Genomic DNA, 56664 nt, shown 5'->3' on the forward strand with positions numbered 1-56664 from the left:
CTTTGGGCTTGTCGAAGGCGCGGGCCACAATTTCCTTTTGCTCCTTTACGTGCACTTTATTGTAGCCGGTAGCAGGCGAGGCCGAAGGCTTGCGGGCCACCACATCTTCCAGCTCGCGGCGCATAAAGCGCAGCAGATAGTTCCAGTAGCCCATGTTTTCGGGCTCTTCCTGCACCCAGGTGAGCTTGGCTTTCGGGTATTTGGCCAGTTCGGCGGCGAGCTGCTTTTTGGGGAAAGGGTGCAGCTGCTCCAGGCGCACGATGGCCACGTCCTTGCGGTCGGATTTCTGCTGCTCGTCGAGCAAATCGTAATAGATTTTGCCCGAGCAGAGCAGCACTTTCTTCACCTTTTTAGCTTCGGCAAAATTATCGCCCAGCACTTCCCGGAAGCGGCCGCTCGTGAAATCCTCGATGGGCGACACGCACTGCGGGTTGCGCAGCATCGACTTGGGCGCCATCACCACCAGCGGCTTGCGGAAGCTCCACGCCAGCTGCCGGCGCAGGGCATGGAAGAAATTGGCGGGGGTAGTAATGTTGGCCACCACGATGTTATCCTCGGCCGCGAGCTGCAAAAAGCGCTCGGGGCGGGCGTTGGAGTGCTCGGGGCCCTGGCCCTCGTAGCCGTGGGGCAGCAGCATCACGAGGCCGTTCATGCGCTGCCACTTGCTTTCGCTGCTCACCACAAACTGGTCAATCATGGTTTGCGCGCCGTTGGCGAAGTCGCCAAATTGCGCTTCCCACACCACCAACGCGGTCGGATTGGCCATGCCGTAGCCAAATTCAAAGCCCAGCACCGCGTATTCGCTCAGCAGCGAGTTGTAGATGTTCAGCTGCTCGTGCTCACCGGTCAGGTGGTCCAGCGAGTTGTAGGGGGCCGACGTTTCGGCGTCGTGCAGCACCGCGTGGCGGTGCGAAAACGTGCCGCGCTGCACATCCTGCCCGCTCACGCGCACCATGTGCTTTTCGGTCAGCAGCGAGCCGTAAGCCAGCAGTTCGCCGGCCGCCCAGTTGAGCACGCGCGTTTCGTAGAACATCTTGCGGCGCTCCTTCAACAGATTGTCAATCTGCTTAATAGGCCGGAAATTCTCGGGAATCGTGGTCAGCGCCTCCGCCACGCGCTGCACCGTTTCTTCGTTGATGCCGGTTTCGGGCGACTGGTCAAAGTCCTCACTCTTGGAGCGGCGCAGCGTGCGCCACTCGTTTTCGAGCGCCTGATATTTATACGGCAGCGGCTGCTGCTTCACCTGGTCGAGGCGGGCTTGCAGCGTGTCGCGAAACTCCCGGTCCATCTGGTTCGCCAGCTCAGCGTCCACGTCGCCGCGTTTCACGAGGGTAGCGTTATATACTTCGCGCGGGTTGGGGTGCTTCGAGATGACGTTGTAGAGCGTGGGCTGCGTAAACTTGGGCTCGTCCGACTCGTTGTGGCCGTGGCGGCGGTAGCACACCATATCGATGAAAATATCGGCATGAAACTGCTGGCGATACTCGGTGGCCAGGCGCACGGCAAACACCACCGCCTCAGGGTCGTCGCCGTTGACGTGAATCACCGGTGCGTCGATAATCTTCGCTAAATCGGTGCTATAAATAGAAGAGCGCGCGTCCTCAAAGTCAGTGGTAAAGCCGACCTGGTTGTTAATCACGAAGTGAATCGTGCCGCCCGTCTTGTAGCCTTCGAGCTGCGACATCTGCGTCACCTCGTAGCCGATGCCCTGGCCCGCCAGCGCCGCGTCGCCGTGAATAAGAATGGGCAGAATCTGGTGGTAATCGCCGCCGTACTGGTGCTCAATCTTGGCCCGCACGAAGCCTTCCACCACTGGGTTCACCGCCTCCAGGTGCGAAGGGTTAGGCGCTAGTTTCAGATTAACTTTCTGACCATTAATAGCTTCCACTTCCGACGAGTAGCCCATGTGGTACTTCACGTCGCCGTCGCCCATCGTGAGGTCGGGGGTAGCGGTGCCCTCAAACTCGCTGAAAATCTGCTCATAGGTCTTGCCCATGATGTTGGCCAGCACGTTGAGGCGGCCGCGGTGCGCCATGCCAATCATCACTTCCTTCACGCCCAGTTCGGCACCCCGGTTAATGATGGCATCGAGCGCCGGAATGGTCGTTTCGCCGCCTTCCAGCGAGAAGCGCTTCTGCCCTAAGAACTTGGTATGCAGAAAGTTCTCAAAAACCACTGCCTCGTTCAGCTTCTTCAGAATGCGCTTCTTGTATTCGCCATCGGGGTTGAAAGCCAGCGCGTCGTGCTCCGTCTTTTGCTGGAACCACTCCAGCACCTGCGGGTCGCGAATGTAGGTGTACTCGAAGCCCACGGTGCCCGCGTAGATGCTGGTGAGCGCCGCCACGATTTCGCGCAGCGTAGCGCCCTGGCCCAGGCCCAGGTCTTCGCCCTGCCGGAATTTGGTGTCGAGGTCACCGTCGCTCAGGCCAAAATCGGCGAGGTTGAGGCGGGCCTGGCGGTCCTTGCGCTCGCGCACCGGGTTGGTTTTGGCGCGCAGGTGGCCCCGGCTGCGGAAGGCGTGAATGAGGTTGCGCACGGCCGTCTCCTTATCGTCGGCGGGCGTGCCCTGGGCCAGGCCGGGGGCGTTGTTGGTTGAGGCGTTGGTATTTAATACGCCGTAGTCGTCGGGTTGCGGCCGCGGGCCGGGCGCGGGGGTAGGGCTGGTTTTAGGCGTGCTGCCGTTGGTAGTGCCCTCGCCGTTGGTGCCGGGCACCACGGGCGCGCCTTCCGGAAACTGCTGCGAGAAGTCGAACCCCTCAAAGAACTTACGCCAGCCAAAATCGACGGATTCGGGGTTGTTTCGGTACGCCTGGTACAGCGTTTCGATGGCCGCCGCGTCAGCGTTGGCGATATAAGAGTACGTATCCATTGCGGGAATCTGAAGGGGTCAACTAAGCGTAACGCAAAAGTAAAAGGCTTGGATGCAAGCGCATAACCTACATGCGGTTGTACAAATAAACTTGATTACCACGTTTCTAATGCCATACCAGAATGGGTAATCCATGCGGCAGGGCTAATTTACTGGAAATCCGCAAGATGCTACGAGTTATTTTTTTGGTTTTCCGCTAGGACATGCCGCTACTATTCTACCAACTTGACGCGCGCTCCTACCCTACCTAGTATGTGACCACTACGGCGCGGGCACTGCATTTTTCCACTACTAACATGTACTATCAGGCAGGAGCCTGTGAACAGATTGGATAATAAGCTTTCGCGACAACCAATCTATCTCGTTCATTGTTAGACACTTTCCTGCTTTAACAAAAGTAGCGAGTTATGCCCAAGACGCCGGGCCGAAATGGCGGCAAAATCACCCTTTACTAATGATAAATGCTAAAATAGTCGCGCACGTCCTGCTGGCTACCGTGGCCCTGGGGGCCGCGCACCACAAAGCGACTTCCGGCATCCGCTCTACGGCTTTGCTCACCTTTCTTTCAACAGAAGGTAGCCAACGGTTCGCGATGCGTACCGTGAAACGCAAGCGGGTAGTGCCGTCCCTCACTTATACCGTAACGGCTACAGCTTACCAGGCCGTGGCGGGCCAAACCGACGATGAGCCGTTTGTGACGGCCGATAACTCCCGCATTAAGCCACATTATAGCAGCAAAACGCGCTGGATGGCACTCTCGAACGACCTGCTGGCCCACTGGGGCGGCAAGTTTGGCTACGGCGACAAGGTGCGGGTGCGGGGCATTTCGCCGCAACTCGACGGCGTATATACGGTGCACGATACCATGAATAAGCGCCACCACCACTGCATTGATATTTTGACGCATCCGAGCGAGAAATTTGACATTTTCACGCCCGACGTGAAAATTCAGCTGGTGCTGGCGGCCGTGCATACGGCCCCTACCCCCCCCATTGCCACGCTACCGCCGCCACCAGCCCGCAGCCGTTTGCGCACCCAGGCCGCCATCGCAAAGGCCCGGCCGGCGCGCGGTACGCTACCAGCCGGGCCTCGCCCACACTTTATTCGCCGTCCCAAACGGGAGATTTATTTCGCGAGCGCCATCTTGTAGATGCGGAACGGCTCGCGCGGCTGCCCTACCCCCTTGTTCCAGTGCGGCGTCTTGTGGATGGCCGACGTAGTGAAGTAAATATTGTTGCCGTCGGGGTCCCAGCTAAAGGTATCGGGCCATTCCAGGCGGGCTTCTTTGACCACGGTTTCGAGTTTGCCGGCGGGCGTGCGGCGCAGAATTTCGCCGTTTTCGAAGCCCGTGAGGTAGAGGTTATTCTTGCTGTCGATTTCCATGCCGTCGCAGGCGGGCGCATCGGCCAGCTTTTCCACGGCGGCTTCCACCTGCGCCGCGCTCAGGGCGGCGTTGCGGAGCACGGCCGTTTTGATGCGGTAGAGCGAATGGCCCGACAGCGCGCGATAATACAGATACTGGTTGTCGGTGCTCAGGGCGATGCCGTCAGCCTTGAAGGCCCCAGGCTTGCCGGCGGGGTCATATAGCGCGTGGCCCTGGGCCTTGGTAATGAAGCCTTTATCGGGTAGCGTAGAAGGCTGTTTAGCCAGCAGCTGGCGCGACTTGGTGGTCTTGAGGTCGGTCACGACCAGCGCGCCGGTGCCCGAATCGGTAAGGTAGGCGTAGTTGTTCTGGAGGTCGATGCGCACGTCGTTGAGGTACGAATGGCGCGGGGCCACGCTCTCAGGGTAGAGAATGGTCTGGACTACCTGGCTCGTTTTGGGGTCGATTTTGACCAGCTTCACACCACCGGGCACCGTGAACTTGAGGCCGGGCGCGGCGGGGTCAATCACCCACAGTATACCCTGCTTATCGACGTAGCCAGCCTGCGGGCAAATCCAATGCTTTTGGGGCTCCGCTTTCACCGAGTCGTTCCAGGTGCACCAGCCGGCGTCGGGATAGGCCGAGAGCGTATTATTGGCCCCGACCAAGGCCACGGGGAAGGTCGGGTTGTAGTCCCAGCGCGGCGAAAAGGCGAACACTTTGCCGCCGGGCGCCACGGCCACGCCGGTCACCTGCGGGGCGTTGAACTCGCCCACGATGGTGAGCGGCGAATTGGCCGGCGCGGGGGCGGGCACGTGGGCGGCGGTCGAGTCGGCGGGCATGGTGCCGCGGGCCTGGTTGGTGGCCGCGTCGTTGCCGCAGCTGGCCAGCAGCAGGCCCGCCGCCGCCAGCGCCGCACCCGATTGGAGGAGAGAAACAGACATGTAAAAGGAAAGAATTAGCACCTAAAAAACCCCGACACCAGTATGGGCCAGGGTTTCGCATACGGGCAGACTGGGCGGGGCGTTGGGCAAATCCGGCGCGCGGCGCGGCATAATGGGGAGTCCCTACCCCCCGCCCCAGCCCGAAGCCAAACAGCATGAACCACTACTACAGCCACACGGCGGCTTCGGCGGCGGTTTGGGCCTGGCCGTCGGCGGCGTAGAGCAGGCTCAGCGGCTGGAAGGGGTTGGCCAGAATGCGGGCCTCGCTGATGCTCCAGCGCGCCCACAGGCCGGTGAGGGTGTGGGCGTAGGCCAGGTTGTCCCAGGGGTTGAAGATGATGGCCGTCACGTCATCGACCAGCGCATCGAGCACCAGCTCGGCTTCGGGCGCGTCGAGGGGGGTAGGACGGCGTGGGTACACGTCGGGCACCGCCGCCAGCAGGTAGGCCGCGTAGTAGGCGCGGGCCTTGAACTCGGCCACCTGCGCCGGGTGCAACGGCCGCTGGGCATCGAGGGCCACCTGGCGCATAGCCTGGCCGATGAAGCCGATATCGACCAGCGTGCCCACCACCACGGCATTGCCCATTTTAATGCTGAAAACCAGCGTATTGAGGTCGTCGTCGTATTCAAATGCCGGCGCTTCAAACTGCGTATCCACTTCGAGCACGAACACCGAGCCGGGCACAAAATCGGCGTAGTCGGTGGGCACGCGCAGGCCTTGCAACAGCTGAAAAAACGCCCGAAACCGCTGGAGCAGCTGTACGTTTTCGACCAGCGGATACTGCGGCTTGATGAGCGGCTGCTGCTGCTGCACCAGCTCGGCGGCGAAGATGCCGTAGAACATTTTGGCCAGCCACTGCCACAGCCGGGCGGGGGGTAGGGCGCGTAGCGCGGCGGGGCCGGCCAGGGCGGCGGCTTCCACTTCGGCTTCCAGGGCGGCCAGGCGGGCGCGCAACTCGGGGGCCAGCGGCAGGCGCAGGGCGGCGTAGGTGGTGTGGCTCTGGTCGAGCAGGTAGATGGGGCGCTCGGCGAGGCCGTAAGCGGCTTGCAGCCAGTGGGCAAACACCGGAATGGTATCGTGGGGGCCGACGGGCTGGCCGGTGAGAAAGCAGTGGCCGGGGCCAAACTGCATTCCCTCCAAAGGGTCGTAAAGCGTAATCATGACGGGGTAACTAACGCCCGCAAAGGTCGGCCAGGCCAGGCCAAAAACGTAGCCGGGCCCTACGCGCCCGCCATAGGGGGGTAGGGCCCGGCTGGGCATTGGCTGGCAAATGGGGCGCGGGGCCGGGCGCGGCCGCTAACGCGAGAGCAGATTGCTCGCCTTAATCAGCAGGCGGCTCAGGTTGTGCAGGGCGTCGGAGTAGCCGTTGGTGGCTTCCTCGCCCACCTTGGCGGCTTCGGCGCCCAGGCTGGCGAGCACCTCGGCCACCTCGTGGCCCTGGGTGTCGGGCGACTTCAGCATTTCGTGCAACAGGCTGATTTCCTGCTTTATCTTGGCCAGGCCGGGGCGGGTGCTGGCGGCCAGCACGGTTTCCCAGCGCTCCAGTTCGTGCAGGCCGGTAGCCCCGTTGGCATTAGGCAGGCCCTGCTCCAGCAGGGTAATGGTATCGGTGAGCACGGCCGAGCTTTGCTCGTCACTGACGTGGAGCGGCACTTCGGGGGTAGGGTTGGCGTGGGGAGTAGCGGCGGTGGAGTCCATGAATGGGGAGAGTTAAGATTAACTGGCTATACTTGGCGCGGCTCAAAAAAGTTAGTGGCGCGGGCAGCGGTAACCCAGGGGCCACGGGCTACCTTTAGGGTAAGTGCCTGAGTAAGCGGCATCTTTTCCTCTCAAAACTTCATTTCAATGAAACGCCCCCTGTTTTTATTGCTGGCCGCCGGCCTGGCCTGCGGCGCGGCCGCCTGCACTCCCAATTCCGGCACGGCCGACTCGCCCGCTGGTAGCGACGCCGCCGCTGCCGACACCGCCGGGGCCCACGCCAGCATGCGCATGGACCGGTCCGGTGTGCGCATGGACAGCGCCAGCACCAAGCCGATTAATTAACTGCTGTTACGCACTATCTTATTCGAGATGGCAAGGGGGAGTAGCGCGAACTTGGTAGTTCGCGTCCCCGCGCCGTTCTACTGGCTTTAACGGCGCGGGGACGCGAACTACCAAGTTCGCGCTACTCCCCCTTGCGTAACAGCAGTAATTAATGCGTCCATCACCAGCTTTTTGTGAGACCTGAAAATAGTACGTCATTTTCGTAGGTAGCTAGTTGAAAATCAGCTAGCTACTCGTAAAAATGACGTATGCCAGGCCGGCTACGAGGGGTAGCCCTCTACCCCCCGTAACCGGCCTGAAAGTGCGGGAAGCGCTTGGCCGCCAGCTCGCCCACGCGGCGGGCCAGCAGCTCACGCAGGGCTTCGATGTTCTCCTTGTTTTGGGCCGAGATGAACACCACCGGGTCGTGCAGGCGGGCCATGTAGGTTTCTTGGAGTTGCTCCAGCGGCGGGCGCGGGGCGGGCGCGGCCTGGTCGGTGGGCCATTCGGCTTCGGCGTCATCGTCTGCTTCGAAGACGGGGGCGGGGCTTTCTTCTGATTTATATTGGTCTATCTTGTTGAATACCAGTAGCATCGGCTTGTCGGCCGCCCCGATTTCGCGCAGCGTCTCGTTTACCACCTCGATTTGCTCCTCGAAGGCCGGGTGCGAGATGTCCACGACGTGCACCAGCAAGTCGGCCTCCCGAATTTCGTCCAGCGTGCTCTTAAAGCTCTCAATCAGCTTGGTGGGCAATTTGCGGATAAACCCGACCGTATCGGAGAGCAGGAACGGCACGTGGTTGTCGAGCACCACCTTGCGCGTGGTGGCGTCCACGGTGGCAAACAGCTTGTTTTCGGCGAAGACTTCGGCCTTGCCCAGCAGGTTCATAATCGTGCTTTTGCCCACGTTGGTGTAGCCCACCAGCGCCACCCGGATGCTGTTAGTGCGCGTCTTGCGCTGGGTGTGGGCCTGCTTGTCCAGGTCTTCGAGCTTTTCTTTGAGGAACGCGATGCGGTCGCGCACGATGCGGCGGTCGGTTTCAATCTCCGTTTCGCCGGGACCCTTCATGCCCACGCCGCCACGCTGCTTGTCCAGGTGAGTCCAGAGGCCGGTGAGGCGGGGTAGCAAGTACTGATATTGGGCCAGCTCGACCTGCGTGCGCGAGGTGGCCGACTTGGCCCGCAGCGCAAAAATATCCAGAATGAGCAGCGACCTATCCACGATTTTGACTCCCAGCTCGGCCTCCAGGTTGCGCAGCTGCGAGGGCAGCAGCTCATCGTCGAAGACGACCATGCTGGTCTTTTCGTGCTTCACCCAGGCCTTGATTTCGGCCAGCTTACCCTCGCCCACGTAGCTGCGCAAGTCGGGCTTGTCGAGCTTCTGCACGAAGCGCTTGGTGGCCTGCGCGCCGGCCGTTTCGATGAGGAACGCCAGCTCGTCTAGGTACTCGGTGGTCTGGGCGTCGGTTTGGCGGCGTGGGGGCACGCTCACGAGCACGGCGGTTTCGACTTCCTTGGCCGTTTCGTGGGTCTTGGTTTTGAGCAGCCGGTCGAGCTTGGTGTCGCGGCGGGCGGGCGTGTGGTCGGTAGCGCCGACGTGCCGGGTGCTGCTATGGGAATTTTCGGATTGTTTGGCCATTAAATAGAACGCGGGAAAGCCGCACCAGATAAGAACATCAAGTACGGGCTAATCGTTGGGAATTGGCTGGTCTGGCTCGCGCCACCGCCGCCTACCCCCCTTTACGCAAAGCGCCCGCCCTGGGGGGTGAGCAGGCACCGTTTGCAAAGGGGGGTAGGGCTACGGCTGCGGCTTGGCGGCCGACTTAGATGCCCGCGCGAAGTCACCAGCCTTCACGATGGTCAGCTTGCTGTAATCGAGGTACTTGCGGGCGGCGGCGCTCACCTGCTCGGGCGTGAGGGCGGCAATGCGCTGCTCCAGCTGCGCATCGTAGGCGAAAGTGCGGCCCTCAGCCTTGGTCAGGTACTGCGCCCAGGTGCTGGCCACGTTACGGTCGTCGGCGCGCTGCACCTGAAAGGCTTGCAGGGCCGCCGATTTGGCGGCTTTCAACTCGTCGGCCGTCACGCCGTCTTTGGCCAGGCGCTCCATTTCTTCGCGGTAGGCCGCTTCGAGGCGGGCCGAGTTGTCGGGGTTGTAGATGGCGTAGGTCGTGAAGCTCCCCACCTCGTCGTTGTCGTCGGCACTCACGAATGAGCCCACGCCGTAGCTCACGCCCTCCTTCTGCCGGATGCGGGTGGCCAGGCGCGAGTTCAGGAAGCCATCGCCCAGAATGTAGTTGGCCATGTACACGGCCGGGTAGTCGGGCGAGTCGTCGCGCAGCGGATATTTCAGCATGGTCACAAACATAGCGTTGGCCTTGTCGTTAGTTTGCAGGGCCTGCGTACTGGCCGCCACCGGAAAAATTTGCAGCGGAATCCGCACGTAGGGCGTGGCGGCCTGCCAGGAGCCGAGCTGCTTGGCCAGGCGCTGGCGCAGGGCCGGCTCGTCGAAGGTGCCCACCACGGCCAGGGTAGCGCTCTGGCCCCCGTAAAACTGCTTGTAGAAGGCCCGCACGTCCTCCACGGTCAGGGCCTTGAGGGCCGCAATCTGCTCGTCATACGGCAGGGTAGCCATGATGTGGCCCTGGGGCCAGGGCTCGGCCGTGCGGGTAGCCAGGTTGAAGGCCAGCGCCTGGGGGTCTTGCTTGCGGGTTTCGAGGCTCGCCAGGGTTTCCTGCTTGAGCTTGTCGAACTCGCCGGCCGGAAAAGTGGGATTGCGCAGGCAGTCGAGGGCAATATCCAGCACGCTGGGCAAGTGCGTTTTATCGGTCTGAATAGCCACGGTGGCCGTCTGCCCCCCGCCGTAGAAATAAACCTGGGCTTTGGCTTTATCAAAAGCATCCCGAATCTGGGCGTAGCTGCGGGTTTTGGTGCCGCGCTGCAACATGCTGGCCGTGAGTGAACTCAGGCTCGATTTGTTCATCAGGGTAGCCTCTGAGCCGTAGCGCAGCTTCAGCTCGGCGTTCACGGCGTTGGCGCGGTTCTGCTTTTCGAGCAGGGCGTACCGGAGGCCGTTTTTCAGCTGGCCGTGCTTGGTGCGGGCGTCAATGTTGGCGGGCGAGGCGTCGAAAGCCTCGCCCAGCGCGATGGGCGCGTCGCCCTTGTAGCCCCGCACCAGCGCCGCCACGTCGGGCGGGGCCGGAATGGTGCTGCGGTCGGGCTTATTATCCGGGATAAACTCGCCCACGGTGCGGTTGCTGGGCTTGAGGTAGGCGGCGGCCACGCGCTGCACGTCGGCGGCGGTGAGCTTGCGCAGGTTGTCGCGGTAGAGGTACACCAGCCGCCAGTCGCCGGTAGCAATGTACTCGCTCAGGGTCAGGCCCAGCTCGTCGCTTTTCTGAAAAAGCAACTCCACGTCTTTCAGCAGTTTGGTTTGGGCGCGGGTCACTTCCTCGGCGGTGGGCGGCTGGGTGGTGGCCACGGCATCGAGCGCGCCCGTCATGGCCGTGCGGGCCGAATCGAGGGAGCGGCCCTGGCGCACATCGGCGTAGAAATAAGCAAAGCCGGGGTCGTGCAGCGTGGGCGCGAAGCCCCAGGTGCTGGCGGCTTTCTTGCTATCAATCAGCGCCTTATACAAGCGGCCCGAGGGGCGGTTGGTGAGCACTTCCACCAGCGCGTCCACGGCCGCGTAGTCGGGGCTGGAACCGGCGGGCACGTGGTAGGCCATCGCCAGGCCCTGGGTGTCGCCGGGGCGGCGCAGCGTCACCGCTCGCTCGCCGTCCTGCACGGGCTCGGTGGTGTAGGCCGTGGGCAGCACCCGCGTGGGCGTCGGGATGGCCCCAAAATCCTGGCTGATGAGGGCCAGCGTCGAGGCGGGGTCAAACTTGCCGGCCACCAGCAGCACGGCGTTGTCGGGCTGGTAGTATTTCTGGTAAAACGCCTTGAGGTTGTCAATCGGCACGCGCTCAATGTCTTCCTTCGAGCCAATGGTGCTCTTGCCGTAGTTGTGCCAGAGGTAGGCGCTACTCAGCACGCGCTCCATAAGCACCCGGCTGGGCGAGTTTTCGCCGCTCTCAAACTCATTGCGCACCACCGTAAACTCGGTGTCGAGGTCTTTTTTGGCGATGAAGGAGTTCACCATGCGGTCGGCTTCCAGGTCGAGCGCCCACTTCAGATTCGTATCGGTGGCCGAAAACGTCTCGAAGTAATTGGTGCGGTCATACCAGGTGCTGCCGTTGGGGCTGGCCCCGTGCTCGGTCAGCTCCTGCGGGATATTGGTGTGCTTGGTAGAACCCTTGAACACCATGTGCTCCAGCAGGTGAGCCATGCCGCTTTCGCCGTAGCCCTCCAGCCGCGAGCCCACCAGATAGGTGATGTTGACGGTGGCCGTGGGCTTGCTCTGGTCCGGGAAGAGCAGCACCCGCAGGCCGTTGGCCAGCCGGTATTCGGTGATGCCCTCCACGGCAGTCACCCGCGTGAGGCCGGCGGGCAAGGGGGGGGTAGGGCTTTGGGCCAGCAGCGGCCGGGCCGCCCAGCTCAGGGCGAGCACGCCCAGCAGGAAAGTGTGTTTCATACGGCTAAAAGGGTAAGGGGTAGTAATATAGCGCGAAGTAATAGCATTCTGTGCTTACTCCATCCCCTACCCCCTCCAGATGCGCGCCCCGCGGCCAGCGTTGCACCGCGCCCGACCTACCTCAGCGTCAGCGAATACGTCACTACCTGCTCAATTTGGGCGGGCGTAAGCGTCTGGTTGAACGCGGGCATTTTACCTATTCCATTGGTAACCAAGTAGGTGCGCCCAAAAGCGTTGAGGTTACTCTTGGTCAGGTCGTGCGCGCCGTTGAGGCCCAGCCGGCCGTTTGGGCCGTGGCAGCGCACGCAGTTTTTTTGAAAAATAAGCTGGCCGGAGGTGGGCGGGGCGGCACGCACCGCGCTGGGCAGCAGCACGGCCGCCAGAAGAAATAGCTTTATCACGAGCACCTAACGCAAAACCTGCCCCAAAAGTAACCGCCGCGCCCGACCTTTGCCCGAAGTCTGTCAGCGCGAGCCTGCGAAGCAATCGCCCTGACAGCTAGTAGTCATTAGTCTCTGGTCATTAGTCATTATATTTGTGCGGGTTGCTATCGTTATTAATACGTCCTGGAACATCTGGAATTTCCGGCGCGGGCTGGTGAAAGCCCTGCAAGCCGCCGGCCACGAGGTGCTGGCCATCGCGCCGCCCGACGACTACTCGGCGCGCCTCGAAAGTGGGCTGGGCTGCCGCTACGTGCCCATCCTGATGGAAAACAAGGGCACCAACCCGCTCAAAGACGCGCAGCTAACGCGCCGGTTTTTAGGTGTTTATAAGCGCGAGCGGCCCGATGTGGTGCTGCATTTCACCATCAAGCCCAACATCTACGGCACGCTGGCGGCGCGGCTGGCGGGCGTGCCCAGCATCAACAACGTAAGCGGCCTGGGCACGGTCTTCATCGTGGAAAATCTGGTGAGCAAAGTGGCGCGCGGGCTGTATCGGCTGGCGTTTCAGTTTCCGCACAAGGTCTTTTTTCAGAACAATGACGACCGCGAATTATTCATTCGCTACGGGCTCATCAAGCCGGCGCGCACGGGCCTGGTGCCCGGCTCGGGCGTCGATTTGGCGCGCTTCCGGCCGCAGGAGGGGGTAGGGCCCGCGCCGGCCGCGCCGTTCACGTTCCTCATGGTGGCGCGCGTGCTGTATGAGAAAGGCATCGTGGAATATTTTGAGGCCGCGCGGCAGGTGCGGGCCGCGCTGGGGGCCGACCGGGTGCGCCTGCAATTGCTGGGTGGCCTCGACGAAGCGGGGGGGGTAGGGATGCCCCGCGCCACCTTCGAGCAGTGGCTGAAGGAAGGCAACGTGGAGTACCTGGGCACTTCCGACCACGTGGCTGAGCACCTGCACCGCGCTGATTGCGTGGTGCTGCCCAGCTACCGCGAAGGCACGCCCAAAACCCTGCTCGAAGCGGCGGCCTGCGGCAAACCCCTGGTAACCACCGACGTGCCCGGCTGCCGCGAAACCGTGCAAAACGGCCGCAACGGCTATCTCTGCGCAGTGCGCTCGGCCGCCGACCTGGCCGATAAGCTCCTCACGGTGGCCCAGCTGCCCGCCGCCCGCCTCGCCGCAATGGGCCAGGCCAGCCGCCAGCTGGCCGAAGAGAAATTTGACGAGCAGCTGGTGCTGCGCCAGTACTTGGCCGCCGTGGCCGAGGCGGGTTCCTAGTTTCTGGTTTGGGTTTTTGGTCGAAAACCTCTGTCATTGCGAGCTTGCGAAGCAATCGCACCTGAGCGACGCCCGCGCCGCTCGTTCGTTCATTGTCATGGCGAGATTGCTTCGCAAGCTCGCCATGACAAATGCCTGTATAAAAATCAGAAAACCAGTAGTTAAAGAAAATATGGAAGTCATTACCTACCCCCTGCCAGGCTTGCTGGAGTTCCGGCCCCGCATTTTTGGCGACCCGCGCGGCGCGTTTTTCGAGTCGTTCAGCGCCCGCACGATGGAAAACCTGGGCCTACCCCGCCACCATTGGGTGCAGGACAACCAGAGCAGCTCGAAGGCCGGCACGCTGCGCGGCCTGCACTTTCAGCGCCCGCCCCACGCCCAGGCCAAGCTGGTGCGCGTGGCCCAGGGCCGCGCCCTCGACGTGGTGGTGGACCTGCGCCACCGCTCGCCCACCTTTGGCCAGCACGCCACAGTGGAGCTGTCGGCCGCGCTCGGCAACGTGTTCTACGTGCCCGAGGGCTTTGCCCACGGCTTCGTGGCGCTCGAAGACGACACGCTGTTTCTCTACAAATGCTCGGACTACTACGCCCCGCCCGCCGAGGGTGGCCTGCGCTGGAACGACCCCGCCCTGGGCATAGCCTGGGGCTTCGAGGGGGAGGCGCTGGTGTCGCCCAAAGACGCTATTCTGCCCACGCTGGCCGAGCTGGAAAACCCGTTTTAATTATAGGGCTTACGCAATGACAAACGTCTTTTGCGTAAGTCCTAAGGCAATTATCCCGATAGCGGCGTTTTTCTCGTTGCTCTGGCCCAGGTTTTCGGCCGCAGTAACGCCGTCGGCCACTGCGCCCGCACGGTGGCCGCTGGCAGTGAGGAGCAGGCCACTGGCCCGCGCGGCATGAGTGGGAGAGGGGGGGTAGGAAAGTGGCGCAGGCAGTGGTTGCGAAGAAGCAGAAACAGGATTTTGACACCGGTGAGAACCGCGTGGCGGGATGGGATTTAGTGAACTACCAAAAAATGCCCCGCTGCCTGAACCGAAGTGCGGCAAAGTAACCGGGGCAATCAAGCAGTTGTTCTATCACCCCAAACCTTTAATTAATCCGCTCGTAATCATACAACTTGCTAATCCAAATCCATACTTTTTCCCCTTTTCCATGAGCCGTTTCCTGTTACCCCTGCTGGGGGCCGCCCTCTTAGCTCTGCCGGCCTGTAATTCGAAAAGCGATACCAAAGGCCAGGGTTTTTCCGAAGTCACGAAGCCCGGCACCGGCACCGAAACCCCCGCCGCCACCATGCCCGACGGCGCTGAAAAGCCCACCGACATGCCCGCCGCCGTCGGCTCGTCTCCCACTAAGGGCCAGCCTGACCCCTTCGGCCCCACGGCCCCGCATGCCAACGATGCGCAGTTTATGCAGTCGGCCGCGCACTCGGACCAAAACGAGATGCAGCTCAGTAAAATGGCGCTAGCCAAAGGCGTGACGGGCGATACCAAAGCCTTTGCCGAGAAGATGATAGCTGACCACACCAAGAGCACGGCCGCCCTCCAGCCCATCGCCGCCAAAGCCGGCGTGACGCTGCCCACCGACATGGACGACCAGCACAAGGAAACCGCCAAAACCCTGCAAGGGCTGTCGGGCCAGGACTTTAAGGACCGGTATCTGCAACAGATGGAAGTGGACCACCAGATGACGGCCAACACCCTGGCCGCGCACCAGCAGATGACCAAAAACCCGGCCCTCAGCGCTTGGATAACCCAGACGCTGCCCGTGGTGACGCAACATTTGGGCATGGCCAAGGCCGATGCCAGCGAGCAGAAGTAGCCCGGCGGCGCGCCCGCCGCGCCTGTTGTTTCGGGAAGTAAAAAAGCCGTTTCGGAAAATCCGAAGCGGCTTTTTTTGGGCGCGGCGGCTACATTTAGCTCACCCACCACCCACGCCATGAGCCGGCCCGATACCGCCCTCGACCATCACGACCGCACTGAGTTTCAGCTGGAGCGGCTCATTCTGTTCACCGACGCCGTGTTTGCGATTGCCATCACGCTGCTGGCCATTGAAATTCGCTTTCCAGAGTTCAAGCACTCGCCCAGCAATGCCGACATCTGGCGGGGCATGGGCGAGCTGCTGGTAGTGCTGTTGCTGCCCAGTCACGGGCTGCTTTCCCTGCTCATTCCGTTTACTCCCCTCCTTACGCTACTCTTCATGTGGCTGCATCGGCGGCGGCACATGCGCCTACCGCGCACCCATCTGGCGTTGCGGCAGCCTGCCGAGCTAGCCCCGGAGCCAGGACCAGTACGCGCCTCGGTGTAGTGGCCCTACCCCCCCCTCACCAACGAAAGCCCCCATACCAGACCGGCATGGGGGCTTTCGTTGGTGAGGGGGGGGTAGGGCCGCACCCTACTTTGCTACGGCCGCGCCGGCTTCGCTGAGGCGAATGCTCATGTGCGAGGCGTGGTAGCGCACTTGGCCATCCTGAATCAGGAGCAGCTGCGGCGACTGGTGCTCGATGCTGAACTCGCTGGCAAGCTGGCCCGAGATGGGGCGATAGCGCAGCAAATCGAGGTAATAGATGGTGGCATCGGCGGGCAGCGAGGTGTCGGGCCACTGGCGCTCCAGCTTGGCCTTGGCCGCCGCGCTGATGGCGCAGGTAGTGCTGTGCTTGAAAATGAGCACCGGGTGTTCGTGCGACTCTTGCACGATGGATTGCAGCTGAGCAGCGTCGGTGAGCGGAAGCCAGGGAGTAGCCATAAAAATTAGTAGCTGAAAATCAGGTTTATAGGCAGTTGGCGGAGTGCTAGCTCCGCACGTCAGGCTCTTTAACTACGCAGCTAGGGCTTGGGTTCGTTTCTGGCCCGGCGGCGCAGACCCAAAAACCCAGCTTCGCGGCCGCGCGGCCGGCCGCGCCGGTCAACGCGCGGCTCGCCGGCCCCGCGGGGGCCGGGCGCGGTGCTGCCGCGGCGCAGCTGCCGGCGCGTCACGTCGAGGTGGCTGTCCTGGTAGGGCAGGTCGGTGCGGCGGGCTTCGCGCAGGGCGCGGCGATTGTCGGTGCGCTGGCGGGCCGGGCTGGTGGGCGCAATCTGCGCCTGGGCGGCCGTGGCCAGCAGCAGCAGGCTACCGAGTAAAAGGCGAAGCATGGGTGGCGGGCGAGGGGGTAGGAAAGCTAGGGGCGGTTGCCGTCGGGCGCGGGCTGCGTGGGGTCGGGCTTCGGAATGGGGACTTTTTTGTCTTTGGCCTGCTTCTGCTTTGCCTTGGGGGCCGGGGCGAGGGTAGGGTCGGCGGGCGGCGGGGGGTCGGGCGTGGGCTCGGCGGGCTGGTCTTTGGTGCGCGTTGGGGCCGGGTCCTTGGCGTCTTTCCCGTGGTTGTGGTGGCCTTTTTTGCGCAGCTTACGGTTTTCGCGGCTCGCCTCGCGCGGGGTCAGGGGGCGGTTGTCGTAGTGGTGCAGCTTGCGGCGGTTGTCCTGCAGGCGGTTCAGGGTGCTTTTTTTCACGAGGCCCTGCTTGTCATATTTGAGCTTGGTGCCCTCGGGCAAGTCGCTGTACGACATCGTTTTCTTCTTCTCATCGGCCGCGCCGGCATCGGCCCCCGCGCCAGCATCGGCAGCCGAAATTGCCTCCATTGCCTTGAGGGAGGTGCCCTTGTGGCGCGCTTTTTCAGCAGCTTTCGCCTTCGCCTTGGCGGTGGCGTTCATAGGGGGGGTAGGCAGCCGACGCGGATGAAACACGCGGTCGTACACCGCGCAGCCGCCGAGCAGCCCCAGCAGCACGGGCAGCAGCAGCACCCGCAACCACGGCGTTGGTAAAGCCTTCACAACAAGTACTAGATAGAATGGTAAGTAATTAAGCTAAAGCCACTTCGGGCCGCGCTAATAGTCGCGCAGCGCCCGCAGCTGCTCGCGCAGCCGCTGCTGCGGCAAAAACCCTGCCTCAAGCGGCGGCGCGAAGGGCACGGCCGTATCGAGCGAGGCCACGCGGCGCACCGGCGCGTCGAGGCTGCTAAAGCAGTTTTCGGCAATCCAGGCCGCGATTTCGCCGCCCAGGCCGCCCGTCAGCGTGTCTTCGTGCAGGATGAGCACGCGGCCGGTTTTGCGCACCGAGCGGCCCACGGCCTCCGCATCCCAGGGCAGCAGCGTGCGCAAGTCGAGGATGTCGGCCTGAATTTCCAGCTCTTTGCACGCGGCCAGTGCCCAGTGCACGCCCATGCCGTAGGTAATGATGCTCAAGTCATTACCCTCCTGCGCCAAGGCCGCCTGGCCGATGGGCGTGGTGTAGTACGCCTCCGGCACCGGCCCGCTCAGCGAGCGGTAGAGCAGCTTGTGCTCAAAATACATGACCGGGTTGGGGTCTTCAAACGCGGCGCAGAGCAGGCCCTTGGCGTCGTGCGGGTTGCTAGGATACACCACTTTCAGGCCCGGCACGTGCGTGAACCACGCCTCGTTGCTCTGGCTGTGGAAGGGCCCGGCCGCCGAGCCCGCGCCGGTGGGCATGCGCACTACCACGTCGGCATTTTGGCCCCAGCGGTAGTAGCTCTTGGCTAAGTTATTGACAATCTGATTGAAGCCGCAGGTCACGAAGTCGGCAAACTGCATCTCCACCATCGCCTTTTTGCCCCGGATGCTCAGCCCCAGCCCCGCCCCCACGATGGCCGACTCGCACAGCGGCGTGTTGCGCACCCGACCCTTCCCAAACTCGGCCACGAAACCATCGGTAATCTTAAACACGCCGCCGTATTCAGCAATGTCCTGGCCCATGAGCACCAGTTCGGGAAAGCGCTCCATGCTCTGCCGCAGCCCCTGCTGGATGGCATCGATGAAGCGGATTTCTTTAGTTAAGAGTTGAGAGTTGAGAGTTAAGAGTTGTTCATTATCCGTCAAATTCTCACTTTCTGACCCTCCCCCCTTCATTTTATCAGCATCATCCGGCAAACTCTTAACTCTTAACTCTTCACTCTTCACTCCCGACGGCGCGTACATATCGGCCAGCTCGCGGGTGTTGTCGGGGGTAGGGGCCGGGGCGGCCTCGCTCTCCTGCCAGCCGGTTTCTATCTCCTGCTTGATGCTTTCGCGGACCTGCACGCGGCTGGTTTCGCTGAGAATGCCCTCAGCCAGCAGCCACTTTTCATAGGTTCCCACGGGGTCTTTCTGCGCCCACTCTTGCAGCAGCTCGGCGGGCACGTACTTGGTGCCGCTGGCCTCTTCGTGGCCGCGCATCCGGAAGGTCAGGGCCTCCACCAGCACTGGGCGCGGGTTTTGGCGCAGGTCTTCGGCCAGGGTTTTGATTTTATCATAGACTTCGAGCACGTTGTTGCCGTCAATCTGCACGGCCTCCATGCCATAGGCGGGGCCTTTATCCACGAAGGACTTGAAATGAAACTGCTCGTTGCTGGGCGTGCTGAGGCCATAGCCGTTGTTTTCTACTAAGAAAATAACCGGCAGCTGCCACACCGCCGCCACGTTCAGCGCCTCGTGGAAGTCGCCCTCGCTGGCCCCGCCGTCGCCGGAATAGGTGAGCGTTACGCGGGGCTTCTCGTCCAGCAAATCGGCCAGCGCGATGCCGTCGGCCACGGCCAGCTGCGGGCCGAGGTGCGAAATCATGCCCACGATGTGGTGCTCGTTGGTGCCGAAGTGAAACGAGCGGTCGCGCCCCTGGGTGTAGCCCGTGGCCTTGCCCTGCCACTGCGCAAACAGCCGCCCCAGCGGCACCCCGCGCCCCGTGAACACGCCCAGGTTGCGGTGCAGGGGTAGGATATACTCGTCGGCGTTCAGCGCTAGCGTGCTGCCCACCGAGATGGCTTCCTGCCCGATGCCCGAAAACCACTTGCTGACCTTGCCCTGGCGCAGCAGAATCAACATTTTTTCCTCAATCAGGCGTGGCTTCAGCAGCTCGCGGTAGAGGTGCAGCAGCAGGTCGTTGGGGTAGTCTTTGCGGTCAAAGGTCATGGCGGGGGGTAGGGCGGGGAGGCAGAGTGCCGGGCAAAGGTAATTTAAGGCGCTGCCTTACCTTGCGGCCTTCGTAGGGTGCGGGGCTTGCCCCCGCCCGTCGTTGAACGAAACCCGTCCGAATTGTTCAACGACGGGCGGGGGCAAGCCCCGCACCCTACAAGCATATCACCGCCCTCCGCACATGGCTACTCAGCAGTTTGCCTTAACCGAAGCCCACGCCTTCGTCACCGACCTGCACACGCTGGGCATCCATCCGCAGCAGGTTATTCTGTTCGGCTCGTTTGCCCGCAACGAGCAGCACGAATGGTCGGACATTGACCTGGCTATTGTGGCCGAGGAGTTTGGTAATTTTCGGCCCGATAATTCGGCCCGCATGTCGCCGGCCCTGTGGAAGCACGCCGATATTGAGCCCCACCCGTTCCGGCCCGAAGACTTCACCGACTGGAACCCCTTCGTGGCCGAAATCCTGCGCACGGGCATTCGGGTGGTGTAGCAAAAAAGCCGGCCCGCCCTCCCTGGTGGGAAAGCGGGCCGGCTTAAACTAGTGGCTGACGGGCCTACTTTTTGCCGTGCTCTTCGGCGTGAGCCTTGCGGGCAGTAGTTGCGTGCTCCGTGGCGTGGTCCTTATGGGCGGCGGCGGTGTGCGCGTGATGGGCGGCCTTCTCGTGGCTGCCGGCTTCGTGGTGCTTGGCAGCCTCGGTGTGGTGCTTAGCGGCTTCGGTGTGGTGTTCGGCGGCCTTCTTGTGGCTGTCTGCTGCTTTCTTCGACATAGTCGTAGGGGTTTGGGTGAGAAATGTTGGGCTTGTACGGGGCACGTAAACAGTCAGTTACATGAATGATTGGTGTAGTCTTCGGGAGGCCGCGGCCGGCCCCTGGCCGGGCCGGGGCCGCCACCCGGCCAGTACCTTCGCCACCATGCCCGCGCCTACCCCCCTCGACCACGCCCGCGACTTTCTGCGCCACCTCGAAACCGCTAACTCCGAAGCCGCCCGTAAGGAGCAGTTTATCACCTACCTCAACCAGGTATTCGGCACCGATGACGAGAACCTGAAGCTCATTCAGGAATTCAACCGCGGGGCCGAGCACCAGCTGCGCATCCCGCGGCCCGAGCGGGGCGGCTCGGCGGCAGGGCGCGCCGATACGCAGTACCGCGACGTGATTATTGAGTTTGAGCGCGACATCAAGGCCCCGGCCAAGCTGCGCCACGCCGAGAAGCAGCTCCAGGACTACTTCGCGGCCAATTACAACGCCGGGCGGCGCGACGACTTTCGCCTGCTGGCCACCGACGGCGTGCGCTGGCGCGTGTACGGGGTGGCCGCCGAGAGTTACCTGGGCAAAGCTGCCCTCACGGCCGAGGAAGTGGCGCTGTGCCCCACCGAGAGCTTCGACCTGAGCCCCGACTCGGCGGGCGGGCTGTTTGGATTTATTGACCGGCACTTGTTTCGGACCCAGCCGCAGCAGCCCACGCTCGATAATATTCTGTTTGATTTCGGCGACTCGTCGGCGCTCTTCGGCACCACGTTTCAGGCCCTCAAGCTGGCCTACCACGAGGCGGCGGCGCGGCCCGAACTGAAGGTGGCCTACCGCGAGTGGCGCACGTTTATGTCGCTGGCCTACGGCTCGTTTGATGATTCGCCCGACGTGTTCGTGGTGCATACCTACCTCTCGGTGTTTAGCAAGCTCATGGCCTATGAGCTGCTGAGCGCGGGGCAAAACCCCGACCTGGGCGGGCCGCTGCTCACGGGCATCCGCCAGCCCGCTGCCGGGTACGCTCGCAGTTAGGCCAGCGCAATTTTAAGCCGCCCATCACCACCTTCAAACGTTTCGATTAGGCTATTGTAGTGTGCAACCAGCTGCTGCATAACAGTGCGCCGACTGGCTAAATCAAAGCGGCTATGTTCGTGAATGTTGGCGGCCATAAACTGCTCGAAGTCGATGATATCAAGCCGGTCGGCAATGCCAATATTCTCGGCCAGTAATTGGGCAGCTATTACGCCACTGCTTAAGGTAACGATGAGGGGCCGTCGGTTGGCGGCTAGGTTGGCCTGGCACTTTAGAAGCAGGCTTTCGGTGGGGCTGCTCGTGACGTGCAGGCTAACGTCGCCTATATCAAAGTCGCCCGTTCGGCTTGCGTCCTGGTCATTTTGATTAGCACTATGATGCTGCAAGTCGGCAATATTGATGACGGTTAACTTGGCCCCTACCAGATGCTGCATCAGGGTACCGACCAGCGTTGCGCCCGGCTGTTCACGTTGGCGCGTAACTGCCTGTTGAATGAGCTGCCGAATCATTGTCCGAACGCTCTGCGAAGCGTCCATTGATAAGCGCAGTGGCTTGGCCGTGAAGAAATCTCGGACTTTAGCTATCCAAAATGCCTCAATCAGCGGCCAATCAATAACCGCCTCCGTTTGATGCAGCTCATTCAGAAAGCTCAGGTAGTCGCGCATAGTAGCAATACTGCCCCGGCTGGTTCGCCCACCTTCCTGGGCCAGTACCTGCGTGATACCATGTCGCCGCAGGATGGCCTGCACCGCGCTTTTGCCTAGCCCCAGCACCTGCCCACCTTGTTCGGTCAGGAAATCATCGGCGGCCAAAGGCCACGGACGGTTTTTTACCTGTTCGGTCATTACCAGAAATACGCATAGGGGGCCCTTACCCGCGTAGTTGCCGCTGGCGGCGAATGCTTGTAGCTGCTCTTGCATGGTAGGCACTGAAAAAACTAAGCCAGCTGAGGCACTAATTGGGCGGCCACTATTGCCTCGAATACATGATGCGCCAAGTGCCGCACCACGGGAACCGCTACCCCATCGCCCGCCAGATGGTAGGCATCCCCATAGGTGGAGGGGAGCACATAGGCGTCGGGCAGGCCCATGAGGCGCACCGCTTCGCGCGGCGACAAGAGCCGGGAGCGAATGGAATTGCCATGCACAAATAGCAACGACTGCTTGGACGACCCGCCCGACCCGGTTCGCAGGCAGCCCGCTATATCATCAAAACGTACTTCGGCCCGCTGCACCTTCTGGCCCTGCGCGTTTAGGCGCATCCGCCGGTAAATACCGCCAACAGCCGGCCGGCCGGTTTGCGCTACCTGGGCCACTTTCTGCCTATGGTCCGCGCTCATTAAATCCAGCAGTCGGGCCGTTTCAGCCGGCGTATGCCAGAGCACGCCGGTTGGCTCGGCTTCTACTATATCCAGGAAGTTTTGCGAACGGAGTGGTGGCAACGGCAGGTTCCACCAAATCCAAGCCTGTTGAAGGATAGGGTTTAAGCCTGCGTAAGCCTGTTGGAGGGCAGCGGGGTGCCAAGCCGGCAGCGGATGTAACCAGTGCAGCCCGGCTGGGAGTACCAAATCAGCCTGCACCCCGATGATAAAAACCCGCTTGCGCGATTGAGGCACAAACAAGGCCGCGTCAATCACTACCGCGCCTACCCTGTAGTCCTCTCGCATGAAGGCGGCCACAATAGCGGCAAAATCGGCTCCCCGATTGGAGGTGATAATGCCGCACACATTCTCCAGAACAATTATTTTAGGGGCGCGCTGCTCCTGGCGCAGGCCCTGCATCAGCCGCCAGAAGTGCCAGAATGCCCCCGAGCGCGTAAATACTTCCGCCTCGGCGGCTCCTAATCCTTGGTTTTTGCCGGCCAGCGATACGTCCTGGCAGGGAGAGGAAGCCCAGGCTAAGTCGGCCTCCTCGGGAAGCTGCCGCGCCGTGAGCGCCGCCACGTCGGCCACTACCAAATCATCATTGCCCCAGTTTGTCCGATAAGCGGCTGCCTTTTTAGGGCTGAAATCATTGGCCAATAGGCATTGCCACTGCTTCCCTAATCCAGCGCGGGCCATACCGCCGCCAGCAAAAAACTCATAAAAGGTGGGCATAGTAGTAGAGTTTAAATTGCGCTGCCAGGCAAGCGATGCAAACAAAGTTAACGCGGCCGCCCCTACCCCAGCTAGCCGCAGCGCCTAGCCCGGAGGTACGTGGGGGTAGAGGCGGCTGGCGCGGCGCGCCTCCCTATCCCCCCATTACCCGCCCAAGGCACCTTGCTTGAGCGCTTGGTGCGGCGCTTGCCAGCCGGGCATGGCCTGGCCCAGCAGCTGCCAGAAACGCGCGTTGTGCAGGCGCTCGTGCAAGTGCGTCAGTTCGTGCACCACCACGTATTCGAGGCAGGCCACGGGCCACTGGCTCAGCTCCAGGTTGAGCCAGATGCGCCGGGCCCGGATGCTGCACGTGCCCCAGCGCGTTTTCATCTGCTTGATGCCCCAGTCGGCCACCCGCACGCCCACCACCGGCTCCCAGTGAGCAAGGAGCACCGCCAGGTGCGCCTGCAGCTGGGCGCGCCGCCAGCGGGCCAGCACTTGCGCCCGCTGCGTCGGGGTAGCGCCAGCGGACACGTGCAGATGTAGCTCAGCGGCCAAAAGCCGCACCTGGGCGCGGCCGCCGGCCTGCTCATGCACCAGCAGGCGCAGGGCCTGGCCCTGGTAGTAGTGCGTCTCGCCCGACTCGTAGCGCAGCTCGGGCCGGGGCGCGCGCTGCTGAAAAGCCGCCTGGTGCCGCCGAATCCAGACCTGCTTACGCAGCACCACTTCCCGAATGGTGGCCTCCGGCGTGCCCAGCGGCACCGTGACGCGCAGCTGGCCCAGCGGCGCCCGCACCGATAGCCGCAGCTGGCGCACCGGCTTGCGCACTATCTCCACGGCCAGGTCGTTGATAAGCAGGTGGGGCATAGTGAAAAAGCGTTCGGGAGTAAGGGGGGGTAGGGCCGAAAAGAGCCCCCGCAAAGCTAGCGCTGCGCCCGCAGGTAGGGCTCCAGCACGGCCAGCGCGCGCTGGGCGCGCCCGGTGTCGCCGGTTTGGGCGGCGGCCCGGTACACGTTCTGAAGCTGAATCAGGTCGAGGTGCTGGTAGAAGTCGAACAGGGCGGCATCGGGCCGGGTGGCCAGGTAGGAGAGCGACTGCGTGGCGCTCTGGAAGGTGGTGTCCAGCAGCTCGTTGGCGCGGGCGCGCTGGCCGCCGGCCACCAGCGCCGGGGCCAGCAGCGGCGAAAACGTGTCGTAGGGCACGGTATCCATTGGCATCACCTGCAAGCAAAAATCGGCGACTTCGCTGGCCTTGGCCGGGTTGCCGGCGGCGAGGTACGAATTGGCCAGGCGCACGAATTTATCGCGGTAGTAAGATGGGTAGCGCAGGCTGTTTTCGTCGTAATAAATCTTCTTGTTCTGGAGGCCGCGGTAGGCGAAGGTGTGCAACAGCTTCTGGTAGTTGAGCTCGGGCTCCACGTAGCCCTCGTCGCCGTTGCGCACGTAGCCGGGGTCGCGTAGCGGCAGCAGCCGGTAGGCCAGCCCTTCGAGCTGGAAATACGGCTCCAGGCCCATGTAGTCGGCCGGCGACACCGTGGAGCTGAAGTAGATGGGCCGCCGCCAGTTGTTGGTGGCGATAATATCCAGAATAGCCAGGTTTTTCTTCTCAATAGCACCCTTGCCCATGCTCCAGTGCAGCTCGCTCACGAGCTGGCCCTGGCGGCTTTTCGGAATAATGCCCAGGCGCTTCACCGCCGCTGTATCGACCTTCAGGAAAAACCGGGGGGTAGGGAACGTGGCGGTCGAATACGTGCCATCCGTGTATTTCAGCAGCGGGCTGTCCTGCCCCACCAGACCGATGAACTGCCTCACGTCCAGGCTGTCCACGGCCGGGTTGGGCATGAATGGCATCATGTCGTTGGTGCCCGCCGCGTACGACGTGTCGCCCATCGAAATGGGCACCGGCGGCGACTGATACGCCACGCGCTTCATCTGCTGAATATACCAATCAGTATTCAAATAAGGCAGCACGGCCACGCGCACGTCGGTGCGGATGCCCTCCACCTCCTGCGCGTACCAGAGCGGAAACGTGTCGTTGTCGCCGTTGGTGAATAAAATGGCGTTTTGGGCGCAGGAATTCAGCAGGTTCTTAGCCGCGTCCACCGAAGCGTAGCGGCCCGAGCGGTCGTGGTCGTTCCAGCCCTGGGCAATGAGAATGGCCGGCGAAGCCAGCCCCAGCAGCACCGCCGTCGTCGTGCGCAACTGGCTGTTTTGCAGCACGGTATGCAGTGCTTGCGCTAGGCCCAGCACGCCGAGCCCAATCCAGATGGCAAACGCGAACGTGGCCCCCGTGAAGGTGTAGTCGCGCTCGCGCGGCTCCACGGGCGGCTGGTTGAGATACACCACGATGGCCAGGCCCGTAAACCCGAACAGCAGCCCCACGATGAGCGCGTCGTGCCCCCGCCGATACGCCTGAAAAAACAGCCCAATCAGCCCCATAATCAGCGGAATGGCGAAGAAATTATTGTGCGCGAAGCTCTGCCCAAAACGAGGGGGTAGGGTGCTCCGGGCGGCGCTAAAAGGCGTCACCACGCCCGCCTGCTGCATGTCGGACTCGCGCCCCACGTAGTTCCACCCGAAGTAGCGCCAGAACATGTGCCCCATCTGGTAGCGAAACAAGAAGCTCAGGTTCTGGCCCATCGTGGGTTTCTGGCCCGGCTGCAGGTCGGGCAGCCACTTCTGGTATTCCTGCAAATGCCCCAGCAAGGTGCTGTAAACGCGCGGCAGCAGCATCTTATCGGCTTCGGCGTAGCTGGCCTCCTGGGCGCGGGGCAGGGCCTCCACGTAGCGGCCATTCTGGCGCAGGTAGCGCGGCGCGCCCTCCTCGTAGTGGTCGGGCCGGGCATCGAGCTGCGGGCCAAAAAGCAGGGGCCGCGAGCCGTATTGCTCGCGCTTGAGGTAGCTCACGAACGAGAGCACGTCCGAGGGATTATTCTCATTGATTGTGGGGTGAAACGAGGCCCGAATCGGCACGATTAAATAGCTCGTGTAGCCAATCAGAATGAACACGAAGCACAGCATGGCCGTGTTCAGCAGCTGGCTGCGGCGGCGGTACGAGAGCCGGAAGCCCGCGTAAATCAAGCCCGGAAACACCGCCAGAAAAATCGCTACCCCCGAGTTAAACGGCAAGCCCAACGCATTGATAAAGAACACCTCAAACCAGCCCGCCAGCGTGGGCAGGCCCGGAATGATGCCCACCAGCACCGAGCCCACGATAACCAGGCTGACCAGCAGCGTGCTCACGCCGCCCAGCGGCGTGGGCCGCGCCGCGCGCCGGTAGTAGTACACCAGCGCCAGCGCCGGCAGCGCCAGCAGGTTCAGCAAGTGCATCCCGATGCTGAGGCCAATGACGTAGGCAATGAGGATGAGCCACTTATCCGAATCGGCCTGGTCGGCGCGGGCCTCCCATTTTAGCATGAGCCACACCACGGCCGCCGTGCACAGGCTCGACATGGCATAGACCTCGCCCTCTACCGCATTAAACCAAAACGAGTCAGAAAAGGCAAACGACAGCGCGCCCACCACGCCCGCGCCCAGCAGCAGCGCGGCCTGCCCGGCGGTGGGCTCGGCGGTTTGGGAGGGGGTAGGGGCGCTGCCGCCCAGCAGCAGCCGGCCCCCCAGCCGGGTAATTATCCAGAACAGAAACAGCACCGTGAAGGCGCTGCTCAGCCCCGAAAGTGCGTTGATGAGCACCGGCACCGCCGGCGCGTGGCCAAAGCTGAGCAGCGACACCAGCCGCCCCAGCAGCAAAAAAGTGGGCGCGCCCGGCGGATGCGGCACCAGCAGCTTGTAGGAACAGGCAATAAATTCGCCGCAATCCCATAACGAAGCGGTGGGTTCCAGCGTGAGCAGGTAGGTAGCCAGGGCCCCGGCAAACACGGCCCACCCTACCCAGGTGTTGAGCTTGGTAAACGACGGCATGATGCGAGTAAGTAGGTGAGAGGTGGTAAGTTGGGAGATACTACACGCGGCCGGCCGGCACATCCCAACGACAGCCCCGCCCCGCCCAGGGTTGCGTGGCCCCGCACTAATAAGCTGGCCGCCCGCGGCGTTGGCTTCGGCCGCCAGCCGGGGGGTAGGGCACCGCCCGCCCCGCGCGCCGGGCCGCCCCGCCGCTTCCGGGCCGCGCCCGTGCCCATCAATCGGCCGGCCGATGTACTTTTGCGCCCGGCGCGCCAGTCGCGCCGCCCGGCCCTGGGGAATTAGCTCAGCTGGTTAGAGCGCTACCTTGACATGGTAGAGGTCATCGGTTCGAGTCCGATATTGCCCACTAAAACCCTCTCTGCGCGCCGTGGAGAGGGTTTTTGTTTGGGGTCTTTGATTTGGGCCGGCTAGTAAGACTACCGCTATTAATTGTCACGCCTTTGTAGTGCAATAAGATAGCGGAAAAGGTAAACAAGGTTTGCGTTATTTACCTTTAGCCGGCTAAAGGTAAATAACGCAAACCTTGTTTACCTTTCGTGAACCTTATGGGAGTAAAATGAAACTAGAAGATTTCAAAGCTGGCCATTACGAAAGAGGCAACGCTTACCGCTACTTTGTGCCCTCCACTATTAATGAAGAGTGGACGTGGCAGACAGCGCAGTTAAACGCGCTTTTAGAAAAGGCTGCCGTGAAGCTGGGCGAATTAAATTCATTCGCCCGGCTTGTGCCAAATATTGATTTATTTATTCAATTGCACGTCACAAAGGAAGCAGTGGTATCAAGTCGGATTGAGGGTACTCAAACTAATCTTGACGAAGCAATTCTGCCTAAAGAGGAGATTCAACCGGAACGCCGAAATGACTGGCAGGAGGTGAATAATTACATCCGGGCGATGAACGAGGCGATTGTGGAACTGAAAACGTTACCTATCTCATCGAGGTTGTTACGCCAGACCCACTTGATGCTACTTAGCAGTGGGCGAGGCGAACATAAGCAGCCTGGGGAGTTCAGAAGAAGTCAAAACTGGATTGGAGGCAACAGCTTGGCTGATGCGAGCTTCATTCCTCCTCATGATAAGCTGGTGCAGAGCCTGATGGGTGACTTGGAGAACTTTCTGCATAACGACGATATCAATGTACCTGCGCTTATCCGCATTGGGATGGCACACTATCAATTTGAAACCATTCATCCCTTCCTGGATGGCAATGGCCGAATTGGCCGGCTACTCATTACGCTATACTTGGTTAGTGAGGGAATCCTAGACCAACCCCTACTGTATCTGTCAGCTTACTTCGAAAAAGACAAAAACCTCTATTATGATAACTTGACGTTAGTGCGTCAAAAAAGCGATTTAGTGCAGTGGCTCAAATATTTCCTGGTTGGTATTGAGCAGACGGCCACACAAGCTGTGCAGACCTTATCCAACATTTTGGCCTTGAAGGCCGACATGGAAAATACTATTCATAGCGCTTTTGGCAGGCGCTCTCCATCTGCACTGCGGCTGCTTCAGCATCTTTTTGTTCATCCTGCCATTACGGTTGAACAAGCTGCGGCTGCTTGCGACCTTAGCTATAAAGGTGCTAATATGCTTGTAGCACAGATGCAAGAGCATGGTTATTTGAAAGAGATGACTGGTCAAAGTCGCAATAGGCTTTTCTTATTCGAGCCCTATCTGAAAGCATTTAACAATATGTAAAGCAACGCCTCGCTTTCCAGCGGGGCGTTGCTTTACTGCTCATATAAAGTCAACTCACTGTTACAGCTGCTAGGGGTAGAGGCGCGACCCTTCGCGGCTATCCGTTAGCAGCTTCCTCCGCGGAGTGAGAAGCAGACGCGAAGAGGAGTGTCTCTACCCCCGATATACTGACTGTGAAACCGCCATAGGCGCTGCGAAGGGACAGGCCAAATTAGCCCAGCTTCAGAAAGTCCCCCGAATCGGCGAGTAGCTTGCTGCTTTATTGAGCGCAAGCTACCCTTCGCTACTCGTGTTTATGCGCACGCTACTAGTTATTTATTTACTGAGCGCGGGCCTGTGGCGAACGGGGCTGGCCCAGCCGGCCGCGCCTACCCCCCCGGTGCGCGACCTGACCTTTTACCTGGCCCAGGCCCGCGACAACAGTCCGCTGAGCCACGACATCTGCAACCAGGGCCAGGCTGCGCAGCTCGAAACCGAGCGCCTGCGGGCGTTTTATACCAAGGCTACGGGCACGCTGGTGGCCAATTACGAGTTCGTGCCCATCCTTAACCAGGACAACGGCCGCACCCAGCTTAACTACTCGGCCGATGCCAACAGCAACAAATACGTGGGCTACGACCTGGCCGTGACCAACGGCTCGCTCTACCAGGGCTACGCCCAGGTGACGCAGCCGCTCTTCAACCAAAAGCGCTTCGCCACCTACGCCCAGCAGGCCCAGGGCCTGGCCCGCAGCCAGCAAAACCTCTCGCGCCTGGCCCTGCACGATGTGGAGCGCTTCGTGGGCGACCAATATATTCTCTGCCGCCAGGACCAGGACCAGCTCAGCTACGTGCGCGAATTGCTCGATATTCTGGGCCGCCAGCGCCTGCTGGTGCAGAAGCTCGTGGATGCCAGCCTGCTCAAGCGCTCGGATTATTTGCTGCTGAACATTGAAGTCGAAACCCAGCAGATTTTCCTCAACACCTACCGCACCGCCTACCACCGCGATTTGCTGAACCTGAACGTCTTGTGCGGCATCGGCGACACCAGCGAGGTGGCGCTGGCTCCCACCGACCTGCCCCTGCGCCGCCAGGGGCCGCCGGTGGGCCTCTCGGGCTTCACCCAGCGCTACCGCCTCGACAGCCTGGTGCTGGATGCCAACCAGCGCGTGTTCGAGACGCGCTACCAGCCGCTGGTGAACGCCTACGCCAACGGCGGCCTGAATGCCATCGCCCTGAGCGACATCCCGCGCCGCTTTGGCGTGAGCGCGGGCTTGAATTTGAGCCTGTATTTGTTCGACGGCCACCAACGCCAAATCAGCCGCGACCGCACCAGCGTGCTGCTCGAAACCACCCGCGCCTACCAGCGCAATTTCGCCACCGTGAACCCCGTGCGCCAGCAGCAATTACTATACGAGCTGCGCCAGCTCACGGAGCGCCAGCGCCTGGCCCGTGAGCAGCTCGCCAGCTACCGCCAGGTGCTCGACTCTTACAAGCGTGAAACCATTGCCGGCCAGCTCTCAGTGATATTTTACGTGCAGGTACTCAAGAACTTCTCTGCCGCCGCCCGCGATTTGGTGCTGCTGGAGAATAACCGGCTGCTGCTGATTAATGCTTATAATTATTGGACGTGGTAAGGCCCTCCGCGTTCACCTCACCCCCTAGCCCCCTCTCCCGTGGAGAGGGGGGACTAGCTTTAGATTTAGCTCTAGTAAGCTGTTTTTTATTAAGCTGATTTCTGGAAACTAAGACTAAAAACTAGTCCCCCCTCTCCACGGGAGAGGGGGCTAGGGGGTGAGGTGCCGCGGAGGGCGAACGCCAGAACAGCTTAATGAAATACTTCCTACCCCTGCTCCTGCTCGCCGCCTGCCACCCGGCCCCGCCCGCCGACGAGGCGGCCGGCCCTACCCCCCGCGCCCAGGTGCAAGCCGTGACGGTAGCCACCCAGAGCCTGACGCAGTACCGCACCTTCCCGGCCACGTCCACCTACCCCCGCAAAAGTACCGTGACGGCCCCGGTAGCCGGCTACGTAACGGGCGTCAACGTGCGCCTGGGCGACCGCGTGACGGCCGGGCAGGTGCTTTTTACCCTCGAAACCAAGGAGCGCCGGGCGCTGGGCAACGCCATCACGCGCATCGACCCCACGCTCAAGGGCTTCGGGCTGGTGACGGTCACGGCCCCTTCGCCGGGCATTATCAGCGTGCTCACCATTCAGCAGCCCGGCGACTACCTGCTGGAAGGCGCGCCGCTCTGCACGGTAGCCGAAAGCAGCCAACTGGTGTTCCAGCTGAATTTGCCCTATGAGTACCACGCGCTGGGGCAGGGCCGGCCGGCCTGCACCATTATTTTGCCCGACAGCACCCGGCTGGCCGGCACCGTGCAGGCCCCGCTGGCCAGCGTCAGCCCCGGCCAGTCGGAAATCTACCTGGTGAAGCCCGATAAGCCGCCCGGCGTGATTCCTGAAAACCTGATTGTGCAGATACGCCTTACGCAGACCAAGCAGCCCAACGCCCAGGTGCTGCCCGCCGGCTGCGTGCTGGCCGATGAAACGCTGCACGATTTCTGGGTCATGAAGTTGGTGAATGACTCCACGGCCGTGAAAGTCCCGGTGACGCTGGGCGTGCAGAACCCCACCGAAATCGAAATCAAAAGCCCGGTTTTCGGCCCGAATGACCGGATTCTGAGTGCGGGTAACTACGGGCTGGCCGACACCGCCAAAGTGACGCTGACGCGATGAGCGAGCCGACTATGTTAGCCCCGCCGCCGGCCCCGCGCCAGCCCGCCGGCCCTACCCCCCCGCTGCTGCCCGACCCGGCCGAGCGCTCGTATTTTCAAACCTACCGCAAGCCGATTCTGCTCATCGGGATGTTGCTGCTGGCGGCGGGGTTGTTTGCTTATTCGCGGATGCAGACGGCGCTGTTTCCGGAGGTGACGTTTCCCAAGATTACGCTCATTGCGGACGCCGGGCAGCAGCCGATTGACCGCATGATGATAACCGTGACCAAGCCCCTGGAAGCGGCCGTGAAGCGCGTGAAGGGCGTAACGGTGGTGAAAAGCAGCACCAGCCGCGGCTCGTGCGTGATTCAGGTTTTTCTGGACTGGCACGTGGACGTGTACGCCACCAAAGCGCAGTTGGAGAGTCGGGTGAACGAGATAAAGGGGCTGCTGCCGGCGGGCGTCACCATCACCACCGAGGCCATGAACCAGTCGCTGTTTCCGGTGTTGGGCTACTCATTGGAGAGCAATTCGCGCTCGCCCATTGCCCTGCGCGATGCCGGGAATCTGCTGGCCCGGCCGCTGTTTTCGCAGGTGCCGGGCGCGTCCAACGTGGTGGTGCGCGGCGGCAAGGCCAAGGAGTTCGTGGTCATTCCCGACGCGGCACGGCTGGCCGGCCAGCGCCTCACGCCGGCCCAATTGCAAGCCGCGTTTGCCAACACCAACTTCGTGCTGGCGGCCGGCAATCTGGCTAGTTTTCGCCGCCTCTACCTTACCCTTACTGATACCCGCCTGGGCACCCTGGAAGACCTGCGCCAGGTGGTGGTGCGTGCCGACTCGGGCCGCGTGGTGCGGGTGCGCGACGTGGCCACGGTGGACATTCAGGAGCAGCAGGAGTTCGTCATCATCAATGCCAACGGTCACGACGCGGTGCTCATCGACCTGGTGAAGCAGCAGGGCGTGGACCTCACCACCTTCGCCGCCGATGCCCGCGCCAAAGCCGCCGAGCTGCGCCGCCTCCTACCCCCCGGTATGACGCTCAAGCCCTACTACGACCAGTCGGTGTTCGTGAGCGATAGCATTGACAGCGTGATACATAGCATCGTGGAAGGATTGGCGCTGGCCATCCTGGTGATGGTCGTGTTTCTGCGCTCGTGGCGGGCCAGTTTGGCCGTGCTGCTGACGATTCCGGTCACGGTTTGCTTCACGCTGCTGGTGCTGTACCTGTTCGGGATTACCATTGATATTATGTCCTTGGGGGCCATCGCGGCCTCGGTGGGGCTGATAATTGACGATGCCATCGTCATCATTGAGCAGATATACCGGGGGCACGAGGAAGACCCGAGCGCCAGCAACGTGCGGGTGGTGCGGGTGGCCATCAGCGGGCTGTTTCCGGCGATGGTGGCCTCGTCCTTGAGCACCATCGTCATTCATTTTCCCTTCCGGCTGATGAGTGGGCTGGCGGGCAGCTTCTTCCGGGAGTTGTCGGACACGATGCAGATTACGATGGTCTGCTCGTTTCTGGTCACCTGGCTTTTGCTGCCGGTGCTGCACCTGCTCATTGGCTACCGGCCGGGCAAAAATTCGCACGCCCACAGCGCCGCCGCCGAGCAGGCCGGCAAGCTGCGCTGGCTCACCAATTTATTCGCCCGGCCGCTGCTGGCGCTGGCGCTGCTGCTGGGGCTGGGACTCGGGGCGTGGCTGGCGGCGGGCCAGCTCGAAACCGGTTTCCTACCCGACCTCGACGAGGGCACCATCGTGCTCGATTACTTCATGCCGCCTGGCACCAGCCAGGCCGAAACCGACCTGGTGCTGCGGCGGGTGGAGAAAAATATCATCACCAAAAACCCCGAAATCCAGAGTTATTCGCGGCGCACAGGCACGCAGATGGGCTTTTTCACCACCGAGCCCAACTACGGCGACTACTCCATCCAGCTGCGGCGCGACCACAAGCTGACGACCCCCGAGGTCATCGCCCATCTGCGCGAGCGCATCCACGCCACCGAGCCGGCGCTGGACATTGACTTCGGCCAGCGCATTGCCGATTTGCTGGGCGATTTGATGAGCAGCGCCAAGCCCATCGAAGTTAAAATTTATGGCGATGACCAGAAAACCCTCGAAAAGCTCTCGGCCCAGCTCGGCCAGGCGCTTTCAACGGTGCCCGGCGTGGCCGACGTGAACGACGGGCTGGTGGCGGCCGGCCCCAGCATCGTGTTTCGGCCCGACGCGGCCAAGCTGGCCCGCTACGGCCTCACGCCCCTCGATTTTCAGGCCCAGCTCGCCGACCTTGTGGGCGGGCAGGTGTTGAGCACCAGCGGCGCGACCCAGGCCAGCGTCTCGCCGGCCCAGGCCGGCTCGCTCGGCGGCATTCAGGTGGGCCAGGTGCAGGACGGCGAGCAGCTGCGCCAGGTGCTGCTGCGCTACGTGGACTTCCGCCAGAACTCGCTGGCCCAACTCAAAAAGCAGGTTATTGCTCTGCCTAATGGCACCGTGCGCCCGCTGCCGTTCTTCGCCACGCTTAGCGTGGAGCCGGGCGACGTGGAGCTGCGGCGCGAGGATTTGAAGTCGGTGGCCGTAGTCACGGCCCGCCTGGATGGGCGCGATTTGGGCTCGGCCATCCAGGACATTCGCCGGCACGTGGGGCGGCAGCTGGCCCTACCTCCCGGCTACACCGTGCAGTACGCCGGAGCTTATGCCGAGCAGCAGTCCTCGTTCCGCGAGTTGGAGCTTATCCTACTCATGGCCAGCATGTTGGTTTTCTCGGTACTACTGTTTTTGTTTCGCGAGTGGCTGGTGTCGCTGCTGGTCATCTTCATCTCCGTGATGGGCATTTCGGGCTGCGTGCTGGGGCTATATTTCGCGGGCATTCCGCTGAACGTGAGCAGCTACACGGGCATTATTATGATTGTGGGCATCATCGCAGAAAACGCCATTTTCACGGTGCATCAGTTCTATGAGTCCTTGCGCGAGACGGGCGACGTGGACACGGCCATTCGCTACGCCATTGCCCTGCGCATCCGGCCCAAGCTGATGACGGCTATCGGGGCCATTCTGGCGTTGTCGCCTTTAGCCCTCGGCATCGGGCTGGGCGCGCAAATGCAGCAGCCGCTGGCCGTGGCCGTGATTGGTGGCTTCGTGGTGGCGCTGCCCATGCTGCTGTTCGTGCTGCCCACCGGAATGCGCTTGATTTACTACCGCCGCGGGGGGACGCGGGAGCTGGCCGAGCACGGGGGGTAGGCGGCCAGCGTCGGCGTGCGGGCCGCCAGGCTACACGTACAGCGCGGCGAAAGCCAGCAACAGCGGCACGGTCATCACAATAGCCCCGAGCCGCAAAAACTGCCAGCCGCTGACCTTTATATTTTCGCGCCGCAGCGCTATCAGCCACAGAATGGTAGCCAGCGAGCCGGTGACGGACAGGTTAGGTCCCAGGTCAATGCCGATGAGCACCGCGCTTCTGAGCGTTTCCGGCACCGGGGCCGCGTGCAGCACGTTGCCGGCCAGCAGGCCCACGGGCAGGTTGTTGAGCACGTTGCAGAGCAGGGCCGCGCCCACGCCGCTCAGCCAGGTGGTTTTGGCAGCCCCCGGCCCCGCGCCGCTGCTGAGCAAGCCCGCCAGCCAGCGGGTAATTCCGGTGGTGATAAGCCCTTCGACCAGCACAAACAGGCCGGCCACCAGCAGCAGCACCGACCAGGATACATTTTTCAGGATGTGCAGCGGGCTTTTGCGGGCGCTGACCAGCACCACGGCCGCCGTGGCTACCCCCGTCAGGGCCGTGGGCAGCCCCAGCTGCACGCTCAGGGCCGAAGCAACCAGCAGCACCACGGCCGTGGCCCCGATGCCGGCCAGCGCCACCCAGCCGCTGCGCGCCAGCGTGGGCAGCGCCCCGCTGGTCGCCAGCTGGCCGGTGAGCTTGTCTTTTTGCGTGTAGAGCAGCAGGAAGTACGTCGCCCCCACGGCTATTGCCGACGGCAGCAGGTAGCGCGGCAGCCAGGTCAGCAGCGGCGGCAGGTGCGCGCCGTAGATAACCAGGTTGGCCGGGTTGGAGAGGGGTAGGACGAAGGAAGCCGCGTTGGCCACAAACGCGCAGATAAGGAGGTAGGGCAGCGGGTCTTTCACTTTGGCGGCCTTCACGGCGTAGGCCACGGCCGGCGTGAGCACCACCGCTGTCGCGTCGTTGGAGAGGAAAGTGGTCACGACTACCCCCACCAGGTAGATGAGCAGAAACAGGCGGCGGCCCGACCCCTTGGCCAGCCGGGTGGCGTGGGCCGCCAGCCAGTCGAACACCTTTTCGGCACGGGCCGTTTCGGCCAGCAGCATCATGCCCGTCAGAAACAGATACACGTTCAGACCCTTCGCCACGCCGGCCAGCGCCTGCCGACCCGGCAGCAGCCCCAGCCCCACCAGCAGCCCCGCCCCGCCGACTGCCCACACGAACTCCGGCACCCGAAACGGCCGGCTGATAACCAGCCCGATAGCCAGCACCACGATAATCCAAATGGCTACGGCTGGCATCATGGAGGATTGATAGAAAGTAGGTAAAAATCGGAAAATCAGTAATTTACAGTTAAATTTCGACCAATACGCTCGCGAGTTATTACCAACCTAGCTCCGCGAAAATCGTTCGTTGCTGCCAAGTACGTGAGTCGCCCTTCCGGAGCCGACTATGCCTCGGCCGTAAAGAACCGGGCAGCCGGGCAGCTGCGGCAACTCCCGAAACTCTTCAGGATTGGAGCCGACCTTCGCCGGCAGTTCCGGCGCGGTTCAGGTTTGCCGGGTTCGCCAGTCCTTTTTCCCTACCCCCTTCCTTTTCTTATGACCCCTTCGCTGAAAGCCACCCTCGGCAAAGTGCCGGCCGTTACCCTCGGGTTCTGGATTATTAAAATCGCGGCCACGACGCTGGGCGAAACGGCCGGCGACGCGGTTACGATGTCCATGAACCTGGGCTACCTCACGGGCTCGGTCATCTTTGCCACCATTTTCGTGGTGGCCGTGAGCGCGCAGATTGCGGCCAAGCGCTTCCATCCGTTTCTGTTTTGGGGCGTTATCGTGGCGACGACCACCTTCGGCACCACGCTGGCCGACTTCTTTGACCGCTCGCTGGGAATTGGGTACGTGGGCGGCACGTCGGTGCTGCTGACGCTGCTGCTGGCCTGCCTGGGCTTGTGGTATCGCACGCTGGGCACGGTTTCGGTGAGCCGCTTGACCTCGCGCCCGGCCGAGATTTTTTACTGGGCCACCGTGATGCTCTCCCAAACCCTGGGCACGGCCGCCGGCGACTGGATGGCCGACGACGACGGCGGCCTGGGCCTGGGCTACGGCGGCGGGGCGCTGGTGTTTGCCGCCGCGCTGGCCGTGGTGGCGGCCGCGTATTACTGGACCAGCATCTCTCGCACCGTCTTGTTCTGGGCGGCGTTCATCCTCACGCGCCCGCTCGGGGCCACCGTGGGCGACTTTCTGGATAAACCCGTGGCGCACGGCGGCCTGGCTCTGAGCCGCTACACGGCCTCGGCGGTGCTGGCCATTTTTATCATCGGCGCTATTCTCGTGCTGCCCCAAAAGGCGGAGGAGGTGCCGCCGCTGGCCGAAGGCGAAGGCTGAGCTTGGCCCCGCCCGCTGGTTTTCCCTACCCGCTTTCCCACCCGCCAGCATGGTTCGCGCGCATTTTTTATAAAACTCAGGACTTACGCAAATCACCAGTAGCGCTCTGCGAACCTCCGCGTCTTCCTCAGCGCACCTCTGTGGGAACCTGACGTTGAAGGCAATTTGCGTAATTCCATAATTAATATTTTACCTCACCGTTAACTACAGAAATCCCTCAGCATCAGGCACTAGCTTTGGTTAGAAGTTCAACCTAACCTCTTTTCAGCCATGAAAAAAGTGCTGCTACTGGCCGCCTGCGCGCTGGCCCTGACTGCCCCCGCCTACGCTCAAATGCTGAAGCTCGCCCAGGTGCCCGCCGCCGCCCGCGCCACGTTCAAAGCCAGGTTCCCCACCGTGACCACCAACACCTGGGAGAAGGAAGGCGACAAGTACGAAGCCGGCTTCAAGCTGAATGGCAAAACGATGTCGGCCCTGCTAACCCTGGCCGGGGAGCTGCTGGAAACCGAGACGGATATGCTGCCGGCCCAGCTGCCCCCGGCCGTGCGCACCAAGCTGGCCAGCGCCTACAAAGCCTACCAGATTAAGGAGGCCGCCACCATCGTGCGGGCCGATGGTTCGACCGTGTACGAGGCGGAGGTAGCGCGCGGCGGCAAAGCCCAGGACGTGCTCTTCCACGCCGACGGCTCGCTGGCGAAAAAATAAGCGGCAAAAGGAAGGTGGCCGCGCAGAAGCGCCTTCCTAGCGTGCCCCCACTTTCAGCACGTAGCCCGACGTGCTATCTACCTTAAACACATTGGAATAGATGACTGAGGCACCCTCTTTGTTTTTGACCTGGTAAACGTGGCTTATCAGCACGGTATCGGCCTTGGGGGCCGTGGCGCGCGGCGGGCCGAAGGAGATAGCCGCGTAGCTGCCAGGGTCTTGCGCAGTTTTGCGCACGTAGGCGGAAATCGCGTCCTGGGCCTTGTGGTTTGGGTTGTGCGGGGCACACCCGCTGGCGAGCAGCAGGAGCAGAATAGCTTTTTTCATGTTTCAATTAATGGGGTAGCTGGTGCGCCCGCCTGCCACCAGCGCGGTGGGATGAAGCCGGCCGGCGCTGCAAATTTGGGGGCTAATTACCAATGTATCCCCCGCTATGCTTACCGCTGGTGCCCCACTGCTGCTGCAAGCTGAGTTGTTGGGGATATTGATGCTACTGTACCTGCTGCTGGTATATGTAGGGCTGCCGCTGGGGTTGCTGGTGCTTTTTTTTCGCAGCAATCACGTGCCGCGCGTGCTCAAGCAAGTGGGCGCGGGCGCACTGGGCCTGTTACTGATAGTGGCAGGGCTAATAGCCTTGGTCCCGTGGCGGTAGGGCAAGCGCGCCCCCGACCCAGCCCGTGAGGCTGACCGGGCAGCAGCCGGGCCTACTGCCCTACCCCCTGGGAACGGGCAAAATAGAAGCGGCGCGCTACGACTCCGTGCGGCTCCTGGTCGTGTCGGGCACTCTGCCCGATGGCAGCGTGCTGCGGGCCACCTTCAGCGCCGGAGCTTTTACGTGAGCGAATAAGGGGGTAGGGGTAGGAAATAAATAGTGTATCTCTACTCACTTTGTGACGAGTATGGCCCGCCGGCCAGGCCAGCCGTTTTCAATAAACCAGGGCCAGCACTTCTTCCAGCACCTGGCGCGAGTTGGCCAGGCGGGGCACCTTGCGCTGGCCACCCAGGCGACCGCGGTGCCGCAGCCAGGTTTCGAAGGTGCCGGGCGGCACGAAATGTACGCGCGGCGGGGCCAGGGCCAGGTCGCGGTGGCGCTTGGCATCGTAGTCCGAGTTGAGGGCGCGTAGCGCCTGGTCGAGCCGCGCCGCGAAGGCCGCCTCATCGGGGGGGGGTAGGGCGCCGGCCAGCTCCACGGCCCACTCGTGGCCGCCGCGCGAAGTGCCGTGCCCCGCCTCAAAATACACCGGCGCGGCCGTGAAATCGCGCACCGCGCAGCCCGTGGCCAGTGCCGCCGCCGCAATGGCGGCCTCGGCATTTTCCACCACCACTTCTTCGCCAAACGCATTGAGGAAGTGCTTAGTACGGCCCGTGATGCGCACCCGGTAGGGCCGCAGCGAGGTGAAGCGCACGGTGTCGCCCACCAGGTAGCGCCACAGCCCCGCGCTGCTGCTGATGACGAGCGCGTAGCTGGGGCCGATGGTCACGTCCTCCAGTGGCACCGGGCACGGGTCGGGCTGGTCGAACTGCCCGGCGGGTAAAAACTCGTAGTAGATGCCGTGTTCCAGCAGCAGCAGCAAGTCGGGCGCGCCGGGCTCGTCCTGCAGGGCAAAGTAGCCCTCCGAGGCGTTGTAAATCTCCAAATAGCGTAGCTGTTCGCCGGGCATCAGCTGCTCAAACAGCTCGCGGTAGGGCCCAAATGCCACCGCGCCGTGCAGAAACAAGCCCAGCCGGGGCCACACCTGGCGCAGGTCGTCGGCCCCGGCCAGGGCCAGCACGCGGCGCAGCAGCACGAGCATCCAGGTGGGCACGCCGGCCAGCACGCGCACATCCTGGCGCAGCACGTGGTGGGCAATGCGCTCAATTTTCTCTTCCCACTCATCGAGCAGCGCGAGGGGTAGGGGAGGGGTGCGCAGCGTCTGGGCCCAGTCGGGCAGGCTCTTCATTACCAGGGCCGACACGTCGCCGGCCTGCCCTACCCCCCCAAACGGGCTGGGGCTGAGGCTGCCGCCCAGGCTCAGCGTTTTGCCCTGCAAGAGCCGGTGGCTGGGGTAGAGGTGGGTGGCCAGGGCCAGCATGTCGCGGCCGGCGCGGTAGTGGTTGTCATGCAGGGCCTCGGGGGTGAGGGGCAGGTACTTGCTGCGGGCGTTGGTGGTGCCGCTGCTGCGCGCCTGCCAGCGCGGGGCGGGGCCGGGCCACAGCACGTCGGGCTGGCCGCGCAGCACTTTTTCCAGCTCAGGAAAAAGCTGCTCATACGTGCTCACCGGCACGCGGCTGGCAAATTCCTGGGCGCTCAGGCCGGGCGCGTAGCCGTGGCGCCGGCCCCAGGCCGTGCCCCGCGCCCGGCCCAGCAAGTAGCGCAGCACGGCGGCCTGGGCCGCCAGCGGCTCGTGCCGCACCCGCGCCAGCCGGGGCAGGCTGCCCAGTTGAACGGCGCGGGCAAGGAGCTGGTCGAGCACGTTGGTTGAGTAAGTACGAATTAGTAAGCGCCTGCGCGAAAAGCCAGGAAGTAGTAACCAGAAACGAGAAACCCAGCTCCCTCCTAGGGGCAAGCTTCTGCTCACGCCCGCCCGCAACTGCCTGCGAAGCTACGATTCACGCCGGTTTTTTGCCCGTTTAATGGGCAGTTGGTAAACGCCGTGCCCGCCCGTGTCCCCGGCAAACACGGCCGGGTTCGCGCTGCCAGGCACACTTTTTTATGTCCCGGACACCCCGCCCCTCGGGTTAAATCAGGCAAAGGAAGGCTTGGGAATGGGTGGGTTACTTTTCAAGATGAATTCGCATTAAGCAGTAAATTTCTCCTACCCCCTCATTTTTACCTCATCATGAATACTGCGCTGAAAACCCTGTTGGCCGCTGCCATTGCCCTGAGCTTCACGGCTTGCTCGACCGACACTTCGAAAACCGCCAACGCCGATGGCTCAACCACCACGACCACCGAGGTAACTACCCCTGGCACGGACTCAGTAGGCACCAAGATGGATGCCAAAATGAACGCCGCCGGTGACAAAATGGATGCCGCTGGCGACAAGATGAACACCAAAATGGACGCCGCTGGCGACAAGATGAACGCCGCAGGCGATAAAATGGGTGCCAAAATGGACGCTGCCGGCGACAAGATGGATGCTAAAATGGACGCCGCCGGCGACAAGATGAACGCCGCAGGCGATAAAATGCAGGCCAACGCCGCCGAAGCCAAAGCGAACATGAATGCCAAAATGGATGCCGCCGGCAACAAGATGAACGCGATGGGCGCCGCCGCCGCCCAGTCGGCCCGCGAAACCAAAGCGAACATGAAAGCTGCCGCTAAGCAGTAAGCAGTGGCTCTGCGGCAAAAGGCCTGCACTCCCGGCTTTTGCCGCTGCCCAAAATTCGAAAGCCCTTCCGACTACGTAGCCGGAAGGGCTTTTTTTGAGCGGCGACCCAACTGATTCGCCGCTTTTCAAGCGACAACAACCGGCCCAAAATGCAGCTTGCCTTGTCGGCGGCAAATCAAATACAAGAGTTGGGTGAGGACCGGCTACCCAGCACTTTTTGAATTCTGGAAAGGATAGTTTTTTTGTTAAGTATTTTTATATTTGTCCTAGTATGAAAATGCACCTACTCCTAGCCATCCTGCTTACCCTGGCTTCCCCCGCCCTGGCGCAACGGACTGCTATTAACAACCACAATTACTACGACTACTACGTGGGCCCCACGTCGATGAAGGGCGGCCTGGTGGGGCCGGTTGATAAGCTGAAGAATCGAAACCTGGGTACCAATTGGCTGCGCTGGAATGAGATAACGCCTATCCTGGTGGATGAAATGCAAAAGGCGGGCTATGATAACGTGTACACCAACAAGCTGTTCCGCATTGACTCGGCGCAATACGTGATGCTAGCGGCTTTATCTATGCGCGCCCCCAATGTGGGATTCCTCTACGCCGAAGGTCATGCAGCTTTTCCAAGCGCCACCGACCGGCAGCCGGGCCACCAGTTGATGGGCGAGGGCAAGTATGACTACGTGCAGTTTGTTAGTACCCAAGGCAATAAGTCGGAACTCATCAAGATACGGAAGCTGCCCGTCAATCTGCTCCTGCTCGCCGAAAACTGGTACTGGTATCAGTATACGGAGAACCCGAGCGACAACAAGTATCTCCTGACCAGGGAAGACATCCTCCGGGTACTACGAGAGGATATTCAGGAGCGTTTGGCCACTGCGCCCAAGCCAGTCAAGCAGTAGCGTGCGCTCACCAGCCCCGGCGTAAGCGCCCCACCCGCCGGCCCCCGCGAGGATGTCCCGTTCGGAAAGATACTGACAGCTTTCCCGAAGTTATCATGAAAAACCCTCCTGAGCCGCAGGTGCGGCGTAGTCAGCGCGATTACAATTTGCCTTTTAAGCAAGCAGGCTGGTTACCTGTGCAGCGAAGAGAGGCAATGCCTGAACCTGAGGCTATTTAATGCGTAATCAAGGCCGCCAGCAAGGAGAAAGCCCCGCCGGAAAATTCGAAAGGGACTCTTGCCTTAGTCCTGTCAATATTTAGCCGGACGAGACATCACGCAGCCTGGAAACGAAGAATGCCCGCCGGTAAGGGCAGGCATTCTTCGTTTCCAGGCTTTAGCGCTCCCTCCTGGGCTCGAACCAGGGACCCTCTGATTAACAGTCAGATGCTCTAACCGGCTGAGCTAAGGAAGCTAATTTATCCCGAAACCGGCGCTTTCGGGCTGCAAAGATAGAAAAGGTCTTTTAGAAAAACCAAGCTTTGGGTCATAAAAAACCACTTTTGTTCGCAAAATCCGGCTTAATTGGTGATTGTCAGCAGGCTGCCGCTTAAGCTGGTGCTGTATTGGCGGAGCGAGCGGGCGGCGGGGCCGCCCGTTACCTGGCCCTGGAGGCTGAATTGGGAGGTGCAGCAGCTATCGCGAAAAAACAGGCGCGAACTGCGGTCGAGGGTCACGGTGGCGCAGTTGCTGAGGGGCTGGTAGGGGCAGTTGCGCTCGAAGGCCGAGTAGGTAGTGGCGTTCTGGCGCACCACGTAGATGCCCTTCACGCCACCCTGGCCGTTGGCGCTGCCGGGTGGAATGGCTACTACCCCGTTGTCGAAGCGCAAGGCCTTGTTTTGCTGGTCCAGCAGGTCTAACTGCACGTTTACCGGCACGTTGGGGATGGTCGTGGTGGTACCGCCGGTATTGGAATTGCAGGCGGCGAGCAGGCCGCTAGCCAGCAGGACAGGAAGAAGGTAACGCATCGGGTCAACGAGTAGGGGCTTCCCAAACGCACGCAAGCGCCCGGTAGTTTACCGAACGCTTGCGAAAAATCACTTTTGCGGCTTTTACGGCCAGCGCCTACTTTTTAAACAGCGAATTCACGAAGGTATGACGGTCGAAAAGCTGCAAGTCCGTCATCTTTTCCCCTACCCCAATGTAGCGCACCGGGATGCTGAACTGGTCCGAAATACCAATCACTACCCCCCCCTTGGCCGTGCCATCGAGCTTGGTGATGGCCAGGGCCGTGACCTCGGTGGCGCGGGTGAATTCCTTGGCCTGCAAAAAGGCATTCTGGCCGGTGCTGCCGTCGAGCACGAGCAGCACTTCGTGCGGCGCCTCGGGAATGACCTTCTGCATCACGCGCTTGATTTTGCTCAGCTCGTTCATCAGATTTACCTTGTTGTGGAGGCGGCCAGCGGTGTCGATAATGACCACATCGGCGCCCAGCTCCACGCCCTGCTTCACGGCGTCGTAGGCCACGGCGGCGGGGTCGGTGTTCATGCCGTGGCTCACCACGGGCACGCCCACGCGCTGGCCCCACACGATGAGCTGGTCCACGGCGGCGGCCCGGAAGGTATCGGCCGCGCCGAGCACCACTTTTTTGCCGGCGCTGTGAAAGCGGTGGGCCAGCTTACCGATAGTCGTGGTCTTGCCTACCCCATTCACGCCCACCACCATGATGACGAACGGGTGGCCGGGGCTGTCGGGCCGGTCCAGAATGGCGCGCGAGCCGGTGCTGTCGCCGTGCGCATCAAGCAGGGCCACAATCTCTTCGCGCAGGATGCGGTCAAGCTCATTGGTGCTCACGTACTTGTCGCGGGCCACGCGCTTTTCAATGCGCTCAATGACCTTCACGGTGGTGTCGATGCCCACATCGGCGTGCACGAGCAGCGTTTCGAGGTCGTCGAGCACGGCCTCGTCCACGGTGCTTTTGCCCACCACGGCCTTGCTCAGCTGGTCGAAGAAGTTGGTTTTCGTCTTCTGCAAGCCTTCGTCGAGGGCTTGCTGCTGCGCTTTGCTTTCCTTGTCTTTCTTAAAAAAGTCGAAGAGGCCCATAATACCGGCAAAAAGAACGTCATGCTGAGCCTGCCGAAGCATCTCGCTCGCGTTGTTAGGAGAGTCATTGAGCACTACTGCCCGTGAGATGCTTTGGCAAGCTCAGCATGACAGGAGTGGTAAACACGAAAAAAGTCCCACGAAGGTGGGACTTTTTCACTACATCAGCAGTCTGGGAGGCTTATTTGCCCGCCAGCGCATCCTGTACTTTATCCACGGGCACCATTTCCTCCTTGAAGGTATAGGCCCCGGTCTTTTCCGAACGGACGGCGCGAATGATTTTCGCCCAGTCTTTGCCGGTGGCGGTTTTCAGCGTTGCTACTACTTTCTTAGCCATGACTCAGGTTACTTAATTTCCTTGTGAACAGTCATTTTACGCAGAATCGGGTTGAATTTCTTCAGCTCGATACGCTCGGGGGTGTTCTTGCGGTTCTTGGTGGTGATGTAGCGCGAGGTGCCCGGCATACCCGAGGTTTTGTGCTCGGTGCACTCCATGATAACCTGCACCCGGTTTCCTTTCTTGGCCATCGCGACGGGAGGGGGGTTAGTTTTTAATTTTAGGACTGCAAAGGTACGGGTTTTTTTCGCAACTTCGCAAGTGGCCAGCCAGATACTGCGTTAGCAACCGGCTCGCCAGGTATTTTTTAGTAAAAACCGCAGCAAAACAAAGCCGGTGCCCGCCCCCTACCCCCTAAAAAAGGGCTGAAGCGGCGGCACCGGCATTCGTACTTAACAGGCCCGAAAAAACCTGCGAAATTGCCGCGGCAGAGGCGGACTAATAAACGATGAAGCCCTGCTCCTTGGCCTTCTTCAAGGTGGCCATGATGCCATTCTTGTTGATGGTGCGGATGGTAGAGGCGGCTACTTTCAGCGTTACCCAGGCGTCTTGCTCGGGGATGTAAAAGCGCTTTTTCTGCAAGTTGGGGTAGAACTTACGCTTAGTCTTGTTGTTGGCGTGCGATACGTTGTTGCCTACGCGGGTACGCTTGCCGGTCAAATCACAAACTCGGGCCATGATATCGAAGGGTTAGATGATGCTATTCCGAAACGGGCCGCAAATATCGGAAATTTTCAGCCAAATACCAAATCGTAAAGCAATTGAGCAGGCGGAGTGCGCCATTTGGAACCGCGTCTGGCGGCGGCATTGGCAGCCGCTTTCCCTCGTTACTTAGGCCTGCTTTTCTTTTTTCCAGGGGCAATGGCGGCAGCCGCTGCCGCAGCAGAAACCCCGGCGCTGGTGATATTGCGCCGTAAAAACGAGGTAGCCTTCGGGGGTGTGGTAGTAGTCGCCGGCGCGCAGGGGTAGGGCGGCAAAAGCAGCGAGGCGGGGGTCATCGGCCATCGGGCAAGGCGGCGATGCACTCGATTTCGACCAGCGCATCTAGGGGCAGGCGCGATACTTCTACGGTGCTGCGGGCGGGCTGGTGCGCGCCAAAAACCTCGGCATACACCGCGTTCATGCGCCCAAAATCGGCGAAGTTTTTTAGAAAAACGGTGGTTTTTACGACGTCGGCCAGGGTGAGCTGGCGGGCCGCGAGCACCGTGCGCAGGTTGTGGAGCGCCTGCCGCGTTTGCGCTTCGATAGTGGTGGCCTCAATGCGCATGGTGGCCGGCACAAGGGGCGTCTGGCCAGAGCAGAAGACGAGGCCGCCCGCCACAATAGCCTGGCTATAAGGACCAACTGCCTGTGGGGCCTCGGGGTGATGTACGATTTCCATAACGACCACAAAGGTAGCGGCGGCCGGCCGGGCAGCCGAATTGGCCGCTGCTTTGTTCGTAATTTTAAGCCCGTCAAAATCTTATCTCCCCCCCCCCCACCCGATGCTAGCCCCTACCCCCACCTCGCACGCCGAAGAGCTGATGCAGCTCGAAGACCAGTACGGAGCCCACAACTACCACCCGCTGCCCGTGGTGCTGAGCCGGGGCCAGGGCGTGCACCTGTGGGACGTGGCCGGCCGGCAGTATTTCGACTTTCTCTCGGCCTATTCGGCGGTGAATCAGGGCCATTGCCACCCGCGCATTATCGGGGCACTCACTGAGCAGGCGCAGCGGCTGACGCTCACTTCGCGGGCGTTTTTCAACGACCGGCTGGGCGCGGCCGAGCAGCAGCTGTGCGAGCTATTTGGCTACGACAAGGCGCTGCTGATGAACTCGGGCGCTGAGGCCGTGGAAACGGCCCTCAAGCTGGCCCGCAAGTGGGGCTACGAGGAGAAGGGCATTGCGCCGAATAGGGCGCGCATCGTGGTGGCCGAGCACAATTTTCACGGCCGCACCACGGGCATTATCTCCTTCAGCACCGACCCCGACAGCACCGGTGGCTTCGGACCCTACGCGCCGGGCTACCAGGTGGTGCCCTACGACGATGCCGAGGCCCTGGCCGAAGCCCTGGCCGACCCGCACGTGTGCGGCTTCCTCATCGAGCCCATCCAGGGCGAGGCGGGCGTGGTGGTGCCCCGCGAAGGCTACCTGACGCGGGCCGCCGAGCTGTGCCGGGCGCACAACGTGCTGCTCATTACCGATGAGATTCAGACCGGACTGGGCCGCACTGGCAAGCTGCTGGCCACTGATTACGAAGAAGTTCGGGGTGATATTCTTATTCTGGGCAAGGCGCTGAGCGGCGGCGTGCTGCCCGTGTCGGCGGTGCTGGCCGATGATGCCATTATGCTCACCATCAAGCCCGGCCAGCACGGCTCCACGTTTGGCGGCAACCCGCTGGCCTGCGCCGTGATGCAGGCCGCGCTGGATGTGCTGCTGGAGGAAAAGCTGGCCGAAAACGCCTTCCTCCTGGGCGAGATTTTCCGCGACCGGATGCGCCAGGTGCAGGCCCGCCGCCCTGAGGTAGTGGCGCTGGTGCGCGGCCGCGGCCTGCTCAACGCGGTGGTTATCAAGCCCGCCGCCGACGGCCGCACCGCCTGGGACGTGTGCGTGAGCCTGATGGAACACGGCCTGCTCGCCAAGCCCACCCACGGCGACATCATCCGCTTTGCCCCGCCGCTGGTCATCACTGAAGAGCAGCTGCACGCGGCCTGTGATGTCATTGAGCAGGTGATTATGGCCTTTTAAGCGCAAGGTTTCGCAAGGGTAAAAGAGGTTGCGCGAAGTGTACCGAACCGCTACTACAGGCAGACAGCTAAGGCAGGACTTCGGCGCGCGAGGGGGGTAGGGAGTGGGGTGGGCGGCCACCAATTAGCGGAAACTACGGAATATCCGTACAGTCCACCTTAGGCTTCCTATCTGGCTTTTCTCTATGCACTTTGCTACGCGCTTTCGCTTGTTTTTTCTTGGTTTGCTGCCGCTGCTGGCTGGCTTTATGGCTAGCAGCTGCCAGAGCAGCCGGGCCGGCTTCTCCTTTCAGCCCGCGCCTTACCAAGCTGCTACGGCTGTAACGCCTGGGGTAGGTGCCACGCTGGTTGGCCCGGCGGCTCCGGCCGCAGCGCCGGAAATCGTTGTGGTCGGCCAAGCCCCTACCCCCCGCCCCGGCACCCAACGCCTGGCGCGGCTGGCGGCGGGGCTCCCGCGCCGGGCCGCCGCCCCAGCCGACCCGACTGTGGCCACGACAACGATGCTGCCGCAGCAGGCGCAACAGGCGCGCCACTTACCCCGCCTGTTGCGGCAGCGCGCCACCCACGGCGCGGCCGAAAATGGACTGGGCCGCGTGGCGCTGTTCTTTATTGGCGTGGCGCTGGCCGTGGTGGCCGGGCTGGCGGCGCTGTTTGCCCTCATTCCGGGTGTGAGCTTTTGGGGGGGGTAGGGCTGGCCGCGGCCGCGCTGGTCGTGCTCTTTCTGCTGTATAGCCTGGCAAGCGGCGGCAAGAAGAAAAAAGCCTGAGTGCAGGGTAAGCTTTGGCTTGCCGGGCGGGGGTAGGGCACTATACGCGGCAAGCTAAAGCTTACCCTACACGCACTTTTTGCGGGCGGCGAGGCGCACAAATGGCGCGGCCGGCTGTTCTTTGGGCTATGATTCCAACTCACCGCCCCCGCCGCAACCGTAAGTCGCAGGTAATCCGCGATATGGTGCAGGAAACGCGCCTCACCGCCCACGATTTTATCTGCCCGGTTTTTATTATTGAAGGCCAGAACCAGCGCCTCGAAGTGAAGTCAATGCCTGGCGTGTTCCGCTACTCGGCCGACCGCATTATCGACGAAATCGGCGCGGCCGTGGAATTGGGTATCAGTGCCTTCGCCCCATTTCCGGGGCTGAATGACGCGCTGAAAGACCCGCTGGCCCGCGAATCGACCAATATGGATGGCCTTTACCTGAAAACGGTGGCCGACATCAAGCGCCAGTTTTCCGACGTGGTCATTATGACTGACGTAGCAATGGACCCGTATTCTTCGGACGGCCACGACGGGGTAGTAAACCAGGAAACCGGCGAAATTCTCAACGATGCCTCGCTCGAAATACTGGGCCAGATGGCCTTGGCCCAGGCCCGCGCCGGGGCCGATATTATCGGGCCGAGCGACATGATGGATGGCCGCGTAGCCTGGATTCGGGATGTGCTCGACCGCAACGCGTTCTCGCACGTCAGCATCATGAGCTACACGGCCAAGTACGCGTCGGCCTTCTACGGCCCGTTCCGTGACGCTCTGGATTCGGCCCCTAAAAGAGGCGACAAGAAAAGCTACCAGATGAACCCCGCCAACCGCCTCGAAGCCCTGCGCGAACTGCAGCTCGATGAGGCCGAAGGCGCTGACATGGTGATGGTTAAGCCCGCGCTGAGCTACCTCGACATCATTCGGGAAGTCAAAAACAACACCAACCTGCCCGTGACGGCCTACAACGTGAGCGGCGAGTACGCAATGGTGAAAGCCGCCGCCCAAAACGGTTGGGTCGATGGCGAAAAAACCATGATGGAGGTGCTGCTGAGCATCAAGCGCGCCGGTGCCGACGCCATCCTGACCTATTTCGCCAAAGACGCGGCGGCGGTGTTGCGGCGGGACTTTTAGCGGTATCTTAGACGTATGAAAATATACACGTTGGAAGTACTGGAAACAGTTAATGAAGGCCTGGTGGCTGATATTCTGGCGGCTTTGCAAAAGCAGCACCTTATTGAGGTTATCGAAAGTCCGACGGTTGGCAATCCAGCGCTGCTTGGGGCCGCCGACATTGAGCAGGATATTCTGCTTGCTCGTCAGCAACCCGGTATTTCATTGGGTGAAGCACGGGCTCGCTTCAAGGTATGAGCGTGGCTGCGCTAACGCTGGTTGTTACTGCCAAATTTATGGACCGGGTAGCCGACACCGAGCAATATATTGGCCGGAGCAATGCTGCCCGCGGGCGGAATTTTGTGGCGGCGCTGTTCGATTTTTTGTACGATACCGTCCAGCCATTTCCGCTGGCATTTCCGGCCTATGTGTTGCCACAATACCCGAAACTGTCGTTGCGCCGGGCGGTTTTTCGGCGGCACTACAACATCGTGTATGAGGTAACGGCCAGCGAAATCAAGTGCCTGGCATTTTTTGCTGCCGCCCAAGATGCCGGCCGACTGAATATATGACGCATGACCTGACTATTCGCTGCGCCACGGCGGCCGACCTGCCGGCCGTCTGGGCGCTGGTGCGCGCCGTGGTGCCACTGATGAATGCCAGCGGCAACTACCAGTGGACCAGCGAGTACCCGAACGAAGAAATTTTCCGCCAGGACATCGAAAAGCAGCACCTCTGGGTGGCCGAGCGCCTGGGCGAAATCGAGGGGGTAGCCGCCCTGACTCAGGACCAGGACCCCGAATACGCCGATGCCGATTGGGATGCCGCCGCGCCGGCCCTCGTGACGCACCGCCTCGCCGTGGCCCCCGCCGCCCAGGGCCGGGGCGTGGCCGCCGCCCTGCTGCGCCAAGCCGAGCACGAAGCCGTGGTGCAGGGCCTGCGCACGTTGCGCGTGGATACCAACTCGGAGAACGCGGCCACCCAGCGGCTGTTTCCGAGGCTGGGCTACCGCTTTGCGGGCGAAATAAAGCTGGCGTTTCGGCCGGGGCTGCGGTTCTTTTGCTACGAGAAACAATTGGGGTAATACCGCTACCCAACAAGCCATGCGCGAATTTGGAAACTGCTCTACGGCCCAAAAACGGCCAGCTTGCTGAGCACGTCCCACAGCACTACCCCCGCCGCCACGCTCACGTTGAGCGAGTGCTTGGTGCCGAGCTGCGGAATCTCGACCGCCGCCTCGCAGAGCGTCAGCACGTCGTCATCCACGCCAAATACTTCATTGCCAAGCACCAGGGCCAGCGGCCGGCCCGACGCGGGCCGAAACTGCGGCAGCGGTATCGAGCCCGTGGTTTGCTCCACGGCCACCAGCTGGTAGCCCGCCGCTTTTAGTTCGGCCGCTGCGGCCAAGGTGGTGGCTACGTGCGCCCAGGCCACCGATTCGGTGCTGCCGAGGGCCGTTTTGGTGATTTCGCGGTGTGGCGGCTGGCCCGTGACGCCGCAGAGGTAAATCTTTTCGAGCGCAAAGGCGTCGGCGGTCCGAAACACGGCCCCCACGTTGTGCAGCGAGCGCACATTGTCGAGCACCAGCACCACCGGACTTTTGGGAGTAGCTTTGAAATCGGCCACCGGCAAGCGGTTTAGCTCCGGCATCGTGAGTTTGCGCATGAATGTAGGGGTAGCTTTAGCTTGCCGCCCGCTGAGGGGGGTAGGGATGCCCGGAACGCAATGCGCCGGCCGGGGCGTTTGGAGTTGACTTTATTTAATTATCCGGCAAGCTAAAGCTTACCCTACACTCTTGACTTCCGAACCCAAAAAGCAGTTCGCCATCAAAGCCCTGGGACCCGACCACATCGCGCCAGTTCCGGCCTACGACACGCCGCTGATGAAGCAGTATTACCAGCTCAAGCAGCAGCACCCCGGCGCGGTATTGCTGTTTCGGGTGGGCGATTTCTACGAAACATTCGGCGAAGATGCCGTGACGGCGGCGCGCATCCTCGACATCACGCTCACCAAGCGCGGGGCGGGCACCGTGAGCGAGGTGGCGCTGGCCGGCTTTCCGCACCACGCCCTCGACACGTACTTGCCCAAGCTGGTGCGCGCCGGCCAGCGCGTGGCCATCTGCGACCAGCTCGAAGACCCAAAGCAAGCCAAAGGCTTGGTGAAGAGAGGGATAACCGAGCTGGTGACGCCCGGCGTGAGCATGCACGACAACACCCTGGAGCGCCGCCAGAACAACTACCTCGCCGCCGTGCACTTCGGCAAAACGGAAGCCGGCATCTCGTTTCTCGACATCAGCACCGGCGAGTTTCTGGCCGCGCAGGGCACGCTCGACTATCTGGGCAAGCTGCTGCAAAACTTCCGGCCCGCCGAGGTGCTGTTCTGCAAGCGCAACCGGGCCGAGTTTGAGGGCGAGTTTGGCCCCGATTTCTGCACTTACGCCCTAGACGAGTGGGTTTTTGGGGCCGACTACGCCCACGACACCCTCACGCGGCACTTCCGCACCACCTCGCTCAAGGGTTTTGGGGTCGATAATCTGAAGGAAGGCGTGATTGCGGCCGGCTGCATCCTGCATTACCTGGCCGAAACCAAACACTCGAATATTCAGCACGTTGCCAGCATCGGCCGGCTCGAAGAAGACAAGTACGTGTGGCTCGACCGCTTCACGGTGCGCAACCTGGAGCTGGTGCAGGCCCAGCACCCCGGCGGCGTGCCGCTGATTGACATCCTGGACCAGACCCTGACGCCGATGGGCGCGCGCCTGCTACGCAAATGGGTGGTGCTGCCCCTCAAGGAAGTGAGCCAGATTCAGCGCCGCCTCGACACCGTGGCCGCCCTCGTGGCCGACCCCGAGCTGCTGGAAGAGGTGCAGAGCCACCTGCGCGCCATCAATGATTTAGAGCGACTTATCTCCAAAGTGGCAGTGCGCCGCGTGAACCCGCGCGAGCTCTTGCAGCTGGCGCGGGCGCTGGAAAGCATTGCGCCGCTGCGCGAAAAGCTGGCCGCTTCGGGCGTGCGTGCCCTCGAAAAGCTGGCCGACCAACTCAACCCCTGCACCACGCTGCGCACCGAGATTCAGGCCAAAATCCGGCCCGACGCGCCGCTGCTCACCAACCAGGGCCACGTCATTCAGGATGGCATTGATGCCGAGCTGGACGAGCTGCGCGGCCTGGCATTTTCGGGCAAGGATTTCCTGCTCAAGATGCAGCAGCGCGAGCAGGCCGCCACCGGCATTTCTTCGTTGAAAGTGGCTTATAACAAGGTGTTTGGCTATTATCTCGAAGTCAGCAACGCCCACAAAAACAAGGTGCCGCCCCAGTGGATTCGCAAGCAGACGCTGGTGAATGCTGAGCGCTACGTGACGGAGGAGCTGAAGACCTACGAGGAGAAAATTCTCAACGCCGAGGAGCAATTATTTGTCATCGAAAGCCGCATTTACCAAGAGGTGATGCTGGCGGCGCTCGACTTCGTGAGCCAGGTGCAGCAAAACGCCCGTGCCATTGGCGTGCTCGACTGCCTGGGCTCGTTTGCGGCCACGGCGCGGCAGCATCGCTACGTGCGGCCCATCGTGAACGACGGCCCTACCCTCGACATCAAGGGCGGGCGCCACCCGGTGATTGAGCGCCAGCTGCCGCCCGGCGAAAGCTATATCCCCAACGACCTGTGCCTGAGCCAGGACGACCAGCAAATTGTGGTGATAACCGGCCCCAACATGGCCGGCAAGTCGGCCCTGCTGCGCCAAACGGCGCTGATAGTTTTGCTGGCGCAAATCGGCTCGTTCGTGCCAGCCGAGGCGGCCACCATCGGCATTATCGACAAGATTTTTACCCGCGTGGGGGCTTCGGATAATCTCAGCAAGGGCGAAAGCACCTTCATGGTGGAGATGACCGAAACGGCCTCCATCCTGAATAATCTTTCGGAACGCAGCCTGGTTTTGATGGATGAAATCGGGCGCGGCACCAGCACCTACGACGGCATCAGCATTGCCTGGGCCATTGTGGAGCATCTGCATAACAACCCCAAAGCCAGGGCTAAGACGCTGTTTGCCACCCACTACCACGAGTTGAATCAGCTCGCCGACGACTGCCCCCGCGTGCGCAACTACCACGTGGCCGTGCAGGAGGCCGACGGCCGGGTGCTATTCCTGCGCAAGCTGCGCCCCGGCGGCTCCGAGCACAGCTTCGGCATCCACGTGGCGCGCATGGCCGGCATGCCGCCCGCCGTGGTGCGGCGGGCCAACGAAATCATGCACCACCTGGAGCAGGAGCGCGCCAGCGCCGGCCTGGTGGATGCGGATGTGCTTACCCCCACCGAATTTGACGACGTGCTCGCCGGCCTCGATGCGGCCAACCAACAACCAGAAACCAGGCACCAGGAACCAGGAACGCCCAAGCCCCGCGCCACCACGGCCGTGGCCACCGCGCCCAAGATTCAGCTCAGCATGTTTGAGCCCAGCGACCCGGCGTTGGAGCGCCTGCGCGAGCTGCTGGCCGGGCTGGATATCAATACGCTCACGCCTATCGAGGCGCTGCTGAAGTTGCAGGAGCTTAAAGGGCTGGCGGGGGGGTAGGGCGGCGTGAAATTACGCTAAGTCAGCGCCAGCAGAGTGGTTTCCACCACGTTGCGCAGCATTTGGGGGTCGGAGTTGGCCTGGGCCATTACCCGCATCCCGTTCAGGACGCTGATGAGCAGCTGGGCCTGGGCGGGGGGGGTAGCCGCATGGCTGGTTTCGCCGCGGGCCTGGCCCTGAGTGAGGATTTCCGTCAGCAGCGTTTCCAGAAACTGCTGGTTCTGGCTCACCAGGGCGGCGGTGTCGGCATCGTGGGGCAGGCGCTCGGTGGTGGCGTTCACCAGAAAACAGCCGCGGGGCGCGGCGGCCGGGTCGTCGGGGGGGAGCAGCAGCTCCAGCACCTGCCGGATGCGCGCTGGGGCGCGCAGGCCGGCGCTGGCCGCCGCCAGAGCCAGCAGGCGCTGCTGGCTCTGCTGCTGGTAGTGGTCCAGGGCCCGCACGTACAGCTGGTGCTTGTCGCCAAACGCGGCGTAGAGGCTGAACCGGTTGATGCCCATGCGCTCGACCAGTTCCTGCATGGACGTGGCGGCGTAGCCCCGGAGCCAGAACGTATCGAGAGCCTTTTGCAGCGCGGCTTCTTCGTCAAAGGCTTTCGGACGAGCCATAAGCGGGGGGTAGGGAATAAAAAAGAAAGGGGCCGGCAGCAACCGCGCGGCGGCTGTTCCCGAAACGGCTCGCGGGGGCAAGTCGTTCGGGAAGGGCTACCGCGCGGCCACTACCGGCCCCGCTACCTCAATTTTGGCTTAGAGCCGGCCCACGCCGCCGCCGGCAATTAACTCTTCGCCGAGCACGAATGACGAGTCGTCGGAGGCGAAGAATGTCGCGACTTTGGCGATTTCCTCCGGCTGGCCCAGGCGCTTCAGCGGCACCGAATTGGCAAACGAATCAATGGCTTCGGGCGGCAGCCCAATCTTGCCGAAAATGGGCGTATCAATCGGGCCGGGGCTAATGGCATTGACCCGGATGCGGCGCTCCAGCAGGTCGGCCGAAAGCGTGCGGGCCAGCGACACCACGGCGGCCTTGGTGGCCGAGTAAACCGACGCACTGGCTAGGCCGCTGCTGGCGGCGGTCGAGGAAGTCAGAATAATCGAGCCGCCGTCGTTGAGCAGCGGCAGCAGTGCCTGAATGGTGAAATAGAGGCCCTTCACGTTGATATTGAACTGCTGGTCGAATTGGGCCTCATCTACCTGCCCAATGGGCATGAAAACCCCCACCCCGGCATTCACGAACAGCACGTCGATGCGCGGGTGCAGGGCGCGCACCTGGTCGGCAAGCCGGCGCACGTCGGCCATCTGGCCGGCGTCCGACACGACGCCGCGGGCCTGGTCGCCCAGGGCAGCAACGGCTGCCTGCACGGCGGCTTCGTTGCGGCCGGTGATGACGACCTGCGCGCCCTCGGCGATAAACTCCTGGGCCGTGGCGTAGCCAATGCCACTGTTGGCGCCGGTAACCACGGCCACTTTATTATGCAAACGATTCATAAACAAGGCTTTTAATAATAACTGAACGACCGTTCAGTTTCTTTAGTCATCAAAAGCATCCATCCTGAATGATTGTTCAGAAAAAAGCGCGAAAAGTAATTTTAGGCAGCCGGCAATCAATGACCACTCTCGCCCGGCCAGTCTGGCGGCGGGGTAGGGCCGCACGAACCACCCGCTGGCAGTTGGTGTTGGTAAGGAATCCGATGGCGGTGCGTCTGGCGTATAAAAACCCATCAGACCCATTCTTTTGCAACTCATGACCAAGATTTTGTCGGCCGTTTCCGGCCTTGGCCTGCTGGCTCTCGCGGCCTGCGGCCCGCAGCAGCCTGCCCAGGCGCAGGCCCAGACCCCCGGCGCGGGCGGCGCGGCTCCTTCCACGGCGGGCTTCGCGCCCAAAGACCTCAGCGGCCTGGCGCAGGCCACTTTTGCGGGCGGCTGCTTTTGGGCGCAGGAAGAGGCGTTTGAGGAGATAAAGGGCGTGAAGCAGGTGGTGAGCGGCTACGCCGGCGGCACCGTGCCGCACCCCAGCTACGAGGACGTGTGCGGCCAGCAAACCGGCCACACCGAAACGGTGAACATCTACTACGACCCCAAGGTGGTGAGCTATAAAACGCTGGCTGACATCTTTTTCACCGCCAGCCACGACCCCACGCAGCTCAACCGCCAGGGTCCCGATTCCGGCCCCGAATACCGCTCGGCCGCCTTCTACCGCACGCCGGAGGAGAAGAAAATTCTGGACGAAACCATTGCTAAAGTCAATGCTTCGAAGGAGTACGACGGCAAAATTGTGACTCAGGTGGCACCGCTCAAAGAGTTCTGGCCCGCCGAGGCCTATCACCAGGGCTACTACCGCCTCAACCCCGATAGCCCCTACATTATTAACGTGTCGGAGCACAAGGTGGCCCACGTGCGCAAGCTGTTTCCGCAGGATTTGAAGACCAACCTGCCGGCTATGTAGGCCGGTCCCTACCCCCCCGCTTTTGACTGAAGCCCCGCCGGCCCCGCGCCGGCGGGGCTTTTTTGGCGGCCGGCAGCCGGAGTGCGGGGCGGCGGCGTATTTTCGTCCCCCCGAAAAAAACGCAACGGCCCGCCTACCCCCCATGCTTTCCTCCAAGCTGCCCGATGTGGGCGTGAGTATTTTCAGCCAGATGACGCTGCTGGCCCAGCAAACGGGTGCGCTCAACCTGGCCCAGGGCTTCCCGGACTACGACCCGCCGCTGGCCCTGCGCGAGGCGCTGGCCCGGCACGCGCTGGCGGCCGGCAGCCACCAATATGCGCCCATGCCGGGCTTGCCGCGCCTGCGCCAGGCCATCGCGGCGCAGGTGGGCCGCTTGCAGCCCGATGCGCCTACCCCCGATGCGGACCTGGAAGTGACCATCACGGCCGGGGCTACGGAGGCGCTGTATGGCGTGCTGGCGGCCGTGGTGCGGCCCGGCGATGAGGTCATCATTCTGGAGCCGGCTTATGATTTATACGGGCCGGCCGTGCGGCTGCAGGGCGGCGTGCCGCGCTACGTGCGCCTCCCTACCCCCCACTTCCGGCCCGACTGGGCGGCGGTGCGG

General features: G+C 62.0%; 53 protein-coding genes and 2 tRNA genes (2 of these 55 running past the window's edge). 27 read left to right on the forward strand and 28 right to left on the reverse strand.

The window, feature by feature from the left end; all coding sequences use genetic code 11:
- Positions 1-2869, reverse strand: partial view of a 2-oxoglutarate dehydrogenase subunit E1 gene (locus A0257_14465; GenBank protein AMR28170.1) — the 5' portion only. 59 nt of this gene lie to the left of the window's left edge; the window shows 2869 of its 2928 coding nt (coding positions 1-2869); its start codon is at positions 2867-2869; its stop codon lies off the left edge, out of view.
- Positions 2870-3461: 592 nt separating this feature from the next.
- Between A0257_14465 and A0257_14470 the strand changes: the two genes are divergently transcribed.
- Positions 3462-4019 (forward strand): hypothetical protein, encoded by a 558-nt coding sequence (locus A0257_14470; GenBank protein AMR28171.1) that lies wholly within the window; start codon positions 3462-3464, stop codon positions 4017-4019.
- On the opposite strand, the gene A0257_14475 is transcribed toward A0257_14470, so the two are convergent.
- The 3 genes from A0257_14475 to A0257_14485 all read right to left on the reverse strand — a co-directional run bounded on the left by A0257_14475 (position 3995) and on the right by A0257_14485 (position 6875).
- Complete coding sequence (locus A0257_14475) at positions 3995-5176, reverse strand: hypothetical protein (GenBank protein ID AMR28172.1); 1182 nt, start codon at positions 5174-5176, stop codon at positions 3995-3997. The two genes, A0257_14470 and A0257_14475, sit on opposite strands and share 25 nt — an antisense overlap.
- 166 nt (positions 5177-5342) lie before the next feature.
- Complete coding sequence (locus A0257_14480; protein AMR29785.1) at positions 5343-6338, reverse strand: hypothetical protein; 996 nt, start codon at positions 6336-6338, stop codon at positions 5343-5345.
- A gap of 135 nt (positions 6339-6473) precedes the next feature.
- Positions 6474-6875 (reverse strand): hypothetical protein, encoded by a 402-nt coding sequence (locus A0257_14485; GenBank protein ID AMR28173.1) that lies wholly within the window; start codon positions 6873-6875, stop codon positions 6474-6476.
- A 147-nt stretch (positions 6876-7022) separates the two neighbouring features.
- Here A0257_14485 and A0257_14490 point away from each other — a divergent pair, with 147 nt between their 5' ends.
- On the forward strand, positions 7023-7220 hold the full coding sequence (locus A0257_14490; protein AMR28174.1) for a hypothetical protein: 198 nt from the start codon (positions 7023-7025) through the stop codon (positions 7218-7220).
- A 277-nt stretch (positions 7221-7497) separates the two neighbouring features.
- Here the strand turns inward: A0257_14490 and A0257_14495 are convergent, their stop codons facing one another.
- From A0257_14495 to A0257_14505, 3 genes are all read right to left on the reverse strand, one after another.
- Positions 7498-8745: a GTPase HflX gene (locus A0257_14495; protein ID AMR29786.1), complete on the reverse strand. Its 1248-nt coding sequence runs from the start codon at positions 8743-8745 to the stop codon at positions 7498-7500.
- 252 nt (positions 8746-8997) lie between these two features.
- A complete protein-coding gene (locus A0257_14500) occupies positions 8998-11769 on the reverse strand; it encodes a pseudouridine synthase (GenBank protein AMR28175.1) in 2772 nt (923 codons plus the stop codon).
- 116 nt (positions 11770-11885) lie between these two features.
- Positions 11886-12176, reverse strand: coding sequence for a hypothetical protein (locus A0257_14505; protein ID AMR28176.1), 291 nt, complete (start codon positions 12174-12176; stop codon positions 11886-11888).
- 130 nt (positions 12177-12306) lie between these two features.
- Between A0257_14505 and A0257_14510 the strand changes: the two genes are divergently transcribed.
- The 4 genes from A0257_14510 to A0257_14525 all read left to right on the forward strand — a co-directional run bounded on the left by A0257_14510 (position 12307) and on the right by A0257_14525 (position 15734).
- Entirely contained in the window at positions 12307-13431 is a 1125-nt protein-coding gene (locus A0257_14510) for a glycosyl transferase (protein AMR28177.1), read from the forward strand.
- A 172-nt stretch (positions 13432-13603) separates the two neighbouring features.
- On the forward strand, positions 13604-14152 hold the full coding sequence (locus A0257_14515) for a dTDP-4-dehydrorhamnose 3,5-epimerase (GenBank protein ID AMR28178.1): 549 nt from the start codon (positions 13604-13606) through the stop codon (positions 14150-14152).
- Between the two features lie 430 nt (positions 14153-14582).
- Complete coding sequence (locus A0257_14520) at positions 14583-15248, forward strand: hypothetical protein (GenBank protein AMR28179.1); 666 nt, start codon at positions 14583-14585, stop codon at positions 15246-15248.
- A 117-nt stretch (positions 15249-15365) separates the two neighbouring features.
- Entirely contained in the window at positions 15366-15734 is a 369-nt protein-coding gene (locus tag A0257_14525) for a hypothetical protein (GenBank protein AMR28180.1), read from the forward strand.
- Positions 15735-15821: 87 nt separating this feature from the next.
- Here the strand turns inward: A0257_14525 and A0257_14530 are convergent, their stop codons facing one another.
- The 4 genes from A0257_14530 to A0257_14545 all read right to left on the reverse strand — a co-directional run bounded on the left by A0257_14530 (position 15822) and on the right by A0257_14545 (position 19359).
- Complete coding sequence (locus A0257_14530; GenBank protein AMR28181.1) at positions 15822-16172, reverse strand: general stress protein; 351 nt, start codon at positions 16170-16172, stop codon at positions 15822-15824.
- 80 nt (positions 16173-16252) lie between these two features.
- On the reverse strand, positions 16253-16558 hold the full coding sequence (locus tag A0257_14535) for a hypothetical protein (protein AMR28182.1): 306 nt from the start codon (positions 16556-16558) through the stop codon (positions 16253-16255).
- A gap of 26 nt (positions 16559-16584) precedes the next feature.
- Positions 16585-17208 (reverse strand): hypothetical protein, encoded by a 624-nt coding sequence (locus A0257_14540; protein AMR28183.1) that lies wholly within the window; start codon positions 17206-17208, stop codon positions 16585-16587.
- 78 nt (positions 17209-17286) lie between these two features.
- Positions 17287-19359 carry a dehydrogenase gene (locus A0257_14545; GenBank protein ID AMR28184.1) on the reverse strand — a complete coding sequence of 691 codons (2073 nt, stop codon included), beginning with the start codon at positions 19357-19359 and terminating at the stop codon, positions 17287-17289.
- Positions 19360-19543: 184 nt separating this feature from the next.
- On the opposite strand from A0257_14545, the gene A0257_14550 reads away from it, so the two are divergent.
- The gene (locus A0257_14550) at positions 19544-19855 is read left to right on the forward strand and encodes a hypothetical protein (protein AMR28185.1); all 312 of its coding nucleotides are present in this window, start codon (positions 19544-19546) and stop codon (positions 19853-19855) included.
- A 64-nt stretch (positions 19856-19919) separates the two neighbouring features.
- Here the strand turns inward: A0257_14550 and A0257_14555 are convergent, their stop codons facing one another.
- Complete coding sequence (locus tag A0257_14555; protein ID AMR28186.1) at positions 19920-20132, reverse strand: hypothetical protein; 213 nt, start codon at positions 20130-20132, stop codon at positions 19920-19922.
- A gap of 145 nt (positions 20133-20277) precedes the next feature.
- Here A0257_14555 and A0257_14560 point away from each other — a divergent pair, with 145 nt between their 5' ends.
- Complete coding sequence (locus A0257_14560) at positions 20278-21144, forward strand: hypothetical protein (protein ID AMR28187.1); 867 nt, start codon at positions 20278-20280, stop codon at positions 21142-21144.
- On the opposite strand, the gene A0257_14565 is transcribed toward A0257_14560, so the two are convergent.
- The 4 genes from A0257_14565 to A0257_14580 form a co-directional block, all read right to left on the reverse strand.
- Positions 21141-22064 carry a hypothetical protein gene (locus A0257_14565; protein ID AMR28188.1) on the reverse strand — a complete coding sequence of 308 codons (924 nt, stop codon included), beginning with the start codon at positions 22062-22064 and terminating at the stop codon, positions 21141-21143. The genes A0257_14560 and A0257_14565 overlap by 4 nt on opposite strands.
- Before the next feature lie 17 nt (positions 22065-22081).
- Positions 22082-23239 (reverse strand): cytosine methyltransferase, encoded by a 1158-nt coding sequence (locus tag A0257_14570; protein ID AMR28189.1) that lies wholly within the window; start codon positions 23237-23239, stop codon positions 22082-22084.
- A 144-nt stretch (positions 23240-23383) separates the two neighbouring features.
- Complete coding sequence (locus A0257_14575) at positions 23384-24085, reverse strand: hypothetical protein (protein AMR28190.1); 702 nt, start codon at positions 24083-24085, stop codon at positions 23384-23386.
- Between the two features lie 56 nt (positions 24086-24141).
- Complete coding sequence (locus A0257_14580) at positions 24142-27138, reverse strand: glycosyltransferase (GenBank protein AMR28191.1); 2997 nt, start codon at positions 27136-27138, stop codon at positions 24142-24144.
- 275 nt (positions 27139-27413) lie between these two features.
- Between A0257_14580 and A0257_14585 the strand changes: the two genes are divergently transcribed.
- The 5 genes from A0257_14585 (at position 27414) to A0257_14605 (ending at position 34767) form a co-directional block, all read left to right on the forward strand.
- A tRNA-Val gene (locus A0257_14585) sits at positions 27414-27490 on the forward strand.
- A 207-nt stretch (positions 27491-27697) separates the two neighbouring features.
- A complete protein-coding gene (locus tag A0257_14590) occupies positions 27698-28837 on the forward strand; it encodes a cell filamentation protein Fic (GenBank protein AMR28192.1) in 1140 nt (379 codons plus the stop codon).
- Between the two features lie 289 nt (positions 28838-29126).
- Positions 29127-30452, forward strand: a complete 1326-nt coding sequence (locus A0257_14595; protein AMR28193.1) for a hypothetical protein — start codon at positions 29127-29129, stop codon at positions 30450-30452.
- Between the two features lie 194 nt (positions 30453-30646).
- Positions 30647-31552, forward strand: coding sequence for a hypothetical protein (locus tag A0257_14600; GenBank protein ID AMR28194.1), 906 nt, complete (start codon positions 30647-30649; stop codon positions 31550-31552).
- Positions 31553-31719: 167 nt separating this feature from the next.
- Positions 31720-34767, forward strand: a complete 3048-nt coding sequence (locus tag A0257_14605) for an acriflavine resistance protein B (GenBank protein ID AMR29787.1) — start codon at positions 31720-31722, stop codon at positions 34765-34767.
- 30 nt (positions 34768-34797) lie between these two features.
- Here A0257_14605 and A0257_14610 read toward each other — a convergent pair whose 3' ends face one another.
- On the reverse strand, positions 34798-36045 hold the full coding sequence (locus A0257_14610) for an arsenic transporter (GenBank protein ID AMR28195.1): 1248 nt from the start codon (positions 36043-36045) through the stop codon (positions 34798-34800).
- A gap of 297 nt (positions 36046-36342) precedes the next feature.
- On the opposite strand from A0257_14610, the gene A0257_14615 reads away from it, so the two are divergent.
- Positions 36343-37128 carry a hypothetical protein gene (locus A0257_14615; GenBank protein ID AMR28196.1) on the forward strand — a complete coding sequence of 262 codons (786 nt, stop codon included), beginning with the start codon at positions 36343-36345 and terminating at the stop codon, positions 37126-37128.
- 270 nt (positions 37129-37398) lie between these two features.
- A complete protein-coding gene (locus A0257_14620) occupies positions 37399-37833 on the forward strand; it encodes a hypothetical protein (GenBank protein ID AMR28197.1) in 435 nt (144 codons plus the stop codon).
- 36 nt (positions 37834-37869) lie between these two features.
- On the opposite strand, the gene A0257_14625 is transcribed toward A0257_14620, so the two are convergent.
- Positions 37870-38160, reverse strand: a complete 291-nt coding sequence (locus A0257_14625; GenBank protein AMR28198.1) for a hypothetical protein — start codon at positions 38158-38160, stop codon at positions 37870-37872.
- A 106-nt stretch (positions 38161-38266) separates the two neighbouring features.
- Here A0257_14625 and A0257_14630 point away from each other — a divergent pair, with 106 nt between their 5' ends.
- On the forward strand, positions 38267-38485 hold the full coding sequence (locus tag A0257_14630) for a hypothetical protein (GenBank protein ID AMR28199.1): 219 nt from the start codon (positions 38267-38269) through the stop codon (positions 38483-38485).
- A 274-nt stretch (positions 38486-38759) separates the two neighbouring features.
- Here the strand turns inward: A0257_14630 and A0257_14635 are convergent, their stop codons facing one another.
- The gene (locus A0257_14635) at positions 38760-40286 is read right to left on the reverse strand and encodes a hypothetical protein (protein ID AMR28200.1); all 1527 of its coding nucleotides are present in this window, start codon (positions 40284-40286) and stop codon (positions 38760-38762) included.
- Between the two features lie 366 nt (positions 40287-40652).
- On the opposite strand from A0257_14635, the gene A0257_14640 reads away from it, so the two are divergent.
- Positions 40653-41144: a hypothetical protein gene (locus A0257_14640; protein AMR28201.1), complete on the forward strand. Its 492-nt coding sequence runs from the start codon at positions 40653-40655 to the stop codon at positions 41142-41144.
- Positions 41145-41415: 271 nt separating this feature from the next.
- Complete coding sequence (locus tag A0257_14645) at positions 41416-42048, forward strand: hypothetical protein (protein ID AMR28202.1); 633 nt, start codon at positions 41416-41418, stop codon at positions 42046-42048.
- 376 nt (positions 42049-42424) lie between these two features.
- On the opposite strand, the gene A0257_14650 is transcribed toward A0257_14645, so the two are convergent.
- The 6 genes from A0257_14650 to A0257_14675 form a co-directional block, all read right to left on the reverse strand.
- A tRNA-Asn gene (locus A0257_14650) sits at positions 42425-42501 on the reverse strand.
- 106 nt (positions 42502-42607) lie between these two features.
- Complete coding sequence (locus A0257_14655; protein AMR28203.1) at positions 42608-43054, reverse strand: hypothetical protein; 447 nt, start codon at positions 43052-43054, stop codon at positions 42608-42610.
- Positions 43055-43151: 97 nt separating this feature from the next.
- Positions 43152-44129 (reverse strand): signal recognition particle-docking protein FtsY, encoded by a 978-nt coding sequence (locus tag A0257_14660; GenBank protein AMR28204.1) that lies wholly within the window; start codon positions 44127-44129, stop codon positions 43152-43154.
- A gap of 345 nt (positions 44130-44474) precedes the next feature.
- Positions 44475-44657, reverse strand: a complete 183-nt coding sequence (locus A0257_14665) for a 50S ribosomal protein L33 (protein AMR28205.1) — start codon at positions 44655-44657, stop codon at positions 44475-44477.
- Between the two features lie 247 nt (positions 44658-44904).
- Positions 44905-45144 (reverse strand): 50S ribosomal protein L28, encoded by a 240-nt coding sequence (locus tag A0257_14670; protein ID AMR28206.1) that lies wholly within the window; start codon positions 45142-45144, stop codon positions 44905-44907.
- A gap of 316 nt (positions 45145-45460) precedes the next feature.
- The gene (locus tag A0257_14675; protein ID AMR28207.1) at positions 45461-45847 is read right to left on the reverse strand and encodes a deaminase; all 387 of its coding nucleotides are present in this window, start codon (positions 45845-45847) and stop codon (positions 45461-45463) included.
- 103 nt (positions 45848-45950) lie between these two features.
- On the opposite strand from A0257_14675, the gene rocD reads away from it, so the two are divergent.
- The 6 genes from rocD (at position 45951) to A0257_14705 (ending at position 50138) form a co-directional block, all read left to right on the forward strand.
- Entirely contained in the window at positions 45951-47192 is a 1242-nt protein-coding gene (gene rocD / locus A0257_14680; protein AMR28208.1) for an ornithine--oxo-acid transaminase, read from the forward strand.
- Between the two features lie 184 nt (positions 47193-47376).
- Entirely contained in the window at positions 47377-47880 is a 504-nt protein-coding gene (locus A0257_14685; protein AMR28209.1) for a hypothetical protein, read from the forward strand.
- Positions 47881-48085: 205 nt separating this feature from the next.
- Positions 48086-49075 (forward strand): delta-aminolevulinic acid dehydratase, encoded by a 990-nt coding sequence (locus A0257_14690; protein AMR28210.1) that lies wholly within the window; start codon positions 48086-48088, stop codon positions 49073-49075.
- A 15-nt stretch (positions 49076-49090) separates the two neighbouring features.
- On the forward strand, positions 49091-49312 hold the full coding sequence (locus A0257_14695; protein AMR28211.1) for a hypothetical protein: 222 nt from the start codon (positions 49091-49093) through the stop codon (positions 49310-49312).
- On the forward strand, positions 49309-49626 hold the full coding sequence (locus A0257_14700) for a hypothetical protein (GenBank protein AMR28212.1): 318 nt from the start codon (positions 49309-49311) through the stop codon (positions 49624-49626). Before A0257_14695 ends, A0257_14700 begins: the two co-directional genes overlap by 4 nt.
- An 8-nt stretch (positions 49627-49634) precedes the next feature.
- Positions 49635-50138 carry a GCN5 family acetyltransferase gene (locus tag A0257_14705; protein ID AMR29788.1) on the forward strand — a complete coding sequence of 168 codons (504 nt, stop codon included), beginning with the start codon at positions 49635-49637 and terminating at the stop codon, positions 50136-50138.
- A gap of 41 nt (positions 50139-50179) precedes the next feature.
- Here A0257_14705 and A0257_14710 read toward each other — a convergent pair whose 3' ends face one another.
- The gene (locus A0257_14710; protein AMR28213.1) at positions 50180-50719 is read right to left on the reverse strand and encodes an RNA methyltransferase; all 540 of its coding nucleotides are present in this window, start codon (positions 50717-50719) and stop codon (positions 50180-50182) included.
- 217 nt (positions 50720-50936) lie between these two features.
- Here A0257_14710 and A0257_14715 point away from each other — a divergent pair, with 217 nt between their 5' ends.
- Positions 50937-53621, forward strand: coding sequence for a DNA mismatch repair protein MutS (locus A0257_14715; protein AMR29789.1), 2685 nt, complete (start codon positions 50937-50939; stop codon positions 53619-53621).
- Positions 53622-53638: 17 nt separating this feature from the next.
- Here A0257_14715 and A0257_14720 read toward each other — a convergent pair whose 3' ends face one another.
- Together A0257_14720 and A0257_14725 are read right to left on the reverse strand one after the other, a co-directional pair.
- On the reverse strand, positions 53639-54268 hold the full coding sequence (locus A0257_14720) for a hypothetical protein (protein ID AMR28214.1): 630 nt from the start codon (positions 54266-54268) through the stop codon (positions 53639-53641).
- Between the two features lie 96 nt (positions 54269-54364).
- The gene (locus tag A0257_14725) at positions 54365-55102 is read right to left on the reverse strand and encodes a short-chain dehydrogenase (protein ID AMR28215.1); all 738 of its coding nucleotides are present in this window, start codon (positions 55100-55102) and stop codon (positions 54365-54367) included.
- A 256-nt stretch (positions 55103-55358) separates the two neighbouring features.
- Between A0257_14725 and A0257_14730 the strand changes: the two genes are divergently transcribed.
- Together A0257_14730 and A0257_14735 are read left to right on the forward strand one after the other, a co-directional pair.
- The gene (locus tag A0257_14730; GenBank protein ID AMR28216.1) at positions 55359-56060 is read left to right on the forward strand and encodes a peptide-methionine (S)-S-oxide reductase; all 702 of its coding nucleotides are present in this window, start codon (positions 55359-55361) and stop codon (positions 56058-56060) included.
- Between the two features lie 142 nt (positions 56061-56202).
- Positions 56203-56664, forward strand: partial view of an aminotransferase gene (locus A0257_14735; GenBank protein AMR29790.1) — the 5' portion only. 711 nt of this gene lie beyond the right edge of the window; only the first 462 of its 1173 coding nucleotides appear in the window; it begins with the start codon at positions 56203-56205; its stop codon lies beyond the right edge, outside the window.

Source organism: Hymenobacter psoromatis, from assembly GCA_001596155.1.
GTDB lineage: Bacteria > Bacteroidota > Bacteroidia > Cytophagales > Hymenobacteraceae > Hymenobacter.

Bases quoted from the DNA above. Each gene is read 5' to 3' on its own strand.
- A0257_14470 (AMR28171.1), top strand. From the start codon at position 3,462: ATGCGTACCGTGAAACGCAAGCGGGTAGTGCCGTCCCTCACTTATACC.
- A0257_14475 (AMR28172.1), bottom strand. From the start codon at position 5,176: ATGTCTGTTTCTCTCCTCCAATCGGGTGCGGCGCTGGCGGCGGCGGGC.
- A0257_14480 (AMR29785.1), bottom strand. From the start codon at position 6,338: ATGATTACGCTTTACGACCCTTTGGAGGGAATGCAGTTTGGCCCCGGC.
- A0257_14485 (AMR28173.1), bottom strand. From the start codon at position 6,875: ATGGACTCCACCGCCGCTACTCCCCACGCCAACCCTACCCCCGAAGTG.
- A0257_14490 (AMR28174.1), top strand. From the start codon at position 7,023: ATGAAACGCCCCCTGTTTTTATTGCTGGCCGCCGGCCTGGCCTGCGGC.
- A0257_14500 (AMR28175.1), bottom strand. From the start codon at position 11,769: ATGAAACACACTTTCCTGCTGGGCGTGCTCGCCCTGAGCTGGGCGGCC.
- A0257_14515 (AMR28178.1), top strand. From the start codon at position 13,604: ATGGAAGTCATTACCTACCCCCTGCCAGGCTTGCTGGAGTTCCGGCCC.
- A0257_14520 (AMR28179.1), top strand. From the start codon at position 14,583: ATGAGCCGTTTCCTGTTACCCCTGCTGGGGGCCGCCCTCTTAGCTCTG.
- A0257_14525 (AMR28180.1), top strand. From the start codon at position 15,366: ATGAGCCGGCCCGATACCGCCCTCGACCATCACGACCGCACTGAGTTT.
- A0257_14530 (AMR28181.1), bottom strand. From the start codon at position 16,172: ATGGCTACTCCCTGGCTTCCGCTCACCGACGCTGCTCAGCTGCAATCC.
- A0257_14535 (AMR28182.1), bottom strand. From the start codon at position 16,558: ATGCTTCGCCTTTTACTCGGTAGCCTGCTGCTGCTGGCCACGGCCGCC.
- A0257_14545 (AMR28184.1), bottom strand. From the start codon at position 19,359: ATGACCTTTGACCGCAAAGACTACCCCAACGACCTGCTGCTGCACCTC.
- A0257_14550 (AMR28185.1), top strand. From the start codon at position 19,544: ATGGCTACTCAGCAGTTTGCCTTAACCGAAGCCCACGCCTTCGTCACC.
- A0257_14555 (AMR28186.1), bottom strand. From the start codon at position 20,132: ATGTCGAAGAAAGCAGCAGACAGCCACAAGAAGGCCGCCGAACACCAC.
- A0257_14560 (AMR28187.1), top strand. From the start codon at position 20,278: ATGCCCGCGCCTACCCCCCTCGACCACGCCCGCGACTTTCTGCGCCAC.
- A0257_14565 (AMR28188.1), bottom strand. From the start codon at position 22,064: ATGCAAGAGCAGCTACAAGCATTCGCCGCCAGCGGCAACTACGCGGGT.
- A0257_14570 (AMR28189.1), bottom strand. From the start codon at position 23,239: ATGCCCACCTTTTATGAGTTTTTTGCTGGCGGCGGTATGGCCCGCGCT.
- A0257_14575 (AMR28190.1), bottom strand. From the start codon at position 24,085: ATGCCCCACCTGCTTATCAACGACCTGGCCGTGGAGATAGTGCGCAAG.
- A0257_14580 (AMR28191.1), bottom strand. From the start codon at position 27,138: ATGCCGTCGTTTACCAAGCTCAACACCTGGGTAGGGTGGGCCGTGTTT.
- A0257_14590 (AMR28192.1), top strand. From the start codon at position 27,698: ATGAAACTAGAAGATTTCAAAGCTGGCCATTACGAAAGAGGCAACGCT.
- A0257_14600 (AMR28194.1), top strand. From the start codon at position 30,647: ATGAAATACTTCCTACCCCTGCTCCTGCTCGCCGCCTGCCACCCGGCC.
- A0257_14605 (AMR29787.1), top strand. From the start codon at position 31,720: ATGCAGACGGCGCTGTTTCCGGAGGTGACGTTTCCCAAGATTACGCTC.
- A0257_14610 (AMR28195.1), bottom strand. From the start codon at position 36,045: ATGATGCCAGCCGTAGCCATTTGGATTATCGTGGTGCTGGCTATCGGG.
- A0257_14615 (AMR28196.1), top strand. From the start codon at position 36,343: ATGACCCCTTCGCTGAAAGCCACCCTCGGCAAAGTGCCGGCCGTTACC.
- A0257_14620 (AMR28197.1), top strand. From the start codon at position 37,399: ATGAAAAAAGTGCTGCTACTGGCCGCCTGCGCGCTGGCCCTGACTGCC.
- A0257_14625 (AMR28198.1), bottom strand. From the start codon at position 38,160: ATGAAAAAAGCTATTCTGCTCCTGCTGCTCGCCAGCGGGTGTGCCCCG.
- A0257_14630 (AMR28199.1), top strand. From the start codon at position 38,267: ATGCTTACCGCTGGTGCCCCACTGCTGCTGCAAGCTGAGTTGTTGGGG.
- A0257_14640 (AMR28201.1), top strand. From the start codon at position 40,653: ATGAATACTGCGCTGAAAACCCTGTTGGCCGCTGCCATTGCCCTGAGC.
- A0257_14645 (AMR28202.1), top strand. From the start codon at position 41,416: ATGAAAATGCACCTACTCCTAGCCATCCTGCTTACCCTGGCTTCCCCC.
- A0257_14655 (AMR28203.1), bottom strand. From the start codon at position 43,054: ATGCGTTACCTTCTTCCTGTCCTGCTGGCTAGCGGCCTGCTCGCCGCC.
- A0257_14660 (AMR28204.1), bottom strand. From the start codon at position 44,129: ATGGGCCTCTTCGACTTTTTTAAGAAAGACAAGGAAAGCAAAGCGCAG.
- A0257_14665 (AMR28205.1), bottom strand. From the start codon at position 44,657: ATGGCCAAGAAAGGAAACCGGGTGCAGGTTATCATGGAGTGCACCGAG.
- A0257_14670 (AMR28206.1), bottom strand. From the start codon at position 45,144: ATGGCCCGAGTTTGTGATTTGACCGGCAAGCGTACCCGCGTAGGCAAC.
- A0257_14675 (AMR28207.1), bottom strand. From the start codon at position 45,847: ATGGAAATCGTACATCACCCCGAGGCCCCACAGGCAGTTGGTCCTTAT.
- rocD (AMR28208.1), top strand. From the start codon at position 45,951: ATGCTAGCCCCTACCCCCACCTCGCACGCCGAAGAGCTGATGCAGCTC.
- A0257_14685 (AMR28209.1), top strand. From the start codon at position 47,377: ATGCACTTTGCTACGCGCTTTCGCTTGTTTTTTCTTGGTTTGCTGCCG.
- A0257_14690 (AMR28210.1), top strand. From the start codon at position 48,086: ATGATTCCAACTCACCGCCCCCGCCGCAACCGTAAGTCGCAGGTAATC.
- A0257_14695 (AMR28211.1), top strand. From the start codon at position 49,091: ATGAAAATATACACGTTGGAAGTACTGGAAACAGTTAATGAAGGCCTG.
- A0257_14700 (AMR28212.1), top strand. From the start codon at position 49,309: ATGAGCGTGGCTGCGCTAACGCTGGTTGTTACTGCCAAATTTATGGAC.
- A0257_14710 (AMR28213.1), bottom strand. From the start codon at position 50,719: ATGCGCAAACTCACGATGCCGGAGCTAAACCGCTTGCCGGTGGCCGAT.
- A0257_14715 (AMR29789.1), top strand. From the start codon at position 50,937: ATGAAGCAGTATTACCAGCTCAAGCAGCAGCACCCCGGCGCGGTATTG.
- A0257_14725 (AMR28215.1), bottom strand. From the start codon at position 55,102: ATGAATCGTTTGCATAATAAAGTGGCCGTGGTTACCGGCGCCAACAGT.
- A0257_14730 (AMR28216.1), top strand. From the start codon at position 55,359: ATGACCAAGATTTTGTCGGCCGTTTCCGGCCTTGGCCTGCTGGCTCTC.